At 46.7% G+C, this 53,807-nt stretch carries 45 protein-coding genes, 1 tRNA gene, 1 pseudogene and 1 riboswitch; of the genes and pseudogenes, 16 read left to right on the top strand and 31 right to left on the bottom strand.

Features of this window, described 5'->3' with window-relative positions; translation table 11 throughout:
• Window positions 1-24 precede the first annotated feature (24 nt).
• The 3 genes from Q4Q52_RS19195 (at window position 25) to fusA (ending at window position 4,525) form a co-directional block, all read left to right on the top strand.
• Window positions 25-101: transfer RNA gene (locus Q4Q52_RS19195), tRNA-Asp, on the top strand.
• A 434-nt stretch (window positions 102-535) separates the two neighbouring features.
• On the top strand, window positions 536-1,990 hold the full coding sequence (locus Q4Q52_RS19190; RefSeq protein WP_311991375.1) for a diguanylate cyclase: 1,455 nt from the start codon (window positions 536-538) through the stop codon (window positions 1,988-1,990).
• 441 nt (window positions 1,991-2,431) lie between these two features.
• Window positions 2,432-4,525, top strand: a complete 2,094-nt coding sequence (gene fusA, locus Q4Q52_RS19185; protein ID WP_311991374.1) for an elongation factor G — start codon at window positions 2,432-2,434, stop codon at window positions 4,523-4,525.
• Window positions 4,526-4,721: 196 nt separating this feature from the next.
• Here the strand turns inward: fusA and Q4Q52_RS19180 are convergent, their stop codons facing one another.
• Entirely contained in the window at window positions 4,722-5,609 is an 888-nt protein-coding gene (locus Q4Q52_RS19180; RefSeq protein WP_006086011.1) for a LysR family transcriptional regulator, read from the bottom strand.
• Window positions 5,610-5,702: 93 nt separating this feature from the next.
• On the opposite strand from Q4Q52_RS19180, the gene Q4Q52_RS19175 reads away from it, so the two are divergent.
• Complete coding sequence (locus Q4Q52_RS19175; protein ID WP_006082989.1) at window positions 5,703-5,855, top strand: hypothetical protein; 153 nt, start codon at window positions 5,703-5,705, stop codon at window positions 5,853-5,855.
• Window positions 5,856-6,121: 266 nt separating this feature from the next.
• On the opposite strand, the gene napB is transcribed toward Q4Q52_RS19175, so the two are convergent.
• The 11 genes from napB to Q4Q52_RS19120 form a co-directional block, all read right to left on the bottom strand.
• Window positions 6,122-6,553 (bottom strand): nitrate reductase cytochrome c-type subunit NapB, encoded by a 432-nt coding sequence (gene napB, locus Q4Q52_RS19170; protein WP_300481255.1) that lies wholly within the window; start codon window positions 6,551-6,553, stop codon window positions 6,122-6,124.
• Window positions 6,550-9,045, bottom strand: a complete 2,496-nt coding sequence (gene napA, locus Q4Q52_RS19165) for a nitrate reductase catalytic subunit NapA (RefSeq protein WP_311991373.1) — start codon at window positions 9,043-9,045, stop codon at window positions 6,550-6,552. The genes napB and napA overlap by 4 nt, the downstream gene beginning before the upstream one ends.
• Window positions 9,042-9,311: a chaperone NapD gene (locus tag Q4Q52_RS19160; protein WP_311991372.1), complete on the bottom strand. Its 270-nt coding sequence runs from the start codon at window positions 9,309-9,311 to the stop codon at window positions 9,042-9,044. The genes napA and Q4Q52_RS19160 overlap by 4 nt, the downstream gene beginning before the upstream one ends.
• Window positions 9,312-9,563: 252 nt before the next feature.
• Window positions 9,564-11,207: a polymer-forming cytoskeletal protein gene (locus Q4Q52_RS19155; RefSeq protein ID WP_311991371.1), complete on the bottom strand. Its 1,644-nt coding sequence runs from the start codon at window positions 11,205-11,207 to the stop codon at window positions 9,564-9,566.
• 18 nt (window positions 11,208-11,225) lie between these two features.
• Window positions 11,226-11,795, bottom strand: a complete 570-nt coding sequence (locus Q4Q52_RS19150; protein ID WP_126491207.1) for a PilW family protein — start codon at window positions 11,793-11,795, stop codon at window positions 11,226-11,228.
• A 2-nt stretch (window positions 11,796-11,797) separates the two neighbouring features.
• Entirely contained in the window at window positions 11,798-12,208 is a 411-nt protein-coding gene (locus Q4Q52_RS19145) for a prepilin-type cleavage/methylation domain-containing protein (protein ID WP_263170184.1), read from the bottom strand.
• Window positions 12,205-12,642: a GspH/FimT family pseudopilin gene (locus Q4Q52_RS19140; RefSeq protein ID WP_311991370.1), complete on the bottom strand. Its 438-nt coding sequence runs from the start codon at window positions 12,640-12,642 to the stop codon at window positions 12,205-12,207. The genes Q4Q52_RS19145 and Q4Q52_RS19140 overlap by 4 nt, the downstream gene beginning before the upstream one ends.
• Window positions 12,643-13,023 carry a type IV pilin protein gene (locus Q4Q52_RS19135; protein ID WP_310795546.1) on the bottom strand — a complete coding sequence of 127 codons (381 nt, stop codon included), beginning with the start codon at window positions 13,021-13,023 and terminating at the stop codon, window positions 12,643-12,645. It lies immediately after the preceding gene.
• Between the two features lie 317 nt (window positions 13,024-13,340).
• Window positions 13,341-14,543 (bottom strand): lipocalin-like domain-containing protein, encoded by a 1,203-nt coding sequence (locus tag Q4Q52_RS19130; protein WP_311991369.1) that lies wholly within the window; start codon window positions 14,541-14,543, stop codon window positions 13,341-13,343.
• A complete protein-coding gene (locus Q4Q52_RS19125) occupies window positions 14,540-17,179 on the bottom strand; it encodes an ABC transporter permease (RefSeq protein WP_311991368.1) in 2,640 nt (879 codons plus the stop codon). The genes Q4Q52_RS19130 and Q4Q52_RS19125 overlap by 4 nt, the downstream gene beginning before the upstream one ends.
• A complete protein-coding gene (locus tag Q4Q52_RS19120) occupies window positions 17,169-17,843 on the bottom strand; it encodes an ABC transporter ATP-binding protein (protein WP_311988096.1) in 675 nt (224 codons plus the stop codon). Before Q4Q52_RS19120 ends, Q4Q52_RS19125 begins: the two co-directional genes overlap by 11 nt.
• A gap of 447 nt (window positions 17,844-18,290) precedes the next feature.
• Window positions 18,291-18,420, top strand: a riboswitch (glycine riboswitch).
• Between the two features lie 250 nt (window positions 18,421-18,670).
• Here Q4Q52_RS19120 and Q4Q52_RS19115 point away from each other — a divergent pair.
• The 3 genes from Q4Q52_RS19115 to Q4Q52_RS19105 all read left to right on the top strand — a co-directional run bounded on the left by Q4Q52_RS19115 (window position 18,671) and on the right by Q4Q52_RS19105 (window position 26,586).
• Window positions 18,671-20,029, top strand: coding sequence for a sodium:alanine symporter family protein (locus Q4Q52_RS19115; protein ID WP_286992952.1), 1,359 nt, complete (start codon window positions 18,671-18,673; stop codon window positions 20,027-20,029).
• Between the two features lie 158 nt (window positions 20,030-20,187).
• On the top strand, window positions 20,188-25,521 hold the full coding sequence (locus tag Q4Q52_RS19110) for a PAS domain S-box protein (RefSeq protein ID WP_311991367.1): 5,334 nt from the start codon (window positions 20,188-20,190) through the stop codon (window positions 25,519-25,521).
• Window positions 25,522-25,569: 48 nt separating this feature from the next.
• Window positions 25,570-26,586 carry a two-component system response regulator gene (locus tag Q4Q52_RS19105; protein ID WP_028759378.1) on the top strand — a complete coding sequence of 339 codons (1,017 nt, stop codon included), beginning with the start codon at window positions 25,570-25,572 and terminating at the stop codon, window positions 26,584-26,586.
• Window positions 26,587-26,674: 88 nt separating this feature from the next.
• Here Q4Q52_RS19105 and ygfZ read toward each other — a convergent pair whose 3' ends face one another.
• A complete protein-coding gene (ygfZ, locus tag Q4Q52_RS19100; RefSeq protein WP_311906363.1) occupies window positions 26,675-27,637 on the bottom strand; it encodes a tRNA-modifying protein YgfZ in 963 nt (320 codons plus the stop codon).
• A 178-nt stretch (window positions 27,638-27,815) separates the two neighbouring features.
• A complete protein-coding gene (serA, locus tag Q4Q52_RS19095; RefSeq protein ID WP_012088338.1) occupies window positions 27,816-29,045 on the bottom strand; it encodes a phosphoglycerate dehydrogenase in 1,230 nt (409 codons plus the stop codon).
• A 154-nt stretch (window positions 29,046-29,199) separates the two neighbouring features.
• Here serA and Q4Q52_RS19090 point away from each other — a divergent pair, with 154 nt between their 5' ends.
• Together Q4Q52_RS19090 and Q4Q52_RS19085 are read left to right on the top strand one after the other, a co-directional pair.
• The gene (locus tag Q4Q52_RS19090) at window positions 29,200-29,808 is read left to right on the top strand and encodes a DUF2238 domain-containing protein (protein ID WP_012088339.1); all 609 of its coding nucleotides are present in this window, start codon (window positions 29,200-29,202) and stop codon (window positions 29,806-29,808) included.
• Between the two features lie 396 nt (window positions 29,809-30,204).
• Complete coding sequence (locus Q4Q52_RS19085) at window positions 30,205-30,870, top strand: LuxR C-terminal-related transcriptional regulator (RefSeq protein ID WP_006085993.1); 666 nt, start codon at window positions 30,205-30,207, stop codon at window positions 30,868-30,870.
• 172 nt (window positions 30,871-31,042) lie between these two features.
• On the opposite strand, the gene Q4Q52_RS19080 is transcribed toward Q4Q52_RS19085, so the two are convergent.
• From Q4Q52_RS19080 to sfsA, 10 genes are all read right to left on the bottom strand, one after another.
• Window positions 31,043-32,533: a curlin gene (locus tag Q4Q52_RS19080; RefSeq protein ID WP_311988093.1), complete on the bottom strand. Its 1,491-nt coding sequence runs from the start codon at window positions 32,531-32,533 to the stop codon at window positions 31,043-31,045.
• 14 nt (window positions 32,534-32,547) lie between these two features.
• Entirely contained in the window at window positions 32,548-32,967 is a 420-nt protein-coding gene (locus Q4Q52_RS19075; protein ID WP_107946592.1) for a curlin, read from the bottom strand.
• A 563-nt stretch (window positions 32,968-33,530) separates the two neighbouring features.
• The gene (locus Q4Q52_RS19070) at window positions 33,531-34,058 is read right to left on the bottom strand and encodes a DUF4124 domain-containing protein (protein ID WP_261273446.1); all 528 of its coding nucleotides are present in this window, start codon (window positions 34,056-34,058) and stop codon (window positions 33,531-33,533) included.
• A 407-nt stretch (window positions 34,059-34,465) separates the two neighbouring features.
• The gene (gene panC, locus Q4Q52_RS19065; protein ID WP_311889713.1) at window positions 34,466-35,311 is read right to left on the bottom strand and encodes a pantoate--beta-alanine ligase; all 846 of its coding nucleotides are present in this window, start codon (window positions 35,309-35,311) and stop codon (window positions 34,466-34,468) included.
• 27 nt (window positions 35,312-35,338) lie between these two features.
• On the bottom strand, window positions 35,339-36,133 hold the full coding sequence (gene panB, locus Q4Q52_RS19060; RefSeq protein ID WP_106649539.1) for a 3-methyl-2-oxobutanoate hydroxymethyltransferase: 795 nt from the start codon (window positions 36,131-36,133) through the stop codon (window positions 35,339-35,341).
• A 56-nt stretch (window positions 36,134-36,189) separates the two neighbouring features.
• Window positions 36,190-36,678: a 2-amino-4-hydroxy-6-hydroxymethyldihydropteridine diphosphokinase gene (gene folK / locus Q4Q52_RS19055; RefSeq protein WP_311991366.1), complete on the bottom strand. Its 489-nt coding sequence runs from the start codon at window positions 36,676-36,678 to the stop codon at window positions 36,190-36,192.
• Window positions 36,678-38,219, bottom strand: a complete 1,542-nt coding sequence (locus Q4Q52_RS19050) for a polynucleotide adenylyltransferase PcnB (protein WP_311991365.1) — start codon at window positions 38,217-38,219, stop codon at window positions 36,678-36,680. The genes folK and Q4Q52_RS19050 overlap by 1 nt, the downstream gene beginning before the upstream one ends.
• 19 nt (window positions 38,220-38,238) lie before the next feature.
• Window positions 38,239-39,153 carry a tRNA glutamyl-Q(34) synthetase GluQRS gene (gluQRS, locus tag Q4Q52_RS19045; RefSeq protein ID WP_311991364.1) on the bottom strand — a complete coding sequence of 305 codons (915 nt, stop codon included), beginning with the start codon at window positions 39,151-39,153 and terminating at the stop codon, window positions 38,239-38,241.
• A gap of 163 nt (window positions 39,154-39,316) precedes the next feature.
• Entirely contained in the window at window positions 39,317-39,760 is a 444-nt protein-coding gene (dksA, locus tag Q4Q52_RS19040) for an RNA polymerase-binding protein DksA (RefSeq protein WP_006082967.1), read from the bottom strand.
• 163 nt (window positions 39,761-39,923) lie between these two features.
• Window positions 39,924-40,628 carry a DNA/RNA nuclease SfsA gene (gene sfsA, locus Q4Q52_RS19035; protein ID WP_311991363.1) on the bottom strand — a complete coding sequence of 235 codons (705 nt, stop codon included), beginning with the start codon at window positions 40,626-40,628 and terminating at the stop codon, window positions 39,924-39,926.
• Between the two features lie 177 nt (window positions 40,629-40,805).
• On the opposite strand from sfsA, the gene pepB reads away from it, so the two are divergent.
• Together pepB and Q4Q52_RS19025 are read left to right on the top strand one after the other, a co-directional pair.
• Complete coding sequence (gene pepB / locus Q4Q52_RS19030) at window positions 40,806-42,098, top strand: aminopeptidase PepB (RefSeq protein ID WP_311991362.1); 1,293 nt, start codon at window positions 40,806-40,808, stop codon at window positions 42,096-42,098.
• A gap of 177 nt (window positions 42,099-42,275) precedes the next feature.
• The gene (locus Q4Q52_RS19025) at window positions 42,276-42,785 is read left to right on the top strand and encodes a GNAT family N-acetyltransferase (protein WP_311991361.1); all 510 of its coding nucleotides are present in this window, start codon (window positions 42,276-42,278) and stop codon (window positions 42,783-42,785) included.
• 602 nt (window positions 42,786-43,387) lie between these two features.
• Here Q4Q52_RS19025 and Q4Q52_RS19020 read toward each other — a convergent pair.
• The 3 genes from Q4Q52_RS19020 to Q4Q52_RS19010 form a co-directional block, all read right to left on the bottom strand.
• The gene (locus Q4Q52_RS19020) at window positions 43,388-44,275 is read right to left on the bottom strand and encodes a phosphoribulokinase (RefSeq protein ID WP_311991360.1); all 888 of its coding nucleotides are present in this window, start codon (window positions 44,273-44,275) and stop codon (window positions 43,388-43,390) included.
• A gap of 90 nt (window positions 44,276-44,365) precedes the next feature.
• Complete coding sequence (locus tag Q4Q52_RS19015; protein ID WP_006085983.1) at window positions 44,366-44,611, bottom strand: YheU family protein; 246 nt, start codon at window positions 44,609-44,611, stop codon at window positions 44,366-44,368.
• A complete protein-coding gene (locus tag Q4Q52_RS19010; protein ID WP_311991359.1) occupies window positions 44,595-45,638 on the bottom strand; it encodes a hydrolase in 1,044 nt (347 codons plus the stop codon). Before Q4Q52_RS19010 ends, Q4Q52_RS19015 begins: the two co-directional genes overlap by 17 nt.
• Before the next feature lie 188 nt (window positions 45,639-45,826).
• Between Q4Q52_RS19010 and Q4Q52_RS19005 the strand changes: the two genes are divergently transcribed.
• Window positions 45,827-46,333: a TAT leader-containing periplasmic protein gene (locus tag Q4Q52_RS19005; protein WP_311991358.1), complete on the top strand. Its 507-nt coding sequence runs from the start codon at window positions 45,827-45,829 to the stop codon at window positions 46,331-46,333.
• A gap of 69 nt (window positions 46,334-46,402) precedes the next feature.
• Window positions 46,403-47,998: a GMC family oxidoreductase gene (locus Q4Q52_RS19000; RefSeq protein WP_311900746.1), complete on the top strand. Its 1,596-nt coding sequence runs from the start codon at window positions 46,403-46,405 to the stop codon at window positions 47,996-47,998.
• Between the two features lie 138 nt (window positions 47,999-48,136).
• Here Q4Q52_RS19000 and Q4Q52_RS18995 read toward each other — a convergent pair whose 3' ends face one another.
• Together Q4Q52_RS18995 and Q4Q52_RS18990 are read right to left on the bottom strand one after the other, a co-directional pair.
• Complete coding sequence (locus tag Q4Q52_RS18995; RefSeq protein ID WP_311991357.1) at window positions 48,137-48,802, bottom strand: cupin domain-containing protein; 666 nt, start codon at window positions 48,800-48,802, stop codon at window positions 48,137-48,139.
• A 159-nt stretch (window positions 48,803-48,961) separates the two neighbouring features.
• On the bottom strand, window positions 48,962-49,744 hold the full coding sequence (locus Q4Q52_RS18990) for an SDR family oxidoreductase (protein ID WP_311991356.1): 783 nt from the start codon (window positions 49,742-49,744) through the stop codon (window positions 48,962-48,964).
• Between the two features lie 102 nt (window positions 49,745-49,846).
• Here Q4Q52_RS18990 and Q4Q52_RS18985 point away from each other — a divergent pair, with 102 nt between their 5' ends.
• Window positions 49,847-50,182, top strand: coding sequence for a helix-turn-helix domain-containing protein (locus Q4Q52_RS18985; RefSeq protein WP_006082956.1), 336 nt, complete (start codon window positions 49,847-49,849; stop codon window positions 50,180-50,182).
• 128 nt (window positions 50,183-50,310) lie between these two features.
• Window positions 50,311-50,721, top strand: a pseudogene (locus Q4Q52_RS18980) (GFA family protein).
• Between the two features lie 84 nt (window positions 50,722-50,805).
• On the opposite strand, the gene Q4Q52_RS18975 reads toward Q4Q52_RS18980, so the two are convergent.
• Together Q4Q52_RS18975 and Q4Q52_RS18970 are read right to left on the bottom strand one after the other, a co-directional pair.
• Complete coding sequence (locus tag Q4Q52_RS18975) at window positions 50,806-51,267, bottom strand: TIGR02444 family protein (protein ID WP_311988083.1); 462 nt, start codon at window positions 51,265-51,267, stop codon at window positions 50,806-50,808.
• A 54-nt stretch (window positions 51,268-51,321) separates the two neighbouring features.
• Window positions 51,322-53,235, bottom strand: a complete 1,914-nt coding sequence (locus Q4Q52_RS18970; RefSeq protein ID WP_311991355.1) for an ABC transporter ATP-binding protein — start codon at window positions 53,233-53,235, stop codon at window positions 51,322-51,324.
• 253 nt (window positions 53,236-53,488) lie between these two features.
• Between Q4Q52_RS18970 and Q4Q52_RS18965 the strand changes: the two genes are divergently transcribed.
• Complete coding sequence (locus Q4Q52_RS18965; protein WP_012088350.1) at window positions 53,489-53,692, top strand: YheV family putative zinc ribbon protein; 204 nt, start codon at window positions 53,489-53,491, stop codon at window positions 53,690-53,692.
• The last annotated feature ends 115 nt before the right edge of the window (window positions 53,693-53,807 follow it).

Here is a 53,807-nt window from a genome sequence, read left to right as displayed (position 1 = left end):
TTAATGTGCAAACGTTAAGTTAAAGGAGCGGTAGTTCAGTTGGTTAGAATACCGGCCTGTCACGCCGGGGGTCGCGGGTTCGAGTCCCGTCCGCTCCGCCAACATCAAGACGAAAGCCTCTACAGCAATGTAGAGGCTTTTTTCGTATTGGCATGTTAGAAAATTTTACTTTTGCCAAAATAATTACGGGTCTGCTTTATCTTTATAGACAGATAAGTCGTCGATATCATTAGCAATTAATCGTGGCCTGTTAGGCTCGCTAAATCTGAAAGCTCTAATCTGAGTATCAGAAATAAGTGATACTTTGCCTCATTCATTATTTACTTCAATGTTAGCCATCCTCACTCAAGAGGCTTTTATACCAGTCTACACATCCATTATTGTGTCGCGTAGGCACATATTCTGGTGTTTTGAGCCGACTATAGATAAGTAACTGCTTCGCACTCATCGTGATGGGAATTGGTATTATGCGGTTTTCACGTATACACTTTTTTACATTCCCCATCGAGCATCTGCTTTTAGGTTGAAATTATCAATGGAATTGCGTGGCTTATTGAGGTTATTGCCGCTATTGATGTGTATGCCATTACTGGCTTATGCCGACCGTTTAGCGATGGCGAATGCCAAGCTTGCTGGCCAAGACACTAGCGTTAGCACGATTCAGACAGTCCGTTATTGCGTTGATCCTGACTGGTTACCCTATGAAGGAATCCGAGAGGGTAAACATCTGGGTATTTCGTCAGACTATATTGATTATATCGAATCGCATTCCTCCCTTAAGTTTCAGCTGGTGCCGACTTCCTCTTGGACCGAGACCTTATCTTTTTTGCAAAGCGGACAGTGTGATTTAACTCCTATGCTGAATAAAACCCTGATACGAGAGACTTATCTGCACTTCAGTGATGTTTATTTTCGCTCTCCTAATGTATTGGTGTCACTTAAAGAGCAGCCTTTTCTACAAGGATTTGAGAATATTGGCGCACGTACTTTAGCCGTGCCTAAAGGTTACCGTTTAGCCGAATATATTCAGCATTATTATCCTCAAATTGAGACGCTTACCGTGGCCAGTGAGCCCGCAGGATTGCAGTCGGTGCTGGATAAACGTGCCGATCTGTTTGTGGGATCGATGTTTTCGGTTAACTCCTACATCCAACAAACGGGATTTAATCATTTGAAAATAGCCGGTTGGGGCGGACCAGAAGATGAGTTGCGGATGGGGGTTGCCTATGGTCAAGAGTCCTTGTTACCTGTGATAAATAAGGCCTTAAATGCTGTGAGTGAGCAGGAGCGGATCTTGATTTATCAGAAGTGGAATAATGTGACTGTCATAGATGAGACTAACTATTCGCTTGTTTATCAAGTTATCTGCGCGACGTGTTTGTTATTGCTAATGTTGGGGGCAAGAACTTACTTTATCAGCCAGTATAACCGTAGACTCACCGATAAGAATCAGCAGCTCGAAACCTTACGACAGCAGCTTGAGGCTTCAAATGCCGAACTCGAGTTTTTATCTACCCATGATCCCCTGACCAAGTTGTATAACCGACATTACTTTAATCGCCTTTTTATTAATAATGAGCAGCATGATAAATCTGCTAAGGCAGGCATGTGCCTTGTGATGATTGATATCGATTACTTTAAAGAGATTAATGACACGCTAGGGCATAACGTCGGGGATCGGATCCTTGAGCAAGTGTCGCAGGTACTACAGCACTGCGTGCGTGAATCTGATGTGGTTGCCCGTTGGGGCGGCGAAGAGTTTGTGATCCTCTGCCAGCAGTCATCCTTACCCTTAGTTGAAAGCTTGTGTGTGCGGATAGCTGAGAGGATCAAACATTATCAATTTACTGACAATGTGCAGTTAACTTGCAGTTTTGGCGTCGCTAAGCTTGCCGATAACGAACCTATGATGTTGTGCTTTGAACGTGCCGACCGCGCGCTTTATCGTGCTAAAGCACAAGGGCGTAATCAAATGTGCACCGACAGGTAAACATTTGCGCAAGTATGATTTACTGTTATTTAAGTAAATGGTTGCTACTGAGATGAGTTTACTAAGCCATCTTTATTTTAGAGGAAGGATTAGCATTATTGCACCAGCCGTAATGCTCATGGGTTAATGTTAGTGGTTTGTACCTAACAATATGATAGAAATTCATTAGAAATGACCTTATCCCATTAGAATGTAGTTTTTTTAACGTTTTTTATTGATTGACTGAAAAATAAGCTAAAGAGTTTTACTAAGTTGTTTTAGTTCGTGTTTATGGCCATTTTATTAAATTATTACGCGACTTTATCGTGAAAAAGTAGTCTAGCCATTTGCGCCGAGAAGGGTTCCAATTTACAATATGCGCCTAAAATAATCTGATGTGCGGTGTGTCGGTGTTTGTCGCATACTCCGTCTACTTCTTAAACTACTCATTAAAGTTGAATCATGACCGAATTATCCAAATACAGAAACATTGGTATCTTCGCTCACGTTGACGCGGGTAAAACCACGACCACCGAGCGTATCCTTAAGCTAACCGGTAAAATCCATAAAATCGGTGAAGTTCACGATGGTGAATCTACCACTGACTTCATGGTACAGGAAGCTGAGCGCGGTATTACTATTCAGTCTGCTGCAGTTAGTTGCTTCTGGAAAGATCACCGTTTCAACGTTATCGACACCCCAGGACACGTTGACTTCACAGTTGAAGTTTATCGTTCTCTGAAAGTGCTTGATGGCGGTATCGGTGTATTCTGTGGTTCAGGCGGTGTTGAGCCTCAATCAGAAACTAACTGGCGCTATGCGAACGAATCTGAAGTTGCGCGTATTATCTTCGTAAACAAGTTAGACCGTATGGGTGCTGACTTCTTACGTGTTGTTAAGCAAACTAAAGACGTATTAGCTGCTAATCCACTGGTTATGGTTTTACCAATCGGTGTTGAAGACGAATTCACAGGTGTTGTTGACCTGTTAACTCGTAAAGCTTATGTATGGGATGATTCAGGTTTACCAGAGAACTTCGAAGTTCAAGACGTTCCTGCTGACATGGTTGATCTTGTTGAAGAATACCGTGAAATGCTGATCGAAACAGCCGTTGAGCAAGACGATGCTGTGATGGAAGCTTACATGGAAGGTGAAGAGCCATCTATGGAAGACATCAAGCGTTGTATCCGTGCGGGTACTCGTACTATGGCATTCTTCCCAACATACTGTGGTTCTGCATTCAAGAACAAAGGTATGCAACTGGTTCTTGATGCTGTTGTTGACTACTTACCATCACCAGATGAAGTTGATCCACAACCATTAACTGACGAAGAAGGCAACGAAACTGGCGAATTCGCTATCGTTTCTGCTGATTTACCGTTAAAAGCATTAGCGTTCAAAATCATGGATGACCGTTTCGGCGCCCTGACTTTCGTACGTATCTACTCTGGTCAACTGAAGAAGGGTGACACCATCCTGAACAGCGCTACAGGTAAAACTGAGCGTATCGGCCGTATGTGTGAAATGTACGCTGATGACCGTATTGAAATTGAATCTGCTCAAGCTGGCGATATTATCGCTATCGTGGGTATGAAAAACGTTCAAACTGGTCACACTTTATGTGACGTGAAACACCCATGTACTCTTGAAGCCATGGTGTTCCCAGAGCCAGTAATCTCTATCGCAGTTGCGCCAAAAGATAAAGGCGGATCTGAGAAAATGGGTATCGCTATCGGTAAGATGATCGCTGAAGATCCATCATTCCGCGTAGAAACTGACGAAGATTCAGGTGAAACCATCCTTAAAGGTATGGGCGAACTTCACTTAGATATCAAAGTAGACATTCTGAAGCGTACTTATGGCGTTGAATTGATCGTAGGTGAGCCACAAGTTGCTTACCGTGAAACCATTACTCAAATGGTTGAAGATCAATACACTCACAAGAAACAATCTGGTGGTTCTGGTCAATTCGGTAAGATCGAATATATCATCCGCCCAGGTGAAGCAAACACTGGTTTCGTGTTCAAATCTTCAGTAGTTGGTGGTAGCGTTCCGAAGGAATTCTGGCCAGCAGTTGAGAAAGGTTTCGCGAGCATGATGAACACAGGTACTATCGCTGGCTTCCCAGTGTTAGACGTTGAGTTCGAATTAACTGACGGTGCTTTCCACGCAGTTGACTCATCAGCAATCGCGTTCGAAATCGCTGCTAAAGGCGCTTTCCGTCAGTCTATCGCTAAAGCTAAACCACAACTTCTTGAGCCAATCATGAAAGTTGACGTGTTCAGCCCAGATGACAACGTGGGTGACGTGATCGGTGACTTAAACCGTCGTCGCGGCATGATCAAAGACCAAGTTGCTGGTGTAACAGGTGTTCGCGTTAAAGCTGACGTACCGTTATCAGAAATGTTCGGTTATATCGGTACTTTACGTACAATGACTTCTGGTCGTGGTCAGTTCTCTATGGAGTTCTCACACTACAGCCAATGTCCAGCTAGCGTAGCTGAGAAAGTTGTTGCTCAAGTTAAAGAACGTAAAGCTGCTGAAGCTAAGAAGTAATTCTTAACTTATCTTGGCTAATATTTAGTTAGCTAATAAAAACCGCTGTCGGCCCCTAGGCTCACAGCGGTTTTTTTATGGGTGAGATCCAACTGTCATCACTCGCTTCGGTTGACGAAGCTTCGTATCTCTTTGTTTAAAGTCCGTATCCTTTTGTTTTACAGAATGTCATTTCTCGCTTTATCTTCTCAGTATTTCAGCGCTCAGTTTTTTGTTTACTCAATTCAAGCAAGGCCTTGGCCGCCGGTGTTAAAGGTAAACTTTGACGCCAAATGAGCGCCAGATCCCATGTCATTGCGGGTTGCATAGGTTTAAAGACTAGTTTGCTGGTGCTTAATCTATTGCAAATCGGCTCAGGTAAAATGGCGACGCCCATATCGGCTTCGACCATGGCGGCTAGGAAATCCCACTGACCGCTGCGAAAGGCAATATTGAGCTGAACACCTGCTTTGCGGCTGAGCCGATTGATCAACTTAGCGAGGGAGAAGTCTTCGTTATAGAGGATAAAAGGATAGGGTTGGAAGTCCTGCCAGTTTAAGTGGTCTTTCTCGGCTAAGGGATGCCCCTCTGGCAGGCATGCGAGTAAAGGGTACTTAGTCAGGGGTTGATTGACGAGTTCGGTCTCATGGGTCGTGGGGAGCGCAGTAAAGGCGATATCGAGACTGTTATTGAGTAGGGCTTGCTCGCAGCCAAATCCGCCGTACTCATACATGTGTAGCTCAACTCCTGGGTAGCGCTTACGATAGCTAGTGAGCAAACCTATAATTAGGCTGCTCATCATGGGACACACCCCTAGCCGTAATCGCCCCGACTTGAGACCGCTGAGGTTACTCATGTCCTCCTGCAATCTATGCCATTGACCGAGGATTTCCCGCGCACTGTGCTCAAATAGCTGCCCTGCCTGAGTTAGCTCAACCTTTTGGTTATTTCGGATCAGCAAGGTTTCCCCTAGGCTTTCTTCGAGTCTTTGGATGATTTTGCTCAGTGTCGGCTGAGTGATAAAACATTTCTGTGCGGCGCGGGTAAAGTTTTCGGTTTCCACTAGGGTCAGAAAACATTGTAAGGTCTTGATTGGGATGTTCATGCCTAAATGGAATCCATATTATGGAATTTATTCATTTTACTAATGATGGCTTAAATATTACTTTGACCTTGTTAACAAAACAGGGGAATACCGATGAAATCAAGTTCAAGTCTGTGGGTAGGGGCTTTGTGGCAGGCGGCTATGCCTGTGGCAAAAGAGGTGCAAAACGCTAAAGCGGCGCAAGTCACTAAAACGGCTCCAGCGGGTGATTTGCATAAAGCAAAACAACAAGTAAACCCAGCCTAGGCTGGGTTTTTACTTTTCTGCGTTTTAGGTTCTGCTCTTATCTTTATTTCCCTGTATTCTCACTTTGCCTTTTTAACTTCTGCTCAATCCTTCCTCGGTGAAAGTACTGTTCAGCAACGGACGCTGAGCCAGCGATAGACGTTTAGTCTTATATTTACTTGAATACTCATCACCGACAGTAAGCCAACTCATTACGATGGGATGCTTAAATAGCAAAAAGCCACCCTTATAAATTCGGGTGGCTTTGCTTTGCAGGGGAAGGTGATTTACTTGTCTGAGAACTGATTCTCCACGAGTGGTTGTTTGTTTTCGGCTTGAGCGACGTGGCATTGAGTACAGAAATAGTTATGCCCGTTCACTGTGCCTTTATCATCAATCACATGGGACTTAGCAACAGGCGTGGCTTTCATGCGTTTTGCTTTGTCCCAACTATGGCAGCTTAGACAGCCATTTTTATCTAAGGTGATCTTGTAATCGTCCTTATGTGGGATGAGCGGGGGTTGCTCGCTAAAACTGCGCTCAATGGCGGTGCCGCGGCTGGGATAAGTTGCCATGGCATCGGCTGGGCGAATGTCGGTGATCGCCATGTTTCCCGCGAGGGATTGAATGTTAACCGGCGCTGCATTAGTGTCGGCTTGCTGACCGGAACAGCCCGCGATGCCGATAAGTAATGCAGTTAAGGTGAGTATTTTTTTCATTGGTTATTCTCCGCCTTGGTGACTTTGACTGGGCACTTTTTAAAGTCAGTTTCTTTTGATAGGGGATCGGTCGCATCCAAAATCAGTTTATTGACTAACTGGCGCGCATCGAAGAAGGGCATAAATACCACGCCGCGTGGCGGTTTGTTACGGCCTTTAGTTTCAACTCGGGTTTTCACTTCACCGCGCGGTGAGGCTACTATGACCTCATCGCCGCGTTGTACACCGCGGGCTTTGGCATCCTCTGGATGCATAAAAATCTGCGCATCGGGAAAAGCGCGGTAAAGCTCGGGTACGCGTGCTGTCATCGAGCCTGTGTGCCAGTGCTCTAATACGCGACCAGTCGACATCCACAGATCGTATTCTGCATTCGGCTCTTCGGCGGCGGGCTCGTAAGGTAGGGCGAAAATCACCGCTTTACCATCGGGTTTGCCATAGAATTTAAAGCCTTCACCGGCTTTGACATAAGGATCGCTTCCCTCAACGAAACGGCGCAGGGTTTCTTTGCCATCAACGACTGGCCAGCGCAGGCCACGGGTTTCGTGGTAACGGTCAAAGTCGGCTAGATCATGGCCGTGACCACGACCGAAAGTGGCGTATTCTTCAAAAATGCCTTTTTGTAGATAGAAACCAAAGTGTTCGCTCTCATCGTTGAGCGCTGCTTTGCAATCGGAAGTTGGGAATTTGTCGATCACACCGTTAGCGAATAGCACTTCATACAAGGTTTTATCCGCATATTCTGGTTGCTTAGCGATTAACTCAACTGGCCAGACTTCAGACACTTTAAAGCGTTTTGAAAACTCGACGAGTTGCCAGAGATCAGACTTAGCCCCTTCTGGCGCTTTTACTTGCTGATGCCATAGGTGAGTACGGCGCTCGGCATTGCCGTAAGCGCCTTCTTTCTCGACCCACATTGCCGTTGGCAAAATTAAGTCCGCCGCCATGGCTGTGATAGTTGGATAGGGATCTGAAACCACGATAAAGTTTTCTGGATTACGGAAACCAGGATAGATTTCATCGTTGATGTTAGGGCCCGCCTGCATGTTGTTGGTGCACATGGTCCAGTAGCAGTTGAGTTTGCCATCTTTGAGCATCCGGCTTTGCAGTACGGCATGGTAGCCAGGTTTGGCGGGAATCGTCCCAGCAGGTACTTGCCATAGTTTTTCGGTAATGGCGCGGTGTTTGTCGTTCGTCACTTCCATATCGGCGGGTAAACGATGGGCGAAAGTGCCGACTTCACGTGCAGTCCCGCAAGCCGATGGTTGACCCGTTAACGAGAATGGACTGTTACCCGGTGTGGCAATTTTGCCCGTGAGCAAATGGATGTTGTAGAGCATGTTGTTCGCCCACACGCCGCGAACGTGTTGGTTAATGCCCATGGTCCACAGACTCATGACTTTAACCTTAGGATCGGCATAGGCTTTGGCTAAGGTTTCTAACTTTTCGGGCTCAACACCACTCATCTTAGCTGCGTATTCCAGCGTATAGGTGCTGACAAACTTGGCGTACTCATCAAAGCTAATCGGTGTCGATTTACCATTGCCTGGATTTTTAGCTTTTTTCTCTAATGGATGATCTGGACGCAGGCCATAGCCGATATCGTCAACGCCTAAGGCAAACTTAGTATGTTTAGTGACAAAGTCGGTATTAACCGCTTTATTTTCAATAATGTAATTGGCAATAAAGTTGAGGATCACTAAGTCCGATTGCGGGCGGAACACCATAGGATTATCGGCTAAATCGAAGCTGCGATTTTCAAAGGTCGACAGCACATGCACGCGACAAGTTGGACTGCTTAAACGTCTATCGGATAAACGTGCCCATAGAATTGGGTGCATCTCGGCCATGTTCGCGCCCCAAAGCACAAACTGATCGGCGGCTTCTAAATCGTCATAACAACCCATGGGCTCATCAATACCGAAGGTGCGCATAAAGCCGCCCACGGCAGAGGCCATGCAGTGGCGTGCATTAGGATCTATGTTGTTGGTAAGGAAACCAGCTTTATGAAGTTTAGAGGCGGCATAACCTTCCCAAATAGTCCATTGGCCGGAGCCAAACATACCCACTGACGTCGGACCTTTGGTGGCTAGACTGTGTTTCCATTTCGCGGCCATAGTATCGAAGGCCACATCCCAACTGACTGGTGTAAACTCACCTTCTTTGTGGTACTTGCCGTCTTTCATCCGCAGCAATGGCGTGGTTAATCTGTCTTTGCCATACATGATTTTTGATAGGAAATAACCTTTAATACAGTTAAGGCCACGGTTGACTGGACTCTCAGGATCGCCCTTAGTGGCGACTACTTTGCCCGCTTGGGTGCCCACTAATACGCTACAACCCACACCGCAGAAGCGGCATGGGGCTTTATCCCATTTGATATTGTCTGGCTGTTCGGCGGCTTCCACCATCTTAATCGGAAGCGTGACACCAACGGCTGTTGCGGCGGCAACCGCTGCGTTGGCCTTGAGAAACTCGCGGCGGCTTATGCTCATAATCTTTCCTCATTTTCTTGTTCTAAAGGTGCGACTTGGTGGTAAATCAAACTGGCGGATAACACGCCGGACAGGGCATTGATGGCTTCAACATTGTCGAGAATTGCTCTTTGGCTACTCCCTTCGAGGGTGACAACCAATTTCCCTTCTGGCGTAACCGCATGAATATCAGCGCCCATTAATGCGCAAATATTGGCTTCAACCTGTTGTAAGGCTTTAGGATCGGCATGCACCACAAGGCTAGTGACGTGGTATTCCTGACTCATTGGGGTGACCTGTAGTGGCGTAAACTCGGTTACTTGATTTGGAAAAGCAGAGCAAACGAGTGCTGATACAGGCGAGTCTAGACCTGATAAAAAATGTGGGTATACCTCACAAGAGGTATTGAAAGCGATAGTCGATCCGGATCAAAGTTTTGCGAGTGATCTAACTCTCAGTTTGAAATTTAAGCGGTGTGTTTATTGTGGATGAGGTGTGTTGTACTTGGCCGTATATGGGATACGGCCAATAATTCAAGATTATAAATATTGCCAACCTTTAAGTACTATCGCGGGGGGAATGGCATTGTCACTGCCTAAATCGGCTTCGCCTAAAGCATTGTCATAATGGATTTTGCCATCGCCCGTAGCGGTAATGGATTTGCCTCTTACCGAGCCGAAGATTTCGGGCCCACCGGGCAGATTGACTTTGGATTTAGGCGCGTAAAGCGCGGCATATATCGGCACGCTTCCACTGACAGTTACATCTTTATTTGAACCCGAATAAATCGCTAACGGCGGTTTATTGCTGCTGGTTAAGGTTTGGCTTTTAATGCTATTGCCGTTATTGGTGCCTGCCGTAAAGGAAATTTCACCATTCACAAATAACGTTAAACTTGAACCTGGGGCGATATTAAGTTGGTTTGCGCCACTCATTTTAAAATCACCATTGATGATCAGCGTTACATCTCCACCACTGATGTTTAATACACCATCGCTACTCATGACTAAACTGTCGAGGTTAAATACTGGGGTTTCAGAACCGAAGATGTTTTCTGAGCTTGAGGACAGGGCAGGAAACGCATTACTGTTACCTGAACTCGCTGTCGAGCCCGTTGGCGAAATGGTGACATTTTGGGTTGATGCTATTGTTCTCGCGCCATTGTTGGGCATTTTAAACCCTCCCATCACGGCGCCAATATCTAAGGGATCGCAGGACTTAGTGGGAACGGGAGGGACATTAGGCGCTTGTTTCACTGCTTGGCCAATGCTGCTATTTTGATGGAAGTTGCCATCACCACCATATTGAAGTGTCCCATTCACTTTGGCACCAGGGGCCGTTGATGCGTTGTTATTGGCTTGCACTGAGCCTTCAACAGAGCCACTGTTTTTTAGCTCGAAATTATGACCCGCAGCGATATTCCCACCGACCGTACCTGTGTCTACGATGACATCTTTATTGCTTTGAATATTGCCCATTAGGGAAGATGAGCCGGTTAATGTGACATTTCCCGTTGCACTGACATCGCCGTAAATCGGCGAATTGCCCGACAAGGTTACATCGGCATTCGGTTCAACCGTCGTCACATTGCCTTTGCCGTGCTTATTGAGTTGGCTGTTGCCTTGATCATTATTGAAGCTATCGCCGTAGGCACCTTTTCGTGAGTCATAACCATCGATTGTGCTACTACCAGTCAGATTGAGGCTCTCGCAGGAAACGATGGCATCGTTAAAAATGTTATTGCCCTTTGCGCCTTTTAGGGCGAAGAGTGCATTGAGTTTGGCCTGACCTTCTAAGTGTTGCCCAGTGCTGTTGACGCTGAGTTCGGCGCTCGGGGTCACGGTTTTTGTCAATGTATAGGCGCTGCTGTCGATACTGCCTGAGGCACTCTTTGGCAGACTGTCATGTAAGGAGACCGCCGTGCTTTGAGGTGCTTTAATTAAAGTTGCTTTGAGGGTGTTATAGCTTTCATACATGCCTTGTTCGGCGGTGAGTTGCGCATTGACTTGCTTCTGGAAGTTCCCGCTCAGCCGCTCTTGTACTAAGTTATCTCGCAGTGATGTCACGACCAATAAACTGGCTAATATACTGAAGACTAAGACGATAAGTAACACAGCACCCTTTTGCTTATTAATACTGCCGCGAAGTGGCGAAGCGTGAGCAAATGAACGTTCCGTGTGCATGTCTGTGCTTCCTCGTGCCTATGGCACTTGTTGTGAATTAATGGCTTGTTGCCAAAGAGGTTTACGCAGTGCGATCTGTAAGCTAATACCCTGATCATATTGGGTCGGTAAAGCTAAGGGTTTCAAATTAATACTGACGAGTTCACCAGTTTGAGAGAAGTGAGCCGCTTCTAGCCCAGTGAGAAGCGTTTGTGCGCCATCACCATCGTCGCAGGATAAGTTAGGTGCTAAAAAGCTAAAGGTTTCGGTGTAATCAGCGGTTTTACTTTGGCCTAAACAGCTAATACTCGGTTGGTTTGCGGAGGCACGCGTGCTTAGGACGAGTTCGTTAGCCGATACAAGGGCGACATTATCCGCCTGTTTGATGCTTTTACTGAGCGTTAGCGTGGCGTACCTTAAGGCGTCAGCGGCATTTTCTAGACGTTTACTTTCCTCAACAGTAGTCTTAAGTGGCGCAAAGAAATTGATCACTGCGATCATGATGATTAGCCCTAATACCATAGCAATCATCAGTTCGGATAAGCTAAACCCCGTTTGTCTTAAGGCGGGTTTAATGTGTCTCCATTGAGTGTGATGAGCTGAAATCACAGTTAGGCCTTACACAGATGGGGGAAACTGGCGTTAAGACTGACGCTATTATCGGTATCGACTCGACCATCTTGCCAAGTCACAGTAATTGCCATGTTGTCTTGATAAGTGGCGGGTAATACTAAGTTAAAGCCTGCGGGGAAATCTTGGCTTAAACTGGCTCTAAAATTGATATCTTCGAAGCGGGCGGGTTGCTTTTGCACTTCGCATAATCTTGGCCAAATCTGCTCAATGACATTTTGCGCTTGCACTGTGGCAACTGTGTATTGAAAGCTATTGCTGGCATGTTGTAGCGATGATAGCTGCGCTTTTGCCAGTGCAAGCAATGAAGTGACTGATACCACGAGTGAAACTAAAACTTCTGTCATGGTAAAGCCAAGGTGCTTTTTACCTATGTGATTGAAGGCTTTCATGCACAATCCTCACTTTGAAGTTGACTTTGGCCGCTCGGTAAAATGCATAAATTCATGTTTTCACCTTGACTGTTCGCCAATGAAATACTGGTTTTGGCTGTGTTGCCTGTGGCACTGATGCTGATGCTAGTCAGTCCTGTTACATCAATTCCATGCGTCGGGGGCGTAAAAACCTTCAATTCGTTATCGTCGCTATCTTTAATGACCCAAAGTCCCGCTTCTGTTGCCGTGAGGGTAATTGAAGTGCTGCGTTTTATCGCTTCGCTGCGGGCAAATTTATAGCTAGAGACCAATTCATTCGCAGCGGCTGTTAGCTGTTCACGTGCCATAACATCGCGGTACGAAGGGAGTGCTAAGCTGCCTAAAATACCGATAATCGCGACGGTAACCATAAGCTCAACTAAGGTAAATCCATGATTCCATGGGTTTGACATTTAATTCGTCCAACAATTGGCAGCGGGAGTTCGCACGCCTTTCTGATTAATGCTTAAGGTGCCACAGCTATCCGATTGGCGGCTGGTTGGGACTGCCGAGAGGGAGAAACTTAACTTGTCGTCCGCCGGTGTGTAGCTAAAAGTGTAGTAAGGACTGTTGGTTAAGGTTTGCGCAGTAGGATACTTACCTTGACGGGAATAATTGCGTTCTAATGCTTGCACGCTCGTCATCAAATATTGCTGGGCATCGAAACGACGACCTTGCTTTAGGTATTCGGAAAAAGAAGGGATAGCGATAGCGGCGAGAATGCCGATGATGGCTACGACGATCATGAGTTCAATTAAGGTAAAACCTTTCTCTATGCGGATGATAGAACTCATTCACAACTCCATTTGTGCTGGTTGATGCGTATTGCAGTTACTCATTAACGTGAGAGTTAAACTGTTATCTGTACGTTATGACAACGTTGTCATTTCAATTTATGATAATGTATTTGGGTTGACATTAAAATGCAACAATTGGTTGATTATTAGTCTTGAACTCGATCGCAAATAGGGTGTTATTGTGGGCTTGGTCACGTATTGCGTGTCGCGATGTCTTTATACAACAGCAGCTTAAGATCATTCTCTGAATAACTATCTTGTTATGTTACTTCGCGCTGACTTAGCATTTCTGGTTATAAGAACTATGTTTGGGCTCAATAGCCCGTCAGTTCCATATAACCTGTACCAGTATGGCTGCCAGAGAGTTGCACTGGTCCTTCCCAGTAGGGCGTCGATAATGGCATGGCGCTATTAGGATTGAGCGGGGTGATAGTGAGATTGATATTCTCGCTGGGGATTTTAACTTGCCAGCTGACGGGATAGTCGCCATTGACAGTGTGTTGCCATTTCAGTGGCGTCATCTGTATGTCATTAGGATTGTCGGTGGCATTGATATTACGCCCCGTGCCATCAGCGAACATTCTTCTGGCGCTATAAAATGCCGAGATAGGCGCATTTTTTGCGGACTCTGCTGGCGACTGATCCCGTAACTGAAACAACATCAGCGTCGAGCTATCGTTTAACCTGAGTGCGAACCAATCCCAACCCTGTTGCGTTTTAGTGAGAAATTGCGAGCTCCATTCCCTGTCAAGCCAGCCTTGGCCTGTGACTTGCTCCACTTTGCCATTGCGGTTTATTTCACCTGAGATCTCAATAAAAGGTTGGCTGTAATAGTAGGAGGCCACTTGGCCATCGCGACTTTTAAGGCTATAGCCGTTAGCGCCTTGGTATTGCAGTGGCGCTTGGCTGTTAAGCTTAAGTCGGTAGCTAAAATCAGGATTCTCTACCGTTAAGGTGGCGGGAAATAGTGCATTGGTTTCGCTCTGCCAATGCCAGTTGTCGAGGCGGATTTGATAGGGATCTAATTTTACTTCGGCAAACTCGCTATGACGGCGTGACCACTTTTCGTGGGCGAGGTGAGCATTACTCGAGGTTAATGCGCTATGGGCTAAATAAAGCTGCTGAGTCGCCCAAGTGGATTCACTTTTGGGCATTGCATCTGTTACTTGCGGAACTGTTGTTTGCAGAGTTGTTTTTTGTGGAGCAGGGGGTTTAAGGGCGACTCTAAACTGCGTCCACTGGGCACCGAGTTGCTCACCTGTTTCTGTAGTTAAATTGGCTGTCAGATACCACCATTCCTGGCGAAAGTTATTGTGCGCCAAGTGATCTCGCGGAAATTCAAATCTATAGCCGGGAACGACAGGGATAAAGGCCAAATCATCTTGATTAGTCGAGGTTTGTCCTACCACATTGGCCATCGATTTTGACTGAGTATTTTGGGGAGATGGCATTTTATCGCAGCCGCCGATCAGCATTAACCCAACCACTGCCCATACAATACTGAGTGTTTTCATCATAGGGTCTCCTGCTGCAGACTGGCGACCAGTGGTTTGCGGGTTTGCCAATACAGCGGCAAGAGCACGGCTAAGGTGCAGGTGGCTAAGGCAATCAGTATTGCTTTGCCATAGGCTTGCCAATCCCAAATCATTTTTATCGTCCAGCCAAAGGCTTGCAAGGTGATCTTGTTGATAAGCAGGTAACCTAGCAGTGCACCCGTTGGCATAGCGAGCAGGCAAGTGATCAGCACCACAATCAGCATCTGCATAAACACCATACCGCGCAGCGCATTACGACTCACGCCTAGGGAATACAGTCGTGCCAGTGGCGCTTGCCGTGCCTGAGTTAACATTAAACAGGCACTAAAAAGGCCAATCGCGGCGACAATCAGCGTCAAACTATTCAGCACTAAGGTAATCGAAAAAGTCCGCTTAAACATGGCGATAGCTTGGGTTTTAATCTTAGTTTGACTGTAGATTTGCGCTTGCGATAAGCCTAACTCGGCAGCCAGTTGGATTTGCAGTTCATCGAGTTCCGTTTCACTGATCTTGCTGCCTCGCTCTTTACCGTAAAAATTCGCCGCCAAACTGATTGGCAGTACAGGTAATTGTGCCTTTTGCCATAATGGCTGGCTGATAATCACCTCGTTGCGGGTATTACCGTGGTCATAATAAATGCCGCCGATAATGGCTTGGCTGTTACCGGTTTTCTTAAGCGCATCCAATGACACGCTATCGCCAAGCTGCAATTGGTATTTGATGGCTAAGGGCTCGCTCACTAAGATCACGGGGGCATTAAAGTAGGATTGCCACAGAGTCGGTAGGCTTTCTTTCAGGGCGCTGGTGTGGCGAATCGAATATTCATCACGGCTAAGTAGGCTTATTGGAATTGTTTGTGCGCTCGAATTATCCGTCGATACAGGGAGTGAAAGCTGGGCTTCAATTTGCCATTGCTGATAAAGACCGCTGACTCTTGGATCGTGCATCAGTTGGGTTTGAATCGTGTCGATGCGCTGGCTCGGTGGACGGATGTAGAGATCGGCATGCAAGCGGGTTTCTAGCCAAGTTCGCAGGGTTTGCTCGAAGCTTCCCACGAGGGTGTTCATTGACACATTGGCACTGAGCGCCAGTAAGATCGCCATCATAGCAAGGGACAGCGGTGCGATAAGCTCACGGGTTTCGGCGAGCAGATATTGCCATAATCCAGGACGTGCCAAGGGCATTAACGCACTGACGCCCCAATGCAATAATTGCGGCAACAATAAGGGAATAGCGATAGCGACGATACCGAGTAACACTAAGCTGATGTTATAGCTTTGGCTGAAGGGAAACAGCAACGCCGCTAAGGTCAATAAGCCACAGGCTAAGGCAAATTGAATGCTATGGGTTTTGCGGTGTGCCTGCATTTGCTGATAACGATTCGCCCCTTGTGCAAGTGCTTGGCGCGTAAGATCTAAATACAAGGGCAAGCAAGCGGCGAGCGCGGCAATTAAGGTGAGGGCAATTGCCTCAAAAAGCCAGGTCCATTGCCAAATACCGGGGAGCAAGTGGGCGCCATACATTTGCTCTAAGGTCATGGCGACCATAGGTTGCAGCCAGTGGCTGAGTTGCAAACCACTGATAAAGCCCAGACTTGAACCTATGACTACTAACAAAATTAATTCGAACATCAGTGCCGTCATCAAGGCGCGGCGCTCGATTCCCTGTTGCAATAATTGCACTAACAGTTTTTGCCGTTTCATTAGGCTGTAACGCACACCGTTATAGGCGATAAAGAGGCCGACAACGAAGGCTAACATGCTCATAGCATTAAGATTAAGGTGAAAACTGCGGGTCAGCGCTATCAGCGCTTGGCCTTGATCCTGTTGGCTAAAGCTGGCCTTTTGCGGCGTAATCCCTAAAGCGTCGAGTTGGGATTTTAATTTAGGTAGGTTTTCTCGTTCACTGAACATGGCGATATAGCTCAATCTGCCTTGCATGTTTAGTAATCGCTGGGCGAGGGACATATCGGCCAAGATGGCGCTTCCTAGACCAAAACTGTCATCAATTGCAATGACATCTAAGGTGTTATTTTCTAAAACAAGTTTACCCTCTGGCGCTACTTTGGCGGCTAGGCTGCGGCTCATTATTACTGTGGGGGCGCCGTTGAGCAGATCGGCAAGCGGTAAGTCATTCATCTGCGGCGAGGTTGTTGACTGCGTTTCAGTCGAGGTGTTACGTTTCGATTTTTGTAGTGTCAATGCGGCGACTAAATCGCTGCCTTCCAGTTGCCAGAACTGACCGTTTTTACCGGAGATTTTGCCACTTACGACGGCGAGACTCTGACTTAATCCGGCTCGTCTCAAGGCGAAATAGACGGATTCATCTAAAGTGTTTTGTCCTAGGGGCGGAGTGAGTAGCACATCGGCGCGTTGACTCAGTAACTCAGTCGCCTCGCTATAGCTGCGCACGGCATTGTCGTTGGTTGCTTTAACCCCAATCAGCAGAGTGACAGCTAAGGCGATACCGAGCAGAATGGCACCTGCTTGTATAGGCGCATGGCGATAATGGGCGATAAACACTTTTAGGCTGAGCCACGTCAGCCTAAGCCAAGTTGACTTTAGCCAAGTTTGCTTAAGCGCTGTGGGAGTCGCCTTAGTGAGCTGTTTATTGTTCATAAATAGCGACTGCACCTTGGGATAAGTGCCAACGTTTTTGCATGAAGGCGGCGCACTCTTCGCTGTGGGTGACCATTAATATGCTGGTTTGGCTTTCCCGTGCCAGTTCACACAGTAATGCCATGACTTGCTTACCCGATACATCATCTAAGTTACCCGTAGGTTCGTCGGCTAGTAGCAAGGTCGGTTTATGGGCTAAGGCGCGGGCGATGGCGACACGCTGTTGTTGACCGCCTGACAGGGCTTCAACTTGCCGGTGAAGTAATGGCAAGAGCCCAAGTTTTTCAACCAGATAGTCACACCAAGGCGACCATGGCTGCGCGGTTAAACTTAAGGAGAAGGCGATATTGTCTTTCACGTTGAGTGGCGTGAGTAAGTTAAATTGCTGAAACACGACACCTAAGGAATTACGTCTGAAACGGCTCCACTCTTTATCTTGCCAATCTGAAGTGGATGTTTGTTCTAGTAATATTTCGCCCGAGTCTGGCGTTTCAAAGCCGGCAATTAGATTGAGCAAGGTGCTCTTACCGCTGCCGCTGGGGCCTGTGAGAGCGACGGTTTCACCTCTGTGGATCTGTAGATTAACCGCTTGCAGTACTTGATGATATTGCTCACCATCGCGAAAGCCTTTGGTGACTTGGTTAAGCTTAGCGACGTCGGCCATTGAGCAACTCCTTTATATCCATTGGCGGCGGGTGTGGTAAGCAGTGTTTCAAATTGCGGCTGCAACTTACTTAGTGGCCGCAATTTGGCATTGCCATTCTATGTTCAAGATAAAGCATTTTCTATTCAGATAGATACTGATTTTTCTTGTAATAGGATCATCCACGGAGTAACAAAACATAAACTGTCATTTGGTGTAAAAATAGTCAACTGGATTAAATCCTCTGCGAACTGTGAGCAAACGGCTTGAGCTGACGTCGCATTTGTTGCATTCTGTGCGTCCTGTTAGCTTGGGAGTAAATCTCAATCTAGCAATCCGTTCGGATGAAGGTAGCAGGAGAGTGGGGAATTGACCCCACACCGACGAGGCAACTTTGGTTTTACAGAAGCGAGTCTTCTTATAAAAACAAAGCACTCTTTCAGGTGCCGATAGGCGTGGACTGTTACTGGACGAGCCTCTGGAGAGACTACCAGTTGCACTCATTGTGCAATCAGGTGGCGCCGAAGGCGAAAGTGTCGTGGTGTTATTGTATAACCTGCGATGCGAAACGCTCAGGCAAAAGGACAGAGGAGAGGATGACTGCACAGTCCCTGTCGTTTGTCGTCGTGGGCTATTTTTACTCTTTAGCTTGAGATGGAGCACTTTTGCTCTTATTGAAAGCACTCGTGTAGAGCTCTCGCTTGCTACGCTTTTAGCGTTCAGCTTAGGCGATTCTCGGCCGAGATTAGGTCAAAATAGCTCGCTATAGCGTCCGACTGCGGCGCGTCACAGCCATTTCTTTTCCTCCTCCGTTTATTAATTTTGTTGTTTAATATTCGAGGAATATCATGAGTTTTCAAGCTTTACTTGCCAGTATTAATGGCATCGTTTGGGGCCCAATTACCCTTTGTTTGCTGGTGGGTACAGGGGTTTACCTCACTGTGCGCCTCAAGCTTATCCAAGTATTTCGTCTGCCGATGGCGATGGGATTGTTGTTTAAACCTGCCAAAGGTCATGGGGATTTATCTTCCTTTGCCGCGCTTTGTACTGCGCTGTCCGCCACTATCGGTACCGGTAATATTGTTGGCGTGGCGACGGCAATAAAAATGGGTGGCCCTGGGGCGTTATTTTGGATGTGGCTGGCGGCATTTTTCGGCATGGCGACTAAATATGCTGAATGTATGTTGGCGGTAAAGTACCGTACCACCGATGCTCGTGGGCAGATTGCGGGTGGCCCTATGTATTATATCGAGCACGGCCTTGGTCTACCTTGGATGGCGAAATTGTTTGCTCTCTTTGGGGTTGGTGTGGCCTTTTTCGGTATCGGTACTTTTGCACAGGTTAACGCCATCAGCGATGCGCTGACGATTGCCTTTGAGGTGCCGACTTGGTTGACTGCGACTGTGTTGACTGTGTTAGTTGCTGCAGTCACTTTGGGTGGCGTAAAGCGCATTTCAAATGTGGCGCAAAAACTTGTGCCTGCGATGTCGATTGGTTATGTGCTGGCCTGCGTGTGGATCTTAGTCGGTTTCTCCGAGCAGATCTTACCCGCCTTAGCTTTAGTGCTTGAATCTGCCTTTACGCCACTCTCAGCTGCGGGGGGATTTTTAGGGGCGACAGTCGCGCAGGCGATTCAAATCGGTATTGCCCGCGGTGTGTTCTCGAACGAATCTGGATTAGGTAGTGCACCCATTGCCGCCGCTGCCGCTAAGACCAATGAACCCGTTGAGCAAGGTCTCGTCAGCATGACGGGTACTTTCTTCGATACCATTATCATTTGCACTATGACGGGGTTAGTGCTGATTATCACTGGGGTATGGAGTGGTGAGACGGCGGGTGCCGCGATGACGAGTGCTGCTTTTGCTCTGGGAGGTTCAGCGCTTGTGGGTCAGTATTTGGTGACGATTGCGCTAGTGTGTTTTGCGTTTACAACGATTTTGGGCTGGCATTATTATGGTGAACGCTGTTGGTATTACTTAGTCGGTGAGCGCGGGCTACGCATGTATCAAGTGGTGTTTTTGGTGCTGATTGCCGGTGGTGCTTTTATCAAACTGGATGTGATTTGGTTGTTGGCCGATACGGTTAATGGTTTGATGGCGATCCCTAACTTGATCGCCATTGTGGGCTTGAGGCATATCATTATCGCCGAAACCCAAAGTTATTTTGCTCGTATCTTACCTAATCAAACCTTAGAGACGGCTTCTTAGAGACGGCTTCTTAGAGACGGCTTATTAGTATTGTTAAAACAATAAATTACTTCACATTATTTTAACTTTGACATTGTCGCCACTAAATTCTTCGTTTACTTTATAAGTGCTATTTTTAAATGCAGTGCTTATAAAATCGGGGGCTTTAGGGCGACACCATGGAAAAAAGTAAACTTCGTACTTTTCGCAGTAGGATTTTATCCCACATAGCCTTGCCTCTCATTTTAATTATGGCGAGTGTCTATGGTGTAAACGCTTGGTTTAGTTATATCTCCTCAGAGAATCGGCTTTACCATAGCCTGACACAAGAGGCGAGTCATTCGGCTTCTCGTCTGCAGTTTCTGCTCGAGCATGCGGAGGCCAACACCCAAGGTCTTGCTGATTTTATTGGTTTTTTGTCAAGTAAAGAAGACATGAATGACACTGAGAGTGTTAAAAGTGTCTTGATGAATCGAGTCATACGTAACCCTGATTTTTTTGGCTCCGCAGTCGCGTTTAAACCTAATACCTTCCCCAATCGAAAGCTCTTTTCCCCCTATGTTTACCGCGATACAAGTGGTGGTAACGATTTACACTACCTCGATATTGGCGCTGAAGGCTACGACTATACCGATGGCACTTGGGATTGGTGGAGCAAGGCTATCAATCAAGCGAACGGTTATTGGTCAAAGGCATACTTTGATGAGGGGGCGGGAAATATTCTGATGTTGACCTATTCGGCTCCTTTTGGTGCGGTAGGTAATTATTTTGGGGTTGCGACGGTTGATTTAGCCTTAGATGGATTGCCAAAACAATTGGGGATTGCACCAAATCGTCTGGTGGTTTTAGACGATCAAGGGCGGCTTATTTATCATGTAGATAAAGAAAAAGTGCTGGCAACGACTTCAGCCCAGTGGCTCGATAAGAATAAAGATAAAAATGCCGATTTTTGGACGCTACAGGATAAAAGGCTTGATGGTCAAGCAAGGTTTGTCGATAACCAAGATGTTGTTTATCTTGCGAGTATTGCGACTGTACCGCATTTAAAGTGGCGTGTGATTGTATTAGCGCCAGAACAAGATTTATTCAACTCCCTGCTTGATGATCTGGCATCTATCATCCTCAATTTAAGCTTATTAACCCTCTTATTATTGCTGACTTGTTATCTGGCGGCGAAACGGTTAACTCGGCCGTTAGAGCTACTCGAGTCGGGTATCTTGTCCTTTGGACAGGGTAAAACTCAGCAGCTTATTGTACCTAAAGGTGCCGTAAGTGAGATTGTGACGCTGAGTAATACCTTCAATCAAATGGCGGAATTACTTGCAGAACGTGAACAAGCCATTCTTGATTCCCGCGGTAATCGCTTTGCGCGCCTAATTGATGGTATGAGTGATAAATCTTTCTATTGTTCCCTCGAACCTAATGGCCAACTCGCCCAGGTTAGTGAGGGGGTAACTAAGGTGCTGGGGATCTCCCCTGATTTGCTCAAGCGCAAATATCAAAGACTCTTCTCGGCTAATCCCCTCAATGAGAAGAACTGGGAATATACCGATTTAGCCTTAAAGGGCCAGAATGTGCCTTCGCATCAAGTGGAAATGCTAGATGAAAAAGGGTATTTAAGAAGGCTCGATGTCTTTATGCAGCCATTATTATCAGATACTGGTGAGTTAATGTCGGTGGAAATGTTATTTACCGATATTACTGAGCAGTTTTCGGCGGCGGCTTGGTCAAATGCCGTGCTTGAGGCTGCGCCTGAGGCCATGTTGATTGTCGACCAACAGGGGTTAATCGTTTTTACTAACAGTCGTTGCCAGCAGCTTTTTGGATTTGATACAGGGGCTATGTTGGGTTTGCAAGTTGAGCAGTTACTACCACAAGAATTGGGTACCCGACATGTTCTTGAGCGACAACAATTCCTTCGCGAAGGCCGCGATAGAGGCATGGCAAATGCGCGTCATGTTCGGGCTTTAAAAGCCGATGGTAATGAATTTATTGCTGAAATTGCGCTGAGTATGCTCCCTGCGGATGCGGATGGACAAAAGCAAGTTGCAGCTTCGATTCGCGATATGACGGATAAAATTGCGGTTGAACTTAAAATTCGGGAGAGTGAGGAGCGTTTTCGTGGATTGGTCTCCAATATCCCTAGCGCCGTATATCGTTTACGTATTGGCGATATTTGGGTAATGGAATATATCAGTGACAATATTGGTGAAATTACGGGATATGCCGCAAGCCAATTTATCAATAATCAGAATCGTACTTATATCTCTTTGATCATCGAGGAAGATCGGGGCTTCTGCCTGCACGAAATGGATAAAGCACTCGCACTTCAAGCTACCTTTGAAGTGGAATATCGTATCCGCCATCGCGATGGCAGTGTGCGCTGGGTGCATGAGAAAGGTAAGGCAAGTTATACCGAAGAGGGCGTTCCACTTTGGTTCGACGGCAGTATTGATGACATCACAGAGAGTAAGTTTGCTATAGGGCAGCTAGAGGCTTCGCGCCTGCAATTGACCAATATTACAGAGTCTATTCCTTGTACCGTGTACCAATTGTTGTGGCACTCGCCTACTGATCGCAGATTTACCTTTCTCTCTGGTGCGGCAATGAAAATGCTGGGGCTACATCGTGATGATCTTATTAGTAATTTTGACATCATCGCTGAGCGAATTTTTGATGAAGAAAGGCCGGATGTCGTGCTGGCACTTTCGGGTAAGAGTGAAGATAGGTTTCAATGGATCCGCGAGTTTCGTTATCGCCATCCCAATGGCAGCATACGTTGGATGGAGGCGGGTGCGAGCGGCCATGTAGAAGAAGATGGCGCTATTACTTGGAATGGGTATGTAATGGACATCACCCAACGCAAGAGCATAGAACAAGAGTTAGCCCTCAGTGAAGCGCACTTTAAGGCACTGTTTGATGGTGCGACCATTGGTATTGTCAATGTGGATGTTAAAGGCGTTATCTTAGATTGTAATGATCAATTCTGTGCCGATATGGCGCGGTCACGGGAGAGTTTACGCAATACCGCAATTTTTGAGGTCCTTAGCGCGCAAGATAAGCTTATCGCCAAGGAGCAATTTAAGGAATTGGTCGGTGGCAAAATTGACCATTATCGTGGCGAGAGAAGCTTTATTCGTCCTTCTGGTGCACCTTTATGGATGACGGTCAATGTGTCGGCACTGTTAGATGCCCAAGGACAATTTGAATCGGCTGTGATAAGCATGGTCGATATGACAGAGCTTAAATTACTCTCCGATGAACTGTTACTTGCCAAAGAGCAAGCCGATGCCGCCAGTAAAGCCAAAGGTGACTTCTTGGCGAATATGTCCCATGAAATACGCACCCCAATGAATGCCATTATCGGCATGTCCCAGCTGTGCTTACAGACAGAGCTTGATCAAAAACAGAAAAATTATGTAGAGAAGATTGAGCGGGCATCGCAGTCTCTACTATCAATTATCAATGATATTCTGGATTTTTCTAAGATTGAAGCGGGTAAGCTCGACATAGAATCTGTGCCATTTCAGCTCGACACTATGTTGGAAGATCTCAGCGATATGTTTTCTGAGAAAGCCGCCCACAAACAGATTGAATTATTGTTTGCCGTTGCGCCCAATGTGCCTCGTTATCTGTTAGGGGATTCGCTGCGGTTAGGGCAAGTGTTGATTAATCTGATGAATAACGCCATTAAGTTCACCGAACGGGGTGAGGTGTTATTGTCGCTAAGCTTAGTTGAGCAGCAAGATGATGATGTCGTGCTGCGTTTTAGTGTGCGTGACAGCGGCATAGGCTTAACTGAGCAGCAGCAAGCAAAATTATTTAAATCCTTTACCCAAGCGGATACTTCAACCACCCGTAAATACGGTGGTACAGGCTTAGGTTTGGCTATTTGCAAGCAACTCGTTGAACTCATGGGGGGCAATATTGGTGTCGAAAGTCAATTTGGTCATGGCAGCACCTTCTATTTCACTGTGAAGTTACAAATTTCCGAGGGCCAAAAATTAGTGCTTGAGCAAGAGCTTGAGGGCATGTCTGTGCTGGTGGTAGATGATAACGCGACCGCCAGAGACATAATGCGTACAACGCTCGAAAGTATGGGCTTTAGAGTCGATACGGTTCGTTCAGGTGAAGAAGCAATAAACCGCTGCCTACTGCAGACCTATGAAGTGGCATTAATCGATTGGAAAATGCCCAATATGGACGGGTTAGAAACCGCCCGTCAGATCCAACTACAGGCTAAGTCTCAGCCTAAGATCTTGATGGTATCCGCCCATGCGAATCATGAATTTATCACTCAAATTGAGCAATTAGCACTGGCGGGGTACATCAGTAAACCCATCAGCGCCTCACGCATGCTCGATGGCATAATGAATGCGATTGGCCGTGAAGGCATATTGCCAGTGAGACGCCGCACTGAAGAGCTGGCTCCGCAGTTATTATTGCCACTTCAAGGGAAACGTATCTTATTAGTGGAAGATAACGAGATGAACCTTGAAGTCGCCAGCGAGTTTTTAGAGCAAGTGGGGATTATTTTATCCATAGCGACCAATGGCCAAATTGCCTTAGATAAGCTATCCCAACAGCATTTCGATCTAGTGTTGATGGACTGCCAAATGCCGGTGATGGATGGTTATCAAGCCACTAAAGCAATAAGGAAAAGGCCTGAGTTGGCAAATTTACCTGTCGTCGCTATGACTGCGAATGCGATGGCTGGTGATAGAGATATGTGTCTTCGGGCTGGGATGAATGACCATATTGCCAAGCCCATAGAAGTGAATGTGCTCTATCAAACCCTATTGAAATACCTCGGCTCTTCTTCTGGAATTTCTGCTGCGATAAGGGCGGAAGCCTCAACTCGGTTAACTTCGTCCAGCACACAGGGTGAAGTCAGCAATGGCGCAGATCAAACGGTATTGCTCAAGTGGCCAGAACACCCTGAGTTGGATATCGATAGAGGTTTGCAACTGGTGCAGCATTCGACGCGTCTTTATCAACGAATCTTTGATCGTTTTGTGAGCAGTCAACGTAATGTCGTGGAGCAGGTTCGCAAAGCCATCGCGGCGAATCAAGTCGAAGATGCGGTGCGTATCGCCCACACCCTTAAAGGCTTAGCGGGTAATTTAAGTTCGGCAAAATTGGTGGAATTAGCGCGTTTGCTTGAGTTGCATTTAACAGAGAAAGCGCCCTATGAAGATGAATTAGTTCAAATTCAACCGCTAGTAGCCTCTATCTGCGATGCGATTGAACAGGCTAAGCCTGCGATAGTGAATCAAGCCGAGCCCCGAGCGGTGGACTTGCTATCAGATGAGGACTTGAGAGCCGAATTACGGGTCTTACGTCAGAATCTAGATGAAGCCGATGCCAGCGCTGTGGCAAAAATTGATGCGTTAAAGCCGAAGGTGAGTAGTGCAATGTGGCAAACATTAAGCCCCGCTTTATCTATGATTAACCAGTATCAGTTTGATGAGGCAATCGACTTAATTGACGATGTGATTACACAGTTAGGATAGAAAGCGGTAGCGCGAATTTATAATGTGTGACATTGAGTGGAGTTGTTAATGGAAAAAGCAACAATATTAGTCGTCGATGACACACCTGAGAATATTGATATTTTGATCGGTATTCTAGGTGATGATTACAAAGTCAAAGTGGCGATCGATGGGCCAAGGGCATTAGCGTTAGTGACAAAATCGCGGCCTGACTTGATTCTGCTCGATGTCATGATGCCAGGTATGAATGGCTATGAAGTCTGCAAGCTGCTAAAGCAAGAGCCGCTGACCAGCCATATTCCGGTGATATTCGTGACCGCCTTATCTGAAATTGCTGATGAAGCCCAAGGTTTTGCATTGGGCGCGGTGGATTATATTACTAAGCCTGTCAGTGCGCCTGTCGTTAAAGCGCGGGTTAAAACGCATCTTGCGCTCTATGATCAAAAACGTCTACTCGAACAACAAGTTAAAGTTCGTACCCACGAATTAGAAGAAACCCGTTTCGAGATTATCCGTCGTCTTGGCCGTGCTGCTGAATACAAGGACAACGAGACGGGTCTACATGTTGTGCGTATGAGCCATTACGCCCGCATATTAGCGATAAAGCTCGGCTTACCGACAACCTTTTGTGACTTGATTTTTAATGCGGCGCCTATGCACGATATTGGTAAAATCGGTACGCCCGATGCTGTGCTGAAAAAGCCAGGGAAACTTGATGCGCAGGAATGGGAAATTATGCAGCAGCACGCCGCCATAGGTGCAGAAATTATTGGAGAACATAGCGATCCGTTATTGCAAATGGCCCGTCGTATCGCCTTAACTCACCATGAGAAGTGGGATGGTTCAGGTTACCCCAATGGCTTGGTAGGTGAAGAAATTCCCCTTGAAGGGCGTATCACCGCGATTGCGGATGTGTTCGATGCGCTGACTTCGCAACGGCCTTACAAGCAGGCTTGGACGATTGAAGCAACTATGGAGCTATTTGAAAATCAAGCGGGAAAACATTTCGATCCTAAGTTGGTGGAGGAGTTCAAGCAAATCCTGCCAGAAGCAATTGCCATTCGAGATACTTATTTAGAAAATTGATGCTCGAAGTGCATTGACTAAGGTAAAGGCGCCATTGGCGCCTTTATTTTGCTTCAATATTTTATACTAATTATATTAAATCAAAGCATTACGCTTCATCTAATGAGTAGGGCAGGGCTTGGATCGTTAAATGTGATTGTTCATCGTCGGCAAAACGCAGCTGAGTATCATTAGGCGTGTCATTAGGAAGTACGGCGGTTAACAAGACTTGATTGCCACGCTGTACAAACTCAATGATTTGACCGCCACGGCGAAAACTGTCTTCCATCGCGATTTCGAGGCCTGATGCTAGGGTGATTTGAAGACTAGTGTGACCGCGCAAAATATACAGGGCGCGTTTATTACCACCGCGATATTTCATGCGCGCTATGGTTTCTTGCCCCATGTAACAGCCCTTATTGAAGCTGATACCGTTAACCGCTTGTAGATTACACATCTGCGGTACGTACTGGCTGGCATGGCTGGCGGCAAGGTTGGGGTAACCTGCTGCAATCTCTAACGCTTGCCATGCACTGGCGTCAAATACACTCAGTTCCGATTGCGCAACTAAAGCTGCTGCGGCATCTGGTGTTAATACTAAAATAAAACGTTCAGCGTCTTTTAAAATCGCACCCTTTTCAATGAGTGTGAGCTCTTGCTGAATGTCACCAAAATGTTTGTTCACGAATTGGCTTGCCTGTTCACCAGCAACGCCGAGCAGAGTCCACTCAGCGGATGCATTGCTTAAGGTGGCTTTACTAAACACGGCATATTTTTGTAACTGGGGTAAATCGACTTCGATGGCATCCTTTGGCATCAACATAAAGAGTGCATCTTGAATGGCAAAGGTTCTGAAACTGGCCAGCATTTTACCTTTAGGATCGCAATGGGCGCCCCAGCGCCATTGATCTGTGGCCAATGAGCTGATATCTGTGGTCACTTGGCCATGGATAAAACTGCGGCCTTGTTCTCCAACGACTTTGATGAGGCCCAAATGAGATAAGTTGGCAAGCATAAGTGGAGGCAAGGTAGCGTCCAGATCCCAATGGGGCGTAGAAACTGAAATAGTCATAGCGAGATCCTGAAAATAAAGACGATGTGAGAGGCTAGATTGTAACGGAATTCCAGTTGGCTCAAAAGCATAAGGCGCACATATCTGTGAATGATCTGTGCGCCTTATTATGTGTGCTTTAGTCGATAGGCTTAAAGCGAGTGGAGTTTAAAGTTTAAAACAGCACGCGGGTACGCAGTTAAAACAGCACGCGGGTACGCAGTGTGCCTTCAATGGCCTTCAATTCCACTAAAGCTTCTTCGGCTTGGTGGGTGTCGACTTCCATGACCACATAACCAATTTCTGCGGTGGTTTGCAGATATTGCGCGGCAATGTTGATGCCTTTTTCCGAGAAGGCTTGGTTGATCTTGATCAGCACGCCTGGACGGTTTTGGTGAATATGCAGTAAGCGTGAGGTGCCTTTATGCATAGGCAGCGAAACTTCAGGGAAGTTAACTGCAGATACGGTCGAGCCGTTGTCTGAGTATTTAGCGAGCTTGCCAGCGACTTCGATACCAATGTTTTCTTGGGCTTCAGCAGTACTACCACCCACATGCGGTGTCAGCAATACGTTATCAAGACCTCGAAGTGGGCTGATAAATTCATCGTCATTCGATTGCGGCTCAACTGGGAACACATCAATCGCCGCGCCCGCAAGGTGGCGCTCTTTGAGTGCGACTGTTAAGGCCTCGATATCGACTACAGTGCCGCGTGATGCGTTGATAAAGATGCTGCCCTTTTTCATCGCCGCAAATTCAGCTGCGCCTATCATGTCTTTGGTTTGTGGGGTTTCAGGTACGTGTAAGCTCACTACGTCAGCTTGCGCCAGTAATTGTTCCATTGAATGAATTTGTTGTGCATTGCCTAGCGGCAGTTTGTCTTCGATATCGAAGAACACCACGCGCATGCCCAGCGTCTCAGCCAGAATACCAAGCTGAGTACCGATATGACCGTAACCGATTACGCCTAAGGTTTTTCCGCGCACTTCGTAGCTGCCAGCGGCGGTTTTCATCCAGCCACCACGGTGGGCGATGGCGTTACGCTCAGGGATACCGCGCATCAGCATAATGATTTCGCCAATCACGAGTTCGGCAACACTTCGCGTGTTGGAGAATGGTGCGTTAAATACTGGGATACCAAGGGATTCGGCGGTGGCAAGATCAACTTGGTTGGTTCCGATACAGAAGCAACCGATCGCGATCAACTTCTCGGCACGTTTCAGCACCTCGGCAGTTAATTGGGTACGTGAACGAAGTCCCACGAAATGTGCATCTTTGATGGACTCAATTAATGCTTCATCGCCTAATGAGGCTTTGTGGTATTCGATGTTGGTGTATCCCGCACGCTCAAGTACATCGACTGCAGATTGGTGGACGCCTTCCAACAGCAGGATCTTGATCTTATCCTTGTCCAGCGAATGTTTCGCCATGATATGGGTACCCTCTAATTAATAGAAATGTTTCTTATGATATGCTGACAACCTTCACCCACCAAAATAGCACTTTTTTTACTCAGTGTGGAGGGCTAGATGGCTAAAGTTAATATTCTAAATTAAGAACAATATCGCATAAGAGGAAGAAACATTGAATAACAAAATCGCGTGGTGTGCTATTTACCTCTTAGTGCTCGTTTGGTCGGCGATAAATCCCGCAGATCCTTTCACTTGGTGGCTCGAAGCGGCTCCCGCATTAGTGGCTGTGCCACTGCTATTTTTTACCCGCAAACGCTTCCCATTAACGCCGCTGGTGTATGTTTTAGTGTTAGCCCATTGCTGTGTGCTGTTTGTCGGCGCGCATTACACCTATGCTGAAGTGCCATTATTCGACACGATTGCCCATTGGATGGGTTCAGAACGTAATAATTACGACAAGTTAGGTCACTTTGCGCAAGGTTTTATCCCTGCCATGTTAGCGCGTGAAATTATGCTGCGTAATCAAGCGGTCAAACCCGGTGCTTGGTGTGCGTTTTTGGTCACATGTTTTGTGCTCGCGTTTTCGGCGTTTTATGAACTCATTGAATGGTGGGTTGCAGTGGCAACAGGTGAAGGCGCTGAAGCCTTTTTGGGAACCCAAGGCTATGTGTGGGACACTCAATCAGATATGTTAATGGCATTAATTGGCGCAATTGTCGCACTCGTTTTATTGTCTCGTTTTCAAGATAAGCAAATAGCAGCACTTAAACTCAGACGCTAGTGGCCGTGAGTTGCTGATTGTTTCAGCTTGAGTCATAAGTTCATTCTTCCATAAAGCTTCTAACATGAGTGTGATGGCATTTAGCTGTCACACTTTCTTATTGCCTGCATGTTATTTTTGTGTTGCAACTTTCGATGGGTGTCTTCATAGTTTGAAAGTACTAGATTTCGTGAGTCGGTTAAACCTAATGGAGTTTTATGCTGTTATTCCAATTATATTCCGTCAGTTAGTCGAACTTACTAGGATTTAAAAGGGAATAGTACATTTGGGTGATGTTTTTCAGTCTTTAACTAGTCAGAATCAACTAGGTTAATGGAATGTTTAAAAATCTAACTAAAGAGGCTGGTCAAACATACCATTTTGCTAATAGAAAATACTTTTCAGGGAGGAGAGTCATTGAGCACAATTAATGAATTAGTTTTTTTACATCAAATGGCGGCACCATGTCATTTAGCGTTACTCGCTGAATCCATAGGCTTGAAAACTCGTATCGTTAAGCATGCGGCGGAATTAGATTTAGATAAGAGTCGTCGAAGTTTTTATCTGATCACCCAAAAGGGCGCTGCACTCGATAACAAGGGGATCCCTTTACTGGCTTCGCGCTTAGTATCACATTTCCCCGTGGCGCTGTACCAAGTTGAGCGTGACTCTTTAGATCAAGAGTCGGCTATGTTACTCGGTATTCGTGGCCTGTTGTTTGCCGATCAACGTTTGGATTTGATGTTGACGGGTTTGCGTAAAATGGTGGCAGAGGAACTTTGGTACGACAGAACATTACTGAGTAAAGTGTTCCGTCGTGTAGTACAAAAGCTCGATGGCAATAATGAGATGCTCTCCGATACAGTGGCTATGCTACAGATGCTGACTTCCCGTGAGCGCACTATTATTCAATTTGTGTCGAGTGGCGCGAGGAATAAAGAAATCGCCCACAGATTGTGCATCAGCGAACATACGGTGAAGGCTCACATTTCCTCTATCTTCCGTAAAACCCAGTCCCGTAATCGTGTTGAGTTGTTGCGTTGGGCACAAACCTATCAGACCCACTTTGAGCTGTGCAGCTAGGTAGTTAAAGATATTGATCGTTAGCTTTTCGCTTTGAGTGGTTAATGTTAATAATTGCTGGTTAGTCAGAATAGAAAAGCGGGAATGTTTGTTTAAACATTCCCGCTTTTTGTTCAACACCCTTTTGATAAACCACCAAAGAGTGTAGCTGTGGTGGTTTTAACAGGATTGACTAGTATTGCACTACAGTAGCAACGTTCATATTGCCTGATTGATTAACGCTGATGCTGTTGTTATTGCCAGCTTGAGAGCCTAGTACTAAGTTATCGTTACCTGTTTGAGTGATCAACAGGCTGTTATTATCACCGCTTACTTCAAATGAACTACTTGCGTCACCACCAATCCAGTTACCGTTACCTGTTTGAGCAATTTGTGCAGTGTTTTCATCACCTTCGATAATCAAATCGATAAGGTTAAGATCGCCATTTTGCAGTGCAGTGACATCGGCATTATTGTTGCCAGCAATGGAAATGACGGCTTCGTTTTGAGCGCCATCTTGCTCAACATCCACTTCGTTATCGCTACCTACTGCATCGACATAGGCAAAGTTAGTATCACCTTCTTGGCTAACTTCAATACTGTTATCTTGACCATCAGCAAAGGCAACGATTTCGTTGTTATTGCCTTTAGAAGATAAATCGAAGTCGTTATCTGTGCCGTATGCACCAAAGGTTGCGAAGTTAGCATCGCCTTTTTGTTTCAAGTCAACGTCGTTGCTATCGCCCCATACTTGGAATTCTGCACCGTTTACATCGCCTTTTTGAGTGATAGTAATATCGTTATCATCACCTTGGATATCGGCCACTAAAGTATCGCCGATAGTGTTGCCGCTGCCATTTTGGGTAATATCGACAGTGTTGTCATCACCCGTAGTCATAGCAAGATAAGCTGTGTTGCCGTTACCTTTTTGATCCATCGAAATATCGTTGTCGCTGCCAGCAAGAGCGTAAACGAAGCCAACATGATTATCACCTTTTTGGACCATGTCTACTGTGTTGTTGTCGCCTGCAATACCTTTAGCCGCGCCAAAGTTATTGTTACCCGCTTGATTAACAGAAACGTCGTTGTTGTTACCCACGTTAGCGGTTAAATCAAGGGCGATTAGACCCGCTTGGTTGTTGTCACCTACTTGGGTAATTTTTCCGTCGTTGTTGTTGCCTTCAACGCGGAATACTGCAAAGTTAGCATCGCCTTCTTGCTCAACAAATACGCTGTTTTCAACGCCAGTGATTTCAACTTGGCTTTCGTTGACTTCGCCTAATTGACTCACGATTGCAGTGTTATTGTTGCCAGTAACATCATTGCTGCTTTGGTTAAAGAAACCGTCTTGCGACACATTGACATTGTTGTTGTCACCGACAACATTTGCACTTGCCACATGCCAATCAGCTTGTTGTGTTATCTGGACTTTGTTTTCTGCACCCGTCGAATTAATTGCGGCTTCATGCCACACACCGTCTTGGATAACGGTTGCGGTTTGATCGTTACCTGTTTGCACAACTGCTGCAGCATTAAGGCCACCCGTTTGTGAGACTAAGGTGTCTTGGGCTTGGCCTGACTGTACTACGCTAATTTCGCTCACTGTACTGGCAGCAAAGGCTTGACCGCTTAAACCTGTTGCAATGGCCAAAGCAATAAGTGATTTTTTAGCTTGTGATTTCATGTGACGCTCCCTGTTTAATATTGAGTTATTGAGATTGCAGCACCGTCTGCAATCTGTTGAATCGAAAAATTGCCGCTTCCTAGCTGGTTCAGTTGCACGAGATTGTTATTGCCAATTTGTGTCACTGAAGCCGTATTTTGACTGCCCACTTGCAGTAGTTGCACTTTATTGTTTGAACCAATCTGCGTGATTAGCGCATCGTTATCATTGCCGACTTGTGTCACATCGGCTTTGTTATCGTTGCCTGATTGGAACAGTAATCCTTGGTTAGCATTGCCTTGTTGCACCAGTTCGATAAGGTTATCGCGACCGGAACGTTCCAGTAATGCCTGCAGGGTTATAGGTAACTCATTGACATTCAGCTCTTGTGCTGAGGTCATACAACTACAGAGCAGGAGCAGCGGTACCAAAAAGCGTATAGAGGTATTTGGCACGGGTGACTCCTTGCATCAAATATCTTGGGCTGCCTAAAACAACAGACACTCCAAATTCAGCCCTGAAGATACGAGTCCCGTTGATATGTCGCAATTGGCCAAAAGGGTATTTATTACGCAAAGGATTCACAGTAGATAAATGATGGATTTATCGTTATCCAATTGATTCAGTTATTTTTATCTGTTTTTTAGAGAGTGTTTTTTTAGGCCGAGTAGTCTAGTTGGTCTAGTAGTTAAGTCGTACTCGTTGCTAAGTTATCCTTCAGTTTTTAAACAATGCTGCAACCAAATCAAGCAATGCATCGATTATCACGTGATATTTTTCGGGGAAACAAGTTATAGGAAATATGGTGAGAATAGTGTTGTGGGATTGACTCAATTCAAGAGCTATTTAGCGGTATTAAAGCATGTTTAAAGGCGAACTATATGGTGTTTATCTTCGGTTGACTTTAAATCACAATGAAGATTTTAGTGAGCGGTTTTATGAGTAAAAAAATTCGACCATAGTGGTCGAATTCCTTGGTGAATGAGTGACAAGCTGAGCACTAACCTTTTATATGAGATCAGTGTTTCTCTGGCTCCTTCGATTCTTCAGGGGAGACCTCTGCACTGATCTGGTTTTTTCTATCCTTCAGTTGCTGCATTGCGCTGTTATTGTTCACAGTCAGCGCATTGAAGCGAGTATTGATATCGTCCATTTCGTTGATGTATTCAGGATCGCTTTTTTCTTTATTTTGCCAATAACGTTTACGCTCTAGTTTTTGTAATTCACTGGCGCGCAGAATTTCAAAATAGCTGTTCTCCTGTTTAAGTCGATAGATTTCGCCATCGAGTAATTGCAGCAATTTTTCTTTAGAAATGGTTTGGCGATTCAGTAGCGCTTGCAGGGGATCGACTGGAATGTCCCTTTTATCTGAGTCGACTTCCGTGGTGATCCCCAACTGATATTCGATTTTATGTTGACTAAACTCCTGCGGGCAAGCGGTTTGGCTAAAGACAATTTTGTCATCTTTACGGCATTTATAAATGGTATTTGCCTGTACTGCACTTGGCAAAATAACACAGATTAGGGTGAGTATCAGTCTTACCATTAGGCCACAAATCCTTTGTACACTTGCATAGCGATTATGATTTAGTTCTTTGATTACAATCGATAAATAGTCAGCTTAATGCTTGCGCCATTAAGTCTATTCAATCAGTGATTTATCCCTCGTCCCATGGGACGTTGGTTTTTTGGGCCATTAAACCTAAGGTATTAAAGTATTAGCTATATATCAGTAAAGGGGCAAATTTACTGTGTTTATTGTAGTGGCCAAGATTTTACTTATCGCTAACATCTGCATCATACTATGGCGTAAGTTAAGGGATAAAACCAGTTTTTTGACGATTCAATTTTTTGGCGCTAAGGTTGATTCTAAACGATAAATTTAATGGTGCGCGGCAGATTCAAAGCATAAAAAAGGGAGCGAGAGCTCCCTTTATTGATTGACGCTAACTATTAGCGATCGAACCTTAAGTTATCGATAAGCCGTGCTTTACCTATATAGGCGGCGGCTAAAATCACTAAGGCTTGATCCTGATGTTGGGCCTGTTCTAGCGTGTGAGCGTGGCGAATTTCGAGATAATCCGGCGTAAAACCGGCCGCGATTAACTTGGCTTTTGCTAGCTCGGTCACTTGTTCAAAACTTTCACCTTGCTTGATCCCAGTGGCCATGGCATCTATGGCTTGTTTTAGTGCAGGCGCTGCGGCTTTTTCTGCGGCAGTGAGGTAACCATTGCGCGAACTCATGGCTAAGCCTGAGTCTTCACGTATGGTATCAATACCGATAATTTCAATCGGTAATGACAAGTCTTCAACCATAGTTTTGATCACTAACAGCTGTTGATAGTCTTTATTACCGAATAGCGCAACATCGGGCTGTACTATGTTAAACAATTTACAAACGATAGTCGCAACACCACGAAAATGTCCCGGACGGCTCGCACCACAAAGCACGTCGGAAATCCCTGGGACTTCGACATAGGTTTGCTGCTCTAGACCCTTGGGATACATCACGGCTGGCGTCGGGGTGAATAACAGCTCAGCGCCAGCGGCGTTGAGGGCTTCGCTGTCGGCAGCCAGTGTGCGTGGGTAAGCATCTAAATCTTCGTTCTGACCAAATTGCATTGGATTAACGAAAATTGAGACCACCACATGGTCACACTTGCTCGCGGCTTCTTTGACTAAAGTAATGTGTCCCTGATGGAGATTGCCCATGGTGGGCACAAAGGCGACGGTTTCGCCCTTGGCACGCCATGCACGCACTTGGGTGCGAATATCATCAATATGGGCGCTAGTGATCATTGAGCCTTACCTTGCATAAATCGGTTATTAATTAAAAGTGTGTTCGTCGCCAGGGAATGTTCCTTGGGCAACTTCGTCGATATAAGCACGCACGGCCGAGCGAATTTCACCAGTTTGTTTTAGGTAGTTTTTCGAGAAACGTGGAATATAACCACTTGAAATACCTAACACATCATGCATGACCAAAATTTGTCCATCGGTTGATGCGCCTGCGCCAATCCCAATAACTGGAATCGTTAAGGCTTGAGTGATCGCCGTTGCGAGTGGCGCAGGAATACATTCCACAACCAATAGTTGAGCACCAGCCGCTTCTAATGCTTTTGCTTCGTCGAGAATGCGCTGGGCATTTTCGGCGTCGCGGCCCTGCACTTTAAAACCACCAAATACATGGACTGACTGAGGCGTTAAGCCTAAGTGAGCACACACGGGAATACCGCGTTCCGTGAGCTTAGTGACAGTTTCAAGCAACCAGTGGCCACCTTCGACTTTGACCATGTTCGCGCCAGCCTGCATCAACTCAGTGGCGTTAACCATAGCTTGTTCTGGTGTGGCGTAACTCATAAAGGGCATATCGGCGATCAGCAGGGCACGTTCGATACCGCGACGGACACAGCGAGTATGGTAAGCGATATCTGCCGTAGAGACGGGTAGGGTATCGTCATGGCCTTGGAGAACCATTCCTAGAGAATCGCCGACGAGCAGCACATCTACACCTTCGCTATCGAACGCGCTGGCAAAACTGGCATCATAGGCTGTCAGTGCCGTGAATTTTCTACCTTCCTGTTTGTATTTCAACAGGGTTGAGCTAGTAATTTTAGACATATGGATGATCTTCAAACCAAATAGAAGTGGTGTTATAAGCTAACTGGGGACGGACTTCAATGATCAATGCCCAGTTGTTGTAACTCGGCCAACATTTTTGTATCGATAAGACTGCCGATTGCAGTGTTGCACGGCAGAATAAGATTTGGTGCGATTGCGGCTAAAGGCACGAGCACAAAGCTGCGCTCTTTCATGCCGTAGTGGGGCACTTTGAGTCTAGGTATGTCAATGTTCTCATTGCCATACAAGAGTAAATCGAGATCTAAGGTTCTGGGCCCCCAACGTTCAAGGCGTACTCGACCTTGGGTGTTTTCGATATGCTGCAATGCATCGAGTAAGGCTAATGGCTCAAGATCGGTATCGAAACTGACCACCGCATTAACATAATCGGGTTGCACGACATCGCCCATAGGCGTCGAATGGTAATAGGGGGAAACCAGTAGACTATTGCCTAAGGCTAATGCGGACAATGCCGTGACGGCATTGTCCAATTGCGTCTTGGGATCTTCAAGATTTGCGCCTAATGCGACGTAGACGCGAGTCATTATTCCGCCGCTTTCGCTTTTGGTGTGCTACTTGCTTTAGGTGTGCTCGTCGGCGCTGAACCATCGGCATTCGGCGCGCGAGGACGGCGACGACGTTGAGTGGCATTACGGTTACGATTTGGCGATTTACTGCCGCTACGCGCAATGGCTAAGCGTTCAGTTTCATCGGCTTCAACAAACTGTTGCCACCAAGCGGCACTCTTAGCGACATTACCCGCCTCGACTTCGCCCCTGAGCAATAGCAAATCGTATGCGGCTCTAAACTTAGGGTGTTCCATCAGTTTAAAGGCGCGAGTACCTTGGCTACGATCAAAGCGTAACTGCAACTGCCAAATGTCTTTTGCTGGAGTACTAAAACGGCGTGGAATGCTAATGGTTTGGCATTGCTGCTCCATCACATCGCCCATAGCGGCAAAGAAGGCATCGTATAACGTCAGGCCACTTTCAACGGCAATATCTTCGGCGCGTTGACGCAGTGGATACCAGAGAAGCGCAGCATAGAAGAATGAAGGCGTCACCGGCTTATCTTCGTTAACTCTTTGATCTGTGCTCTTCATGATGGCTTGCACCATTTTCATGGTCGTGCCTTTAGGATCATCTTTTAGCAGAGCGGCCACTTGCGGAAACAGCGGTGCGAATAGCTTGTATTCTTGCATCAGTTCGAAGTTGGCTAAGGCTTTGCCTGCAAAGAAGAGTTTCAGCACTTCTTCGTACATGCGCGCAGCGGGAATATCTTTTAGCAGTGTCGCTAATTGTTTAATCGGCGCTGCTGTAACTGTTTCGATACCCATATTGAGTTTAGTGGCGAAACGCACCGCCCTTAACATACGCACCGGATCTTCACGGTAACGGGTTTCAGGATCGCCAATTAATCTCAACGTACCCGCTTTGAGATCGGCCATACCGCCGCCGTAGCTGCGGATCGAGTAATCGCTGATATCGTAATAGAGGGCATTGACGGTAAAATCGCGGCGCTCGGCATCTTCGTCGATTTCGCCATAAACGTTATCACGTAGCAAACGCCCTTCGGCATTGGCTTTAGAGACTTTCTCATTGCTTTCGCCATGGTGACCACGAAAGGTCGCCACTTCGATAACATCGCGGCCGAAAACAATATGGGCCAGACGGAAACGACGGCCAACGACTCGGCAGTTGCGGAACAGTTTTTTGATTTCTTCCGGTGTCGCATTGGTCACTACGTCGAAATCTTTCGGTTCAATCCCTAAGAGTAAATCGCGTACACCGCCGCCGACTAAATAGGCTTTAAAACCTGATTTATTCAGTCTGTATAATACCTTAAGGGCATTTTCGCTGATTTGTTTGCGCGAGATGGTATGGGCATCTCTTGGCACTAACTCTAAGCTTAACGCTCCAGAACTTTGTTCAGGCGTTGTTGGTTCAATCTGAGCTGGAGTCGGAGCGGTCGTTTTAGGCGCGTCTTCAAATAGCTGTTTGCAGAATTGGCTGATACGGCGAAAAATGGGACACCTCGAAATATGATCTGTTATTTGATTAAAAATCTGGCGGCTATCATATACCAAATGCGGCCTAATGAGTATATCAGGGCTCGATCAGTATCTCAGATTGTTGCGGTATAGTGGATAATTGAAATTGCCCCACGGCTTGAGCGAGCATTTGCGCCACAGAACCTTGGGTCTCAACGGGTTGTTGGCCTAAAAATGCCAGCGCCGCATTGAGGCTCGACTGCGGATTAAGCGTATCAATTGCCTGTGCATGATTTTGTTTTGAGAGCTTAAAACCTTTACTTAAACAGGCGAGTGGCAAGTGCAACCATTGCGGTGCCGCTAAGCCAAAATTTTGATACAAACTCAGTTGGCGACAACTGGCTTCGATTAAATCACAACCTCGAACCACTTCAGTGATGCCTTGATAGGCATCGTCGAGCACCACGGCCAATTGATAGGCGTACAGGCCATCGCTGCGTTTGATGATGAAATCTTCGGCGGCAAAATGGCTATCGACGCAAATATGCCCCATGAGGTTATCGTCAAATTGCTGCACTTGCGCGGTATTAACTATCCGCACCGCCCCCGACTTAACCACATTTGTAGCTTGAGTTTGTGGCAAGCGGTGACAGCGGCCATCGTAGACGCCGCCCATGGCTTGAATTTGCTTGCGACTACATTGGCAGAAATAGGCTTTATCTTGGGCGAGCAGCAAATCAATTTGTGCTTGATAGGCCGCAGTGCGCTGGCTCTGATACAGAGGCACATCATCCCACTCAAATCCATAGGCTTCTAAGGTGCGCAAGATATCATCGGCGGCGCCTTTGACTTCCCGCGGAGGATCGATGTCTTCAATACGAATTAACCATTTACCCTGTTGCGAGCGCGCACGCAGATAACTGCCAAGGGCGGCGATAAGCGAGCCAAAGTGCAAGGCACCCGAAGGCGAAGGCGCAAAACGGCCGACATAGGGGCGATGAGTTGAAGTTGGAGAAGATAAAGTCGCCATAGTACTGAGTTAGCAGCTAGTGTCAGTCAAAGTGGGCGTATTTTAGAGGGATACAAGGATAAAAGCGAATCGGGGTAAATTGGAGTGAGCTTGGCTTCAACTCGAAGAGTCAAGGCGTTGTTAGAAACAAATAGGCGGGGAAATCCCCGCCCAGTATGCTTGATTAACCAGCCATTTGTTTCTCTTTGATCTCTGCAAGCGTTTTACAGTCGATGCATTGATCGGCTGTTGGACGCGCTTCGAGACGGCGGATGCCGATTTCGATACCGCAAGAATCACAGAAGCCGAAATCGTCTTCTTCAATTTTTTGCAGTGTTTTTTCGATTTTTTTGATCAGCTTACGTTCTCTATCGCGAGCACGAAGTTCGAGGCTGAACTCTTCTTCTTGTGCTGCACGGTCAACAGGATCGGGAAAGTTTGCGGCTTCGTCCTGCATGTGGCTAAGAGTACGGTCGACCTCTTCACGCAACTGATTGCGCCAAGCTTCAAGAATTGTCTTGAAGTGACCCAGTTGCTTAGCGTTCATATACTCCTCACCCGGTTTTTCCTGGTAAGGATTTACACCTGCGATAGCGAGTACGCCAAGTTTTTTGGTGCCTTCAGGCATAACGCATCTCCTGTAATCATTTGCGTTTGTAGGGCGTCCTTAAGAACGGCCGCTATCTATAGCAGAATCTTCACATCGAGGCAAACTTTTCATTCTGCTTTGATTGAATTTTTTGACTATGTTCGCTAATTCAAATGAAATCAAATTTAACTCAGCCTTAACATCATACTCGGACAACACAGGCTTGGGCTAGGTGAATCTCAGTCGGGGACATTTCACAGCGATAGGCAAGGACTTCAACTCCAGCTAACACTGCTTTTTTCAGTAACTTAGCATATTCAGGGTCGATATGTGCTGCGGGGGCAACACTGAATATGTCACTGTGCTGCACCACAAACAGCAATACGGCTCTGTGGCCTTGGCTGACCATGTGCATCAATTCACGTAAATGTTTTTGACCTCGTAGGCTTACAGCATCAGGAAAATAACCTTGGCCATCCTCGAGCAAAGTACAACTTTTGACTTCTATATAACAGGCGGGTTTTTGAGCACCCTGTAGCAGGATATCGATGCGACTATTTTCATCACCGTATTTGACTTCACGGCTTAGGCTGTCATAACCCGTTAGTTCAGTAATGATACCTTTATTGATGGCTTCTTCGGCTAAGGTGTTGGCCTGACCCGAGTGGATACCGATTAAGCCAGCATTGGGCGTGGTCATCAGTTCCCAGGTATGGGCATATTTACGTTTAGGGTTATCAGAGGTAGAAAACCACACGGTTTCACCGGGATACAGGCAATTACGCATAGAGCCGGTATTGGGGCAATGTAGGGTGATCTCACTGCCATCGCTTAGCTGCACATCGGCCAGAAAACGCTTATAGCGGCGCAATAAAATGCTCTGTTGTAGTGGCGGTGTAAATTCCATCGGTAGACCTATCTCGGCTGTTCTAGGCCGCAAAGCCTAGCAAATTTCGCAAATGTTTACAGATTTTACCTGAGTAACTTCAGCCAATCGCTTTGCGTCATCGTCTGCTAGCAGTAAACTGCCGCCATAAAGTTTGTTCTGATTGTTCTAAAACGAATCGAAAAATAAGGATCCCTAATGAGTGAACTAAAAGTAACAGAATTAATGAAAGTGCAATTAACCAAAGAAGCACCAGCCGCCCACTGGGGCAAGGCTGATGTGACTTATACTGCCGACGGTGCGCAAATTCATTTAGCAGGTGGCGATGAGCTACGCCAAATTCAAATGGCGGCCCGTAAACTGCGCAGCCAAGGCATTAGCAGTGTGGAATTAGCTGGGCAGTTTTGGGATCTCAATAGCCAATGGGTGTTTGCCCAAGGTTTCGCGACGGCAAAACCTGGTTATCAAATCCATTGGTGTGGTGATGAAGCTGTACAAGCCGAATTGCAGCGCAGACTCGATGTGGCAACCTTTGCCCGTCAACTGATCAACGATACGCCTGAAAATCTGTCGCCAGTGAAGCTTGCCCAACAAGCAGCAAAATGGTTGGCTGACGTTGGTGGCGACAAGGTAAGTTATCGGATTATCGAAGGCGAAGCGCTGCTGGAAGAACAGTGGATTGGTATCCATGCAGTGGGCCGCGGCAGTGAGCGTCCACCAGCAATGTTAGAATTAGACTTCAACCCATTAGCCGCCGATGCACCCGTGTCTGTGGCGCTTGTGGGTAAAGGGATAACTTTTGATTCTGGCGGTTACAGCATCAAAGCCTCTGAAGGCATGTTAGGTATGAAATGCGATATGGGCGGCGCGGCGACTGTGACTGCCGCGCTCGGTTTAGCAATCAAATCTGGCCTAAACAAACGGGTTAAGCTCTTCTTATGTTGTGCTGAAAACTTGATCAGCGGCCGTGCTTATAAGTTAGGTGATATTCTGACCTACAAAAATGGTGTAACAGTTGAAGTGGTGAACACAGATGCGGAAGGGCGCCTAGTGTTGGCCGATGGTCTGCAAGCTGCTTCTGCGACAGGCGCACCTTTTATTATCGATGCAGCGACCCTTACAGGCGCCGCTGTGATGGCGGTGGGTTCTAACTACAACGCGATTTTCTCGCCACAGATTGATGTGTTGCAACTGGCCCAGCAAAAAGCCACAAGTGTTGCCGAGCGCGTATGGCCGCTGCCGCTGGATCCTTGGCACAAAGAAATGTGTCCATCTGCTTATGCTGACACAGCCAACAGCCGCGCAATGAAAGGCGGCGGTGCTGGTGGTGCTTCTAATGCGGCTGGTTTCCTATGGCGCTTTGTTTCACCAGAAGCTAAATGGTTGCACGTTGATTTAGCGGGCGCTTTTGAAGATTCAGCTTCTGCCATGTGGGGCGCGGGTGCAACGACCCATGGCGTATTGACTATTAGTGAATTGATTAAAGGCTAAGCCTAGCGCTAAGACTAAATCAGATATGTTAGCTAAGATCCATTAAGATTCTGTAGCTTTGATTAAAACCGCCTACGGGCGGTTTTTTATTGGTTGAAAGATGAGAACACTCGTTTACTTGGCGTTTTAGCGGCTTCATGGCATGTTATGGCTGAGCATTTTTAATTGGAAAACATGATGATAACTATACGAAAAGCAACGAAAGCGGATGCTCAGGCCTGCTGGGATATCCGCAATGCAGCCATCAATAAAGGCTGCGCCGGATTTTATGATGTAGGCGATCTGTTTATTTGGACCGAAGGCGAACTGACCGAGCAATTTAGTCGTATTGTCGATGCACATTTTTATGTGGCAGAGTTGTCCTCTGACGAGTCGCAGCTTAAGACTGTGGTCGGCACTGTCATGTTGGATGAACCCTATGCCCAGTTAGAAGCCTTGTTTGTTTCCCCCGATGCTATGGGGCTAGGTGTCGGTAAAGTGCTGCTGCAATTTATTGAAACCATGTCTTTTAATCAGGGCATTGCTCAGCTGAGGTTGGAATCGACTTTGAATGCGGTGGATTTTTATCGCCACTGTGGTTTTGGTGGTGAAGGTTTAGAAGAGGAATCCATCTACTGCTCGCCTAGAGGCATAGCTTTAGAGTGCATGGTGATGTACAAGAATCTCGTGCGTAGAAAATCAGTTTAAAATACAGGCTGGATCAAGCATGAATGCGGAATTAACTTATATAAAGTGATATTAAAAAGGTTGCTGACATACCCGAGGGAATCAACAGATCAAGCATGGATGTGGAATTAATTCTTCATAAGAGGTTGCTGACATACTCAAGGAAATCAACAGATCAAGCATGAATGCGGAATTAACGCTGAAGACTTAAAGGTTGCTGACACACTCAAGGAAATCAACAGATCAAGCATGGATGTGGAAGTAACGCTGAAGACTTAAAGGTTGCTGACATACTCAAGGAAATCAACAGATCAAGTATGGATGTGGAATTAACTCTGAAGACTTAGAGTTTAAGATAAGGTTGCTGACATACTCAAGGAAATCAACAGATCAAGCATGGATGTGGAATTAACTGTTCATAAGAGGTTGCTGACATACTCAAGGAAATCAACAGATCAAGATGGGGGAATTAACTCCCAAGAGTATGCCAACTATCGTTCTTTCGCCTGAAATCCCGATGCCGATAAGATTAGCGCTAATGGCTTAAATCAAACTTAATCTATTGCAAAAAAAGACTTTATTTCCTTAGCCTTTCGTTAAATTCGCCCCCCATTCGCAAAGTTTTAGTTTGCTTCGGGAGTATTGAGTTGCTGGCGTTTTTCCATCAAATCTTTAATCAAAGGCGTGAGGATAAGCTCCATCGCCAGCGACATTTTACCGCCGGGCACGACTAAGGTGTTGACCCGTGACATAAATGATCCTTGGATCATATTGAGGTAATAAGGGAAGTCGACGTTATTGATGCCGCGAAAGCGGATCACTACAAAGCTCTCGTCTAAGCTCGGAATATCTTTGGCGCTAAAGGGGTTAGATGTATCGACCGTTGGCACCCGCTGAAAGTTAATATGAGTGCGGGAGAACTGCGGCGTCATGTGCTTAATATAGTCATCCATGCTGCGCACAATTGACCCCATGACTTTTTCACGGCTATGGCCGCGCTCAGAAGTGTCACGGATAATTTTTTGGATCCACTCTAAGTTGACTATCGGCACCATGCCGATCAGCAAATCCACATGCTGGGCGACATTGGCATCACCAGTCATCACGCCGCCATGCAGGCCTTCGTAGTAGAGCATGTCGGTATTCTCAGGTAGCGGGCGCCATTGGGTAAAAGTGCCGGGCATTTGGTTAAAAGGCACGGCCTCATCGAAGGTGTGTAAATAGCTGCGGGTTTCGCCTTGGCCTGTGGCGCTGTAATCTCGAAAGCATTGTTCCAAGCGGGCAAAGTTATTGGCCTCTGGGCCAAAATAGCTGAGGTTGCGGTTTTCAGCTTGGGATTTGCGGATCATCACTTCCATTTCAGCGCGGGTAAAATGATGAAAGCTGTCGCCTTCGACAAAGGCGGCGTTGATCCCGAGTTGGCGAAAAATATGGCTAAAGGCTGTCGTGGTGGTGGTAGTTCCCGCACCTGATGAGCCTGTAACTGCAATAATGGGATGTTTTGCTGACATTTTTTCTACCTAGCTAGGAACCAAAAGAGCCGCTTATGGGGAAGCGATAAAAACGCGAGTACTATTTATACGGTACAGAGGTAGGGCTGGTCAATCTTGCTGCTGTGCTATTTGATCCGCCGAGCGTATCGCGAAGGACTCATCGTCTTCACTGTATTCTAATTTCAGCTTACCTTGTTTAAGTGCTTGTTGACATTGGACTATCGCCTGCGCCAGTTCCTGCTCATCGAGACTGGCAAAGCTGCCATCCTCCACTTGACCGAAGAGATATTCGCGGATCAAATTGGCGAGCGTTTCCTTGGGGAGTTGTAACAGGGTTTCATAGGGAATGAGCATCGGTGCTTCCTTGGAGAATATTGTCGCCGTTGATGGGGTCTACGCTAAGTGGGTCAACACTTTGATCGCCGAGTAAAAAGTGCAAAATCCGTCGTTCAAGATAGAAGCGTGGTTTCCAAGGTGTACCGCCTTCGATAAAGCCGACGTGGCCGCCATAGGGATGCAGTTCGTATTCTACATAACCCGATAATTGGTTTGGCTGGGGGATCACTTCATCTGTCATAAAGGGATCGTCCTTGGCATGGATGATAAGCGTCGGTTTAGTAATGCGGCTGACAAAGGGTAAACCACTGGCACGCGTATAGTAATCGTCTACGCCGTCAAAGCCGTGCAATGGCGCTGTGACTTTATCGTCAAAATCATAGAAGGTATTTAAACGGTCGATCTGCAACTGGTTCAGCGGCATAGAGAGGGCTAAGTCGGGATCGTTTAATTTATGGCTGATTTTTTGCTGTAACTGTTTGATTAAATAGCTTTGATATACTTTCGAAAAACCATTTTCTAAGCGTTTAGCGCAGGCCGATAATTGCAGCGGCGCCGAGACAACCACAGCGCGGGCTAATAAACTGTCATCCTGATATTCGCCCTGATACTTAGTCAGCACATTGCCGCCTAAACTGTAACCTACGGCTAATAAGGGCGATTGCGGATACGCGCTTTTCAGTGTCGATAGACTAAACTGTAAATCGTCCGTGTCACCACTGTGATAACTTCGCGCGAGGCGATTGGCCTCACCCGAACAACTTCTGTGATGGTGCACCACGGCTGCGAGTTGCTGTTCTTTGCAGGCTTGCAGTATCCGTCTTGCATAATGGGACTGAGCGCTGCCTTCTAAGCCGTGGATGATCACCACTATCGGTTTGCCGGACTGCGGAACATCCTGCCAATCTAAATCGATGAAATCGCCATCGGGTAATTCTAAGCGCTGCCGCTGTAATGCTGGTTTGGCCACTTTAGTGAATACGGGTAAAATCGTTTGTACATGGGGGCTCTTGGCCCACCAAGGTGGCATAAAGGAATTTGGCATGGGTGTTTATCTTGGTATCGGCTATTGCTGAAAATTAAAACGTGTGTTTAATTTATATCCAAGCGACTTCAAAATGCTGAAATTCTTATTTTGAGGTCGCTTGGATATAAACGCGTGGGCAGTGTAGCACAATTGTTTTTTATGCTGATATTTAGGCCGACATTTAGATTGATATTTAGGAGATAGAGATGAAGCGACGAACCTTTTTGATGGGCGCGTTTGCCGGTACGGCGGCGTTAGCCTTAGGGGTCAATCTTTATTCTCCTGAGTTTAGTTTGCCCGAGGACAGCGAAGGCAAAGATTATCGTTTGTTGTTTAGCGTGCTTTTACCTGTGATGCTCGACGGCGCTTTGCCCGATGTGGCAACTCACAAGCTCGCGGCGCAAAATCGCACTTTAGATGCCATCAAACAGTCCATTTCTGTGCTACCCGAGGAGCTGCAAACCGAGTTATTTGAACTGCTCGATATGCTCGAAAATCGCCTCGGCTTACTCGTACTGACCTCAAGCATGACACCGTTATTGATGCGCTCTCCCGCCGAGTTAACTGAAATGCTAGAAACCTGGCGCCACAGTTATTTTGCGCTATTACAAACCGCTTATCTCGGGTTGCGGGAATTAGTGATGGCCAGTTACTACGCTTGCCCTGAACACTGGAGCCGCCTGCATTATGCCAAACCTGAACTGTTCAAATAGCTCGCCCGTTTGTAACCGAATAAAACGTCCAATAATAAGCATCTTACCCGCGACAGTGGAGCACTCAAGTTGGCAGTCATAGATCCTATAGTGAATGGTTTAAACTCAGGTTGGTTACATACCGACGCGAGCCAATTGCAAGAAAACCAACAGTTTGAAGCCGATGTGATTATTGTCGGCACGGGTGCTGGCGGCGGTGTGGCGGCCGAAATCCTCACCCAAGCAGGGCTAAGCGTGATCATGATTGAGGCGGGGCCGCTAAAATCCTCCAGCGATTTTAATATGGAAGAGCGGGTTGCTTATCCCAACTTGTATCAACAAGCCGCGGCGATGAAAACCGCCGACAAGGCGATTGGGATTTTTCAAGGCCGCGCAGTCGGTGGCTCAACCACAGTTAACTGGACCACTTCTATTCGCACGCCGACCGAGGCGTTAGCTTTTTGGGCGCAACATAAGTCGGTTGCAGGGCTTAATCGCGAGAGCTTAGACCCTTGGTTTGAGCAAATGGAGCAGCGGCTCAATATCCATGAATGGAACTATGAGCCTAACCGTAATAATGCCGCCCTGAAGCAAGGTTGTATCAATCTTGGCTGGGAATACACAGTCATTAAACGCAATGTGGCGGGTTGTTGGAATACTGGCTATTGCGGCATGGGTTGTCCGGTCAATGCGAAGCAATCTATGTTAGTGACCACGATTCCCTCGGCACTTGAGAAAGGCGCGCAGCTGATTAGCCGTGCTAAAGTGACTAAGATTGAGCACCATAACGGTCAAGTGTTTGCGTTAAAGGCGCAGGCGTTGGATGTGAATTTACGACCCACTAACGTTGAGCTGTTATTTAAGGCTAAACATTATATTTTGAGTGCGGGCGCTATCCATACGCCGACGATTTTGATGCGCTCGCAGGTGCCCGATCCCCACAAACTTTTGGGTAAACGTACTTTTTTACATCCGACTTTGTTATCCGGCGGCGTGTTTGCCGATTCGATCAATGGCCATAGCGGCGCGCCGCAATCTATCTATTCCGATGAATTTGTGTGGAAGAATGACGCCGATGGTGAGCTCGGTTATAAACTCGAAGTGCCACCGGTGCATCCGATTTTAATCGCCTCTAAAACCTTAGGTTATGGCGCGAGTCATGCCGAGTTAATGGCGCAGTTCAATCAGTTGCAAGTGACGATTGCCTTGATCCGCGATGGTTATCATCCCGACAGTCAGGGCGGTGAAGTGCACTTAACCCCTAAGGGATTTACCCTAGATTATCCGCTGACCGATGCCTTTTGGCGGGCCGCGAGACGCGCTTTTGCCAGTATGGCGGAGTTACAATTCTCGGCGGGCGCATTAAAAGTGTTGCCGATCAGCGATGGTATGCCTTACTTATCCTCGTGGAAAGACGCCAAAGAGAGCATTGCGCAGATGTCACTCGCGCCACTGCGTACTATCGTCGCATCGGCCCATGTGATGGGCGGTTGTCCCTTCGGCGAAGATGAAAAGCTTTCTATGGTCAACAGTTATGGCCAGTCGCACTATTTAGAAAATCTGTCTGTAATGGATGGGTCTATCTTCCCGACCAGCCTTGGCGCTAACCCGCAGCTGTCGATTTATGGCATCACAGCACGTAATGCCACCGCACTTGCACAAAAACTCACCGACGGCAAAGGGTGATGTTACCTTAGCCGATGATTCTGATGCAGAAGATTACTTGCAGATAGCTCAGCTGCAGAAACGTATTTTGCCGCAACTTATGCAGAAGTAATTTATGCTGCAGAAATGTATGTAGCCTAAGACCATGCTCGCTGTGGGTTAGGGCTGAATCGTGCTAATGGGTAAATGTCCTGTTTTCACTAAGATAATGGTTTCCTCTTCGACAAAAGGAAAATGACCGCTCATGTGCGGACTGCGTATCCAAGTGTGGCGCGGATATTCCCCTTGCTCATCTTGGAACTTGCCCGATAACACCAATATTTCTTCGCCGCCAAAATGTCGATGGGGTTGAAAGGTTTCACCCTTAGGCCATTTCACTAATGCAGTATGTTCATGCTCGAATTCATGTAGCGGCATCACTTGTAAGCCGCCTATGCCTTGTAACCAAGGAGTCTGCTGAGTGTTAATCTTGACCACATCAAGATCTCGCGGATTGAATTGATTGAGTTTAACTAAGATAACGCAGCCTTCTTGGCTAAACGGTGCGTGTTGGCTCCCTGGCGGATGGCGAAGATAACTGCCCGCGGGGTAATCGCCGTTTTCATCGGAAAATACCCCCTCCAGCACAAAGATTTCCTCGCCCAGCGGATGCTTGTGGGTCGTAAACTGCGAACCCGCGTCGTATTTCACTATGCTGCTGGTGTGTCCTGATTCTTTAGCCTCCCGCTCGAGTGGTTTGCGCCAAACGCCTTGAGCAGGACTTGGCAACCAGGGTTGCTGCTGCGTATCAATAACGACACGTTCGCTAAAGTTCATATTGAGCATAGTGTTAGACCTTATTTAACCTTAACTTAGAATAGTGATTGTTTACTGTGTTCGTTGCGTCTTGCTGCGCTAACAGTGCGCTAACAGTGCGCTAACAGTGTGCTAATTGAGTAAGCGCACCGTTAGCTACGCACTAGCATACTCGCTTTGTCTGCAATATTAGTTGCGTCCAGCCATCACGCCGCCATCAACATCCCAAATCGCGCCGGTCACCCAGCTGGTGTCATTGGATAAAAGAAAACAAATGCTGTTCGCCACATCGCTCGGCGTGCCGACTCGACCAATCGGGTGAAAAGCGTTGAAGCTTTCAATCACTTGGTTTAGCTCTGCCTCTGGGATAAAAGCGTTATAGATGGGCGTATTCACCACGGCAGGTGAAACCGCGTTGACGCGAATATGCTTGTCTGCCAGTTCCATCGCTAAGTGCTGGGTTAATGCGTGTAATCCTGCTTTGGCCATGGAATACGCTGACGAAGGTGTGGCTTTAACCGCTTGTTTTGCCCACATAGAACCTATGTTCACTATACTACCACCGCCCGCATCAATCATCTTGTGGGTTACGGCTTGGGTGATTTTGAATAGGGCTTTATTTAACGCCATATAGAGATCGTAATCAGCCTCTGAGTGGTCGATAAAGGATTTGGGATTGAAATACCCCGCCGCATTGACGAGGTAGCCAACCTTTTGCTCAAGCTGGCTAATGTGCGCAATCAGCCGATGAACATCCGCAGCTTGGTAAAGGTTGGCTTGAAAACCGTCGACGCGTAACTCGGCTGCTGGATGGGCATGTTTTATTGCAGCAACGGCTGCGGTGAGTTTATCTTGCTGATTACCGACGATAAGCACTGATACGCCTTGTTCGGCCAGTTGTTTGGCCGTTTCGAAACCTATGCCGCTGCTACCACCGACAATAATGGCGAGATTTGAGGTATTAAATTGCATTTTCTACTCCTAAGTATTATCAAGGTGGTAATCTTATGAACTCAATAACTGTTTGAACAGTAAGTACAAATAGGTAAGGCAGGTACTTTTTGGTACATCTTTATGAATAACAATGAAAAAATTATTTCACGCAAATCGCCCCCTGAGCGTTCCGCCCGTATGGTCGAGACGATTTATGGTTGTAAATGGTCATTAACGGTTTATCAGCTGTTGGCCAGTGGGGTACAAAGACCGGGGGAAATGGTGCGCTCAGTCGAAGGTCTTTCAACTAAGGTATTGAATCAATGCTTAAAAAAGAACATAGAATTTGGCATCTTAGATAAGGTCATTTATAACGAGCTGCCGCCGCGTGTCGAGTATCAAGTGACTGAGTTTGGCCAAAAATTTCTACATATTTTGGATGAGCTGGAAAAGTTACAGCAAGAAATCGACGCTTAATTAACGTTCTTTTGTAGCGGCTTAATTTCGATAAGGTAAATCGCAGCGGTTTATTTTATCGAGATGAAGCGCTACTTGATGGAGCACTACTCGATAAAGTCTGCGGCTGGTCGGAAATGGGAGTGTATATGCCTAAAAAGAGATTACGGGAAGGCGGCTGCTTGTGCGGCGCGATTAGTTATCAGATTGAAGGTGAACCCTTCGATGCGGATTATTGCCACTGCCGTTCGTGCCAAAAAAGTACGGGATCTGCATTTGGGGCTTGGATGGATTTTAAGACAGGCCAAGTTAGATGGTTGAAAGGTTTGGTAACTTAGTTCGCATCGTCCGAGCTTATTCGCCGTGGATTTTGTGACCAATGCGGTACATCGTTAACCTACCGACATACTCAATATCCCGATTATTTGACCTTGAGCATAGCGAGTCTGGACGATGCTAACCAAGTTCAGCCTAAGTACCATATTTATACTGAGAGTCAGCTGAACTGGTTGGTGATCAAGGATGACTGTCAACGCTATTCACAAGGCCGCAGCTGTTAGCGGCTCAGATGATCATAGTATTAATTTGATTGAGCTCGATCTAACTTAGCTGTGCTTGATTTAACGTGATTTGTTTGGGCTAGGTCAGGGCGCGATTAAGCCGATTTCGTTGGCGTCTATTTCACTGAGTCTAAACAAGCTTAAGTAGCTCACCAGATTCGTCGTTTGGCCGCTTGGGTTGAGTTCATTGAGTTTATTCAAGATGGTTCGCTGCGCTTTACGTTCCATCATCAGCTCAACGGCGAGCATCTGCTGATACTCTTGCTCATTTAGGCTGGACTTAGCGAGTTTACGTAATTTGCGGTAGGGCATGAGAAATCTTTCATCCCATTCACCCACAGCGCTCATCAGCGATTGCCATTGGTCCGTGCTGTATTGCTGCGGCCCAGACACATCCATAGTGATATCTAAATATTGCGCCAGTAGCAGTAGATTGACGTTCACCTGACAGCTATTTTGCAATTCGAGACAGAGCGCTTTGTTTTGCGCATAGCTCATATCACACCATTGCCAGAGTTGACTGTCGAACTGGGTTAAAACCGCCATACTATTTCCTTGTATTGCCGCTGCTACTGACTTTTATGTAAAAGAACGCTGGAGTTATTGTTGCTCCATGACCTCAAGTTCCATTGCATCTATCTCTTCTTGCAACTCGAGCCATTGCATTTCACTGTCTTCTAAGGTTTGCGTCAAGCTCGTTCGTTCGGTTAGTACCGAGGTTAGCTTGGCTTTGTTATCTTGATCATACAATTCGCTATCGGCCAGCAAGTGTTCTAGCTCGGCGAGGCGTTCGCTCAGCTTCTGCTGCTCGGTTTCTAACTTAGTTTGTTTACGCTTGAGCGGCGATACCTTTTGGCGGATTTCGGCCTCGAGGCGTTTTTGCTGCTTTTTATCAGCGGCAGGTTTGATCTCGTCACTGGTGCTGTTTTGATTCGAGTTGGCTTTGGCCGCATCGAGCAACCATTGGTGATAATCGTCTAAGTCACCGTCGAAGGCGCGCACTTCACCTTGATCCACCAGATAATAATCGCTACAGGTTAATCGCAGTAAATGCCTATCATGCGAGACGACAACCATAGCACCTTCAAAGGTTTGCAGTGCCATTGTCAGAGCGTGGCGCATCTCTAAGTCTAAATGGTTGGTGGGTTCATCGAGCAGCAATAGGTTAGGGCGTTGCCAAACTAATAGCGCCAACACTAAACGGGCTTTCTCGCCGCCGGAAAAGGGCCGTACAGGTGAGAGCGCCATATCGCCGTTAAAACCAAAACCGCCTAAGAAGTTGCGTAGTTCTTGCTCTCTGGCATTGGGCGCCAGACGCACTAAATGCTGCATCGGCGTATCGTCGAGGCGCAAAAATTCGATTTGATGCTGGGCAAAGTAACCGATATTGACGCCAGGATTAGGTTCATACAAACCTGTCATTGGCGATAACTGACCCGATAACAGCTTGATTAATGTCGATTTACCTGCGCCGTTACGGCCAAGCAAACCAATACGCGCACCCGGTACTAAGTTTAAATGCACCTTGCTCAGGATTGGCTTATCGCTATAACCGATCGCGACTTGCTCCATTTTAATCAGTGGATTGGGTAGGGCTTCTGGAGCACGAAACTCCATATAAAAGGGGCTATCGGCTTGAGACGGCAACAACTCAGTCATGCGCTCTAGTGCCTTTAAGCGGCTCTGCGCTTGTTTGGCTTTACTTGCCTTGTAACGGAAACGGTCAACGAAGGACTGCATGTGTGCACGTTCTTTTTGTTGGCGTTCGAAGGCAACCTGTTGCTGCGACATACGTTCGGCACGAATGCGCTCAAAGGCACTGTAATTGCCTTTGTAGAAATTGAGTTTTTGATTTTCAACGTGGACGATTTCATCAACGATTTCATCGATAAAGTCCCTATCATGGCTGATTAAAATCAGCGTGCCTTGATAGGACTTAATCCAACCTTCGAGCCAGTACATGGTATCTAAGTCTAAGTGGTTGGTGGGTTCGTCGAGGAGCAATAAGTCAGAGCGGCACAGTAACGCTTGGGCTAAGTTGAGGCGCATACGCCAGCCGCCCGAAAAGCTTTTCACTGGATTGCTTTGATCGGCTTCACTAAAGCCCAGACCCGCTAACAATGAACCCGCGCGCGAATGAATCGCATAACCACCGATAGCGTCGATTTTGCCGTGTAAGAGTGCGATGGCATTGCCGTCGTTCTCTTCTTGGGCCTTGTGTAATAGGGTTTCTAATTGGCGATATTCGCTATCGCCATCGATCACATATTCCAGTGCCGAGACGTCGAGCGCAGGGGTTTCTTGGGCCACAGTGGCAATTTGCCAGCCAGAAGGCAGACTAAATTCACCTTTATCTAGGCTTAAGTGACCTAAAATTAATGCGAGCAGTGAAGATTTGCCTGTGCCGTTAGCACCGACTAAACCGACCTTATGGCCGGGATAAATCGTGAGAGAGGTCTCATCTAGCAGGGTTTTGCTGCCACGGATTAATTGCGCTTGGTTGATGCTGATCATTAACTACAACTTGGTTAGAACGTAAATTCGTCAGGGCACAGATAATAGCGTACAACCCCGTATCAAACCACAGCCTGACCCGATAACTAGGACAATTATTCGACTTTTCAGGATGATCTTTAGCGAATCGCATCACATCGACCTAAGGCCTCATACTTTCAGGTAACACTGGTATTCAATCATCAGTGTGGCAAAATAGCGGCAATTTCTTCGGCCGAGTCCCTTGGCCCTGCTATCTGGTCCTTTATCTATTATGACAAACACTAAAATCAAAAAGCGTTTCGTAGCCGGTGCTAAGTGCCCAAAATGCAGCGCCAAAGACAGCATTTTACTCTACAAAGAAAACGGCATCGAAACCGTTGAATGCACAGAGTGTGATTACCGTGAACAGCAAACCGATGAAAAGGTGACAGAAAAAGCCACCGGCGCTGTGATCGGCGTATTTAAACCGGATTAGGTTGAAGATTCAATTCATCAAAGTTAGTTTCGTAAAAGATTCACAACATGTGCAGTGTCGATTGGCAATATTGCTCCAGTGACACGCCGTAAACTCGTCCTTGAGGGCTCGACGG

It is taken from the genome of Shewanella sp. SP1S2-4 (assembly GCF_031932075.1).
GTDB lineage: Bacteria > Pseudomonadota > Gammaproteobacteria > Enterobacterales > Shewanellaceae > Shewanella > Shewanella baltica.
The sequence above is the reverse complement of the archived record's forward strand: the minus strand, read 5'-3'. Positions and strand labels throughout refer to the sequence as shown.

Coding starts and splice junctions, on each gene's coding strand:
- Q4Q52_RS19190 (WP_311991375.1), top strand. CDS start 536: ATGGAATTGCGTGGCTTATTGAGGTTATTGCCGCTATTGATGTGTATG.
- fusA (WP_311991374.1), top strand. CDS start 2,432: ATGACCGAATTATCCAAATACAGAAACATTGGTATCTTCGCTCACGTT.
- Q4Q52_RS19180 (WP_006086011.1), bottom strand. CDS start 5,609: ATGAACATCCCAATCAAGACCTTACAATGTTTTCTGACCCTAGTGGAA.
- Q4Q52_RS19175 (WP_006082989.1), top strand. CDS start 5,703: ATGAAATCAAGTTCAAGTCTGTGGGTAGGGGCTTTGTGGCAGGCGGCT.
- napB (WP_300481255.1), bottom strand. CDS start 6,553: ATGAAAAAAATACTCACCTTAACTGCATTACTTATCGGCATCGCGGGC.
- napA (WP_311991373.1), bottom strand. CDS start 9,045: ATGAGCATAAGCCGCCGCGAGTTTCTCAAGGCCAACGCAGCGGTTGCC.
- Q4Q52_RS19160 (WP_311991372.1), bottom strand. CDS start 9,311: ATGAGTCAGGAATACCACGTCACTAGCCTTGTGGTGCATGCCGATCCT.
- Q4Q52_RS19155 (WP_311991371.1), bottom strand. CDS start 11,207: ATGCACACGGAACGTTCATTTGCTCACGCTTCGCCACTTCGCGGCAGT.
- Q4Q52_RS19145 (WP_263170184.1), bottom strand. CDS start 12,208: ATGAAAGCCTTCAATCACATAGGTAAAAAGCACCTTGGCTTTACCATG.
- Q4Q52_RS19140 (WP_311991370.1), bottom strand. CDS start 12,642: ATGTCAAACCCATGGAATCATGGATTTACCTTAGTTGAGCTTATGGTT.
- Q4Q52_RS19135 (WP_310795546.1), bottom strand. CDS start 13,023: ATGAGTTCTATCATCCGCATAGAGAAAGGTTTTACCTTAATTGAACTC.
- Q4Q52_RS19130 (WP_311991369.1), bottom strand. CDS start 14,543: ATGATGAAAACACTCAGTATTGTATGGGCAGTGGTTGGGTTAATGCTG.
- Q4Q52_RS19125 (WP_311991368.1), bottom strand. CDS start 17,179: ATGAACAATAAACAGCTCACTAAGGCGACTCCCACAGCGCTTAAGCAA.
- Q4Q52_RS19120 (WP_311988096.1), bottom strand. CDS start 17,843: ATGGCCGACGTCGCTAAGCTTAACCAAGTCACCAAAGGCTTTCGCGAT.
- Q4Q52_RS19115 (WP_286992952.1), top strand. CDS start 18,671: ATGAGTTTTCAAGCTTTACTTGCCAGTATTAATGGCATCGTTTGGGGC.
- Q4Q52_RS19110 (WP_311991367.1), top strand. CDS start 20,188: ATGGAAAAAAGTAAACTTCGTACTTTTCGCAGTAGGATTTTATCCCAC.
- Q4Q52_RS19105 (WP_028759378.1), top strand. CDS start 25,570: ATGGAAAAAGCAACAATATTAGTCGTCGATGACACACCTGAGAATATT.
- ygfZ (WP_311906363.1), bottom strand. CDS start 27,637: ATGACTATTTCAGTTTCTACGCCCCATTGGGATCTGGACGCTACCTTG.
- serA (WP_012088338.1), bottom strand. CDS start 29,045: ATGGCGAAACATTCGCTGGACAAGGATAAGATCAAGATCCTGCTGTTG.
- Q4Q52_RS19080 (WP_311988093.1), bottom strand. CDS start 32,533: ATGAAATCACAAGCTAAAAAATCACTTATTGCTTTGGCCATTGCAACA.
- Q4Q52_RS19070 (WP_261273446.1), bottom strand. CDS start 34,058: ATGGTAAGACTGATACTCACCCTAATCTGTGTTATTTTGCCAAGTGCA.
- panC (WP_311889713.1), bottom strand. CDS start 35,311: ATGATCACTAGCGCCCATATTGATGATATTCGCACCCAAGTGCGTGCA.
- panB (WP_106649539.1), bottom strand. CDS start 36,133: ATGTCTAAAATTACTAGCTCAACCCTGTTGAAATACAAACAGGAAGGT.
- folK (WP_311991366.1), bottom strand. CDS start 36,678: ATGACTCGCGTCTACGTCGCATTAGGCGCAAATCTTGAAGATCCCAAG.
- gluQRS (WP_311991364.1), bottom strand. CDS start 39,153: ATGGCGACTTTATCTTCTCCAACTTCAACTCATCGCCCCTATGTCGGC.
- dksA (WP_006082967.1), bottom strand. CDS start 39,760: ATGCCTGAAGGCACCAAAAAACTTGGCGTACTCGCTATCGCAGGTGTA.
- sfsA (WP_311991363.1), bottom strand. CDS start 40,628: ATGGAATTTACACCGCCACTACAACAGAGCATTTTATTGCGCCGCTAT.
- pepB (WP_311991362.1), top strand. CDS start 40,806: ATGAGTGAACTAAAAGTAACAGAATTAATGAAAGTGCAATTAACCAAA.
- Q4Q52_RS19025 (WP_311991361.1), top strand. CDS start 42,276: ATGATAACTATACGAAAAGCAACGAAAGCGGATGCTCAGGCCTGCTGG.
- Q4Q52_RS19020 (WP_311991360.1), bottom strand. CDS start 44,275: ATGTCAGCAAAACATCCCATTATTGCAGTTACAGGCTCATCAGGTGCG.
- Q4Q52_RS19015 (WP_006085983.1), bottom strand. CDS start 44,611: ATGCTCATTCCCTATGAAACCCTGTTACAACTCCCCAAGGAAACGCTC.
- Q4Q52_RS19010 (WP_311991359.1), bottom strand. CDS start 45,638: ATGCCAAATTCCTTTATGCCACCTTGGTGGGCCAAGAGCCCCCATGTA.
- Q4Q52_RS19005 (WP_311991358.1), top strand. CDS start 45,827: ATGAAGCGACGAACCTTTTTGATGGGCGCGTTTGCCGGTACGGCGGCG.
- Q4Q52_RS18995 (WP_311991357.1), bottom strand. CDS start 48,802: ATGCTCAATATGAACTTTAGCGAACGTGTCGTTATTGATACGCAGCAG.
- Q4Q52_RS18990 (WP_311991356.1), bottom strand. CDS start 49,744: ATGCAATTTAATACCTCAAATCTCGCCATTATTGTCGGTGGTAGCAGC.
- Q4Q52_RS18985 (WP_006082956.1), top strand. CDS start 49,847: ATGAATAACAATGAAAAAATTATTTCACGCAAATCGCCCCCTGAGCGT.
- Q4Q52_RS18975 (WP_311988083.1), bottom strand. CDS start 51,267: ATGGCGGTTTTAACCCAGTTCGACAGTCAACTCTGGCAATGGTGTGAT.
- Q4Q52_RS18970 (WP_311991355.1), bottom strand. CDS start 53,235: ATGATCAGCATCAACCAAGCGCAATTAATCCGTGGCAGCAAAACCCTG.
- Q4Q52_RS18965 (WP_012088350.1), top strand. CDS start 53,489: ATGACAAACACTAAAATCAAAAAGCGTTTCGTAGCCGGTGCTAAGTGC.